Below are 57,671 nucleotides of genomic sequence, written 5' to 3' on the forward strand. Positions count from 1 at the left end.
GAAACACGGAATACCCGAATATTTTGCACATCAGGCGGCAAACAGCCGCAGGAAATACTGGTATGTATCGGGAATGGGAGCGGTCAACAGAGCATTAACAAAAGAAAGATTGATAAACAGTGGCTTCTATGATTTAGCCACTGCCTATCAGTCTGTGCACGTCAACTATTGAAACCGCCGTGTACCGAACGGTACGCACGGTGGTGTGAGAGGACGGGAGTTAATCACTCCCTCCTACTCGATTTATTTGTCCGCACATAATTCTGTTGCTGGACTTCTTGTTGTATCAATGGTATAATAAAAGCATAATTATTTGAATAGTTCGTGCAATTTTCAACTGGAAAGGGAGGGTTTCTATGGAAGAAAGATTACGAAAAATTTATGCCAGAAGCAACAGTGCAATTGCTCTAAAGGTGATACAGGGACATTTTGCCACATCTCAGTCGCATATCACCCATTACTTTGATATGACAACAATGAAGACCCGCTGCGCGGAGGCGGAAAATGTAGCATCCGCTTTGGCCCAGAAATATGAACTGAGCACACCAGTAGATACCATCGTGTGTCTGGACGGGCTGGAGGTAATCGGCGCTTTTCTTGCAGAGGAGCTGACAAAAGCCGGAATTCATTCTATGAATGCCCATCAGACAATATATGTGATAACACCGGAATTCAGTTACAATGGGCAGATGATGTTTCGGGATAATCTTCAGCCGATGGTAAAGGGTAAAAATGTAGTTATTCTGATAGGCTCTATCACCACGGGAAAGACACTCCAGAAAAGTATAGAGAGTATTCTATATTATGGAGGAATTATCCAGGGGGTATCTGCCGTCTTCAGTGCGGTAGCTAAGGTGGCCGGAGTCGAGGTGAATACTATTTTCACCAAAAAAGATCTTCCGGATTATGAGAGCTATAAACCCGCGGAATGCCCTTTATGCAGGAACAGAGTAAAACTAGATGCCATGGTGAACAGCTTCGGATATTCTAAGCTGTGACCAATTGGGGACAGGGCAGATCTATTTTGGGACGTGTACCTTTTAAAAAGTACACGTCCCCTTTTTCTATTTCAATAAAAATTAGGCTGGGATTTTGGGCTATTTGACGAAAATGGAGATAGAATTAATTAAATATTGTAAAACATGCTGCATAGTGATATAATTTCAAATATGCAGAACGTCGTTCACTCATAAAGAACGAATGGGCGGCGTTGGGGAGGAGGTAAAGTATGATTGAGGTAGGGATGAAAGATATTCAAGATGCTTATGAACAAATTGAGCCTTTTGTGTTCAAAACTCCAATGATATATTCGGAGCCTACATCCCGGAGGGTAGGGAGTGAAGTATGGTTTAAGATGGAAAACCTGCAGATGGGAGGAGCCCACAAGATACGCGGTGCTCTGAACAGTATGCTGAAGCTGAGCCCGGAAGAGCTTAAGAGAGGTGTGGTGACGGCATCTGCGGGGAATCATTCACTGGCAGTCGCCTATGCGGCAAAGCTCATGGAGACATCGGCTATTGTATGCGTTCCGGAATATGCGCCTCTGACAAAACGGCAAAAGGCTGAGAAATATGGAGCACAGCTTTTGGTATGCGGGCCGCACTTTGAGGACGCAGAGAGAAAAGCTTTTGAGGTTGCGCGGGAGACAGGCAGAAAATTTATTCATGCCTATGAGACGCCGGAAACTATTGCCGGACAGGGGACCGTCATGCTGGAATGCTTCCGTGAATGGAAGGATTTTGATGCGGTTTTAGTGCCTACGGGAGGGGGAGGACTGCTGTGCGGAACAGCAATTGCCTGCAAAGCCGAGCATCCCGAGACTAAAGTATACGGACTTCAGACGGAAGCGTCCGCACCTTGGCTGCGGTCTTTTCATGAAAAGACGCTGCATAATGACTGCGCATATGCTCCCACCTGTGCGGATGGTCTGGAAGGAGCTATTGGCTGGCCGAATGTGGAGCTTGCACTGACCTGTGTGGATGATATATTTGCAGTCACTGAGAAAAGCCTGCGGGAGGGGATTAAGTGGATGTCTGTCATGCATAACCTAATGATTGAGGGGGCGGCAGCCACTTGCCTGGGAGCCTTGTTTGAGCGGCATGAGGCGCTGCAGGGAAAAAGGGTGCTTTGCCTGATCAGTGGGGGAAATATTGATCCGGAGCGCTTTTGTGAGATTTGCAGGGAGTCTTATCCCTGGCAGAAAGAAGGAAAATCAAAGGGGGAGGTGGCATAATTGATACAGGTATCAATGAAAGATATTGTTGAGGCATATGCGCTGATACAACCCTATATTATGAAAACGCCCCTGATATACTCAAAGCCCACATCTGATCGAACCGGAAGCGAAGTGTGGTTTAAGATGGATAATCTCCAGTCCATTGGAGCCTATAAGATACGAGGGGCTATGAACAATATGATGTCTCTGAGGGGGGAGGAGGTAAAGAAAGGGGTAGTGGCGGCTTCGGCCGGAAATCACTCTCAGGCAGTAGCTTACGGGGCCAGGCTCAGAGGAACCTCTGCGGTTGTGTGTGTTCCGGAATCCACGCCCATGAATAAACGTGAGGGGGCTCTAAAGTACGGAGCTGAATTGGTGGTATATGGTCCAAATTATGAGGAGGCTGAGAAAAAGGCCTATGAAATCGCAAGGGAGACCGGCAGGAAGTTTATACATGCCTATGAGAGTCCTGAGACAATTGCAGGGCAAGGGACAGTTGCCATAGAATGTCTGCTGGAAAAGGGAGACTTTGATGCGATTTTAGTGCCTACCGGAGGAGGCGGACTCTTGTGCGGCGTGGCTATTGCAGCCAAGGCTATGAACCCAGAGATAAAGGTGTATGGCTTACAGACCAATACCTCTGCGCCATGGCTTAAATCCTTCCATGAAAAGCGCCTGGACAATTCATGTCCATTTCTGCCTACCTGTGCAGACGGACTGGAGGGAGCGATTACTTGGCCCAATGTGGAGCTTGCACTGACCTGTGTGGATGATATTTTTGTGGTGGATGAGAGAACCACCAGAGAGGGAATTCAATGGATGGCTTCTAAGCACCATTTTATGATTGAGGGAGCATCGGCTACCTGCCTGGGCGCCCTGTTCGAGGAACATGAGGAATTAAAGGGCAAAAAAGTACTCTGCCTGATTACAGGCGGGAATATTGATTTGGACAAATTTTGTAATATTTGTGAAGAAACATACGAATAAAGGCAAAGGAGCTTAGTAAGAAATGAAACCATATTTGACAGTGGAATGGAATGATACGGAGACGAATGCCAAAGGATGGATGGTGGTTCATAATTTTGTGAAAGGCTATACCGGAGGAGGGATACGTATGCATCCTTGCGTAACACTTCGGGAGGTAGAACGCCTGGCCAAGACCATGGCATATAAATACAAGGCATGTGAATCCCAGTACTGTGGCGGCTGTAAGGGGGGGATTGCCTATGACAGCAAGGCACCGGATGCCAGAGCTGTGCTGCGCCGGTATCTGATAGCCATGATGCCATATATAAAGGCCGGAGTATCTCTGGGAGGGGATCTGGGTACCAAATACGGGGATATGCTGGAAGTGTTCCGGGAATTTGGATTTGAGATGCCGCTGACTAAAAGTATGGCTGCAGATCCCCGGATTGAGAAGAACATGCAGGCGTATAATAAGATGCTGGATCTTACCGTTGACGGCAGGCCGATCAATGATGTCATCGCGGGATATGGGGTGGCCTGCGCCGCAGATGAGGCATGGAGCTATCTTCCGGATACGGAAGAAAGTGCAGCAGTTGTAATCCAGGGCATGGGCCGTGTAGGATCTGCCATTGCTAAAAAGATACAGCAGTTTGGCCATAAGGTGGTAGGAATGGCAGACTCAAAAGTATGTGTGTACTGCAAAGACGGTCTGGATACAGAGCTACTATATGAACTTAAGAGAGGTCATAGGGAACTGGATCTGACAAAATTACCGGAAACCTATCAGATTATGCCCACAGAACAGTGGGTGGAGCAGGAGTGCGATATCCTGATCCCCGCGGCTTTGGACAATGTGATACATAAAGGTAACGCAGAGCGAGTGCGCGCAAAACTGCTGGTGGAGGGGGCTAATATTCCTGTTTCACCGGAGGCAGATAAAATATTAAAGAACAAGGGAATTTATCTTATTTGTGATTTTACAGCAAACCTGTCAGAGGCATGGTTTTATGATGCCGTATTCTTTGGTGTGGTTGAACCGGAATTAAATACTGTTTTGAGAGAAGGGGAGGCCCTGTGCAGAAGAAATGCAGGTAAACTGATGAAAGCAGCTGTAGAAGAAGGAATCTATGCCAGAGAGTCTGCTATGAAGCTCTTTGAACCGGATATCCAGGATATGCCGGAGATATAGAAGACATAAGATAAGATACCCACTTGCCGAAATAGTAATTATGCTCTATAATTTGCTTAAAGACGTTCTTAGATAGAGAACGATGAAAGGAGAAATGGGTAATCTATGATTGATTCTTCTGAAGTTAAAGTGAAAAGTCTGCAGAAGGCTCTGGAAATTTTAAATTGTTTTGCTGAAAAGCAGCCCCTGGGTGTTACAGAAATCAGTGAAAAGTTGGGATTATATAAAAGCAACGTGCATAATATATTAACAACCTATAAGGCTATGGAATACCTGGAGCAGGATGAGGAGACGGGAAAATACTATCTTGGAAGCAGTATCTTTCCCCTCTGCCGTGCTCTGGGAGACAGTTTCAGCATAACGAAAATTGCCATTCCCTATATGCAGGAGATTGTAAAAAAAGTGGATGAGATTGTATATCTGGCTATACCCCATGAGGATGAGGTGATCTATCTGGAGGCCATTTATCCGTCAGAGTCCATTCATCCGGTGCGCTCCCTTTTGGGAGAGCGCGCTAAAATGTACTGCACCAGTGTGGGAAAATCTATGATGGCATATCTCCCTGAGGACGAGGTAGAGAGATACCTGAGTAAAGAGCTAATAGCACTTACGGACTATACGATTACGGATAAAGCTCTGTTAAAGGAGGAATTGGCAGAGATCCGCAGAAATGGATATGCCTTCGACAACATGGAATTCGAATTCGGGATAAAGTGTGTGGGAGTGCCCATATTTAACCGCCACGGAGTAGTGGAGGCCGGTATCAGCGTCAGCGGTCCCTCCCTCCGCATTGAGGAAAAGCGAAAAAGCGGACTTACAGATGTCGTTAAGAAATACGCCGCGGAGATAGAAAAAAGGCTTTAAAATTTGTGCAATATTCATAAAAAATAAAAAAGCATCAATTCGATATTGAAAACATTAACCAAGTGTGTTAGTATCTAGTTACACAATACAGAATGAAGTTCTTAATTACGGAACGCAAAAACAGTTTAACTCGGACTGCCAACCGAGTTTTCCTTCTAACCAAAATCAAGAACGCTGTTCCGTAATCAAGAACAAAATAAAAGGAGGATTTACTTATGGCAAACAAACCGTATATCGTAGTGGAGTGGAATGACACAGAGAGTGATGCAAAAGGGTGGTTATGTATGTATAACTTCGTTAACCATTATTGTGGTGGTGGAACACGTATGCATCCTACAGTAACCAAAGAAGAGGTTATCCGTCTTGCAACAGCTATGGGGTATAAGTATAAAGCCTGTGAATCAGAGACAACAGGCGGATGTAAAGCTGGTATTGCTTATGACTATAAAGCACCGGATGCTCTGGATGTATTAGAAAGATTCATGGTTGCAATGGCACCTTACCTGAATGCAGGCGTATCAATCGGCGGTGACCTGGGTGTTGACTACGGAGATGTGCTTAGAATCCTGGATGACATCGGCGTTGGCTTACCACAGACAAAAGCCATGAAAGCAGATCCCAAGATTGAGCAGGGAATTAAGAATCACGACGAAGTATGCGACATGACATATGACGGATTTAAGATGTATGATATGATTACCGGATACGGTGTAGCGTTTGCCACAGATGAAGCATGGAAGATCAAGGAAGGCAGAGAGGGAGCTACAGTTATCATCCAGGGATTCGGATGTGTTGGAGCCAGCCTTGCTACCTGTCTGGACAAGATGGGATATAAGGTAGTTGGTATTGCCGATGTTAATCAGCTTCTGTACTGCCCGGACGGATTAAATATTCCTAAGTTGGTAGAGACAAGACTTCCCAAAGGCGAACTGAATCCGGAAGCTTTTGAAGACAATTATCAGAAACTGCCTAATTCTCAATGGTTAGAGATGGATGTAGATATTATCATCCCCGCAGCTCTGGAAGATGTTATCAATAAAGATAATGCAGACAAGGTAAAGGCCTCTCTGGTGGTAGAAGCTGCCAACATTCCTACAACTCCGGAAGCAGATGAAATCCTTCGTGAGAAAGGCATTGACGTAGCGGTTGACTTCGTATCCAACTTAGGCGGAATCCGAATCTATGAAGTAGTTATCTTCGGCATCTGTGATAAGGTTCCACAGGAAATCGTTGATGATACAGAAAGACTGATCCGCAAGAATACAAGATTAGTATTTGAAAAGGCAAAAGAGACCGGAAGATTTACAAGAGACATTGCAAAAGAAATCTTTACACCAGACAAATCCGATACTCCAGACAACTAAAATTTAAAAAATGTGAATAAAGGGGTGTCACGGCAAGCAGCGGGCACCCCGTAACTGTATCATGAACATAAGACAACTCATGAAGGAGGTCTTCTATGAATTCTAAATTAAGAAAATATTTGACGGTTGCTGCTCTCGGCCTCGCTGGTGGTGCTATTTACTTTTTACCGTATATCAAGTACGTGTATTATGACGCACAGGTTGCAGCTATGGGAATTTCAAATACCCAGACCGGAATTCTGCTTACAATGTACACGATCGGAAATATGATTTTATACATACCGGGCGGCATCTTAGCCGATAAAATTTCGCCTAAGAAGGCTTTGGTAGTCTCGCTTCTGGCAACAGCAGGTCTATGCTATATCTACGCATTTACCTTTGATTATAAGATTGCACTGGTCATCTGGCTGGGATTATCCTTCTCCACAGCTTTCATATTCTGGTCATCTCTGATGAAGGCGGTCCGTATTATCGGAACGGAAGAGGAACAGGGATTTATGTACGGGCTTTATTATGCCTGTAACGGACTTGCAGGCGCTCTGACACAGTCTCTGTCATTATTTGCTTATAATACAGCAAAAGATGAGATCGTTACCGGATTCTTCCGGGCTGTAGTGACAGGCGGTACGGTTGCCGTTGTAGCCGCAGTTCTCCTGATGTTCCTGATGGACAGCAAGGCAGGCGCTCATACGGCGAGTGAGGGCGAAGACAGTAAGTTTAAGATGGGCGATGTTGGAAAACTTCTGAAGAACCCAATTGTATGGATTGCATCCATTACTATATTCTGCGCGTACGGTATTTTTGCAAACACATCCTTCTTTACTCCTTATCTTACAGAAGTAAAGGGAATGTCCGCATCAAGTTCAGGAGCTATAACCATTATCCGAAGCTATGTGCTTCTGCTTCTGTCACCCGTAGGCGGTCTTATCGCAGATAAAGTATTCAAATCCACTGCCAAGTGGTTAACCTGTGCCCTGGTAATTTTAGCGGCGCTCTTCGCAGGCGTACTCTTACTGCCCAGCGGAATGAGCCCCACGGCGGTCAGCCTTTATACTCTGATTCCAGGTGCCTTTGCAATGATGATGTACGGAGTTATCTTCTCCATTATGAGCGAGGCGGGAATCCCCCGTATGATGACTGGAACGGCAATTGGTATTGCTTCTATCATCGGTTATATGCCTGACTCTATCTATTCCACAATGTTTGGAAGCTGGCTGGATAAATACGGAGCAGACGGATATACAAGAATCTTTGGTTTCCTGGCTGCAAGTGCTATCGTAGGAGCAATTCTGGCAATGTATATCTACATCAGGAACAAAAAAAATCAGAAATCAGCAAGTGCTGAGTGAGTTTAAATCAGAATAAAGAGAGGAATGCCATATGGAAAAAGTTTATACGAACACAGTGCGCTGCAAAGGATGTGGCTACTGCATCAACGCCTGTCCAAAGGATGCCATCAGCGTATCCGAGCACGTGAATGAAAAGGGTTATAACACCATAGAAGTTGATGAAGAAAAATGTGTATGCTGCGGTTCTTGCTACCGGGTATGCCCTGACTATGTATTTGAAATACGATAATGGAGGTATATTATGGCTAAGGTATTAATGAAAGGAAATGAAGCCCTTGCTGAAGCCGCACTGGCAGCAGGCTGTAGATTTTATAGTGGATATCCCATTACTCCTCAGACAGAGATTCTGGAATATCTCTCCTGGAGAATGGAGGACGTGGGAGGAGAATTTATTCAGGCTGAATCTGAGCTGGCCGGTATCAATATGGTACTGGGGGCAGCGGCAGCCGGAGCCAGAGCACTCACAACGTCTTCGGGCCCGGGATTTTCCCTGAAACAGGAGGGTATCTCCTATCTGGTAGCGGCAGATCTGCCGGCAGTTATCGTAGATGTAATGAGAATCGGAACAGGTCTTGGGGATATCGCTCAGGGCCAGGGAGATTACTGGCAGTTAACAAGAGGGGGCGGACATGGTGACTATCGTACTATCGTATTGGCACCGGCTTCCGTACAGGAAAATGCAGACTTGATCTACAAGGCATTTGATCTGTCTGAAAAATACCGCCATCCGGTTATCGTCGCCTCTGATGCGGCCATCGGACAGATGATTGAAGCAGTAGAGATTCCAGAATTTGTGGATCATGATATTGACAAATTTGACTGGTCTATCAAAGGGTGCAAAAAAGGCGATGAGCAGCGCAAGATTCAGAATATCTATTACACCAATCCGGATTATGAAGATTATCTGAGAGACAAATATTCTGCGATGGAAGCAGAAGAGCAGCTCTATGAAAATATCATGGTGGATGACGCAGAGGTAGTTCTGGTTGCCTTTGGAATCAGCTCCCGTGTATGCCGGGAGGCTGTACAGGTGGCAAGAGAAAAAGGACTGAAGGTTGGTTTAATCCGGCTCATCACCTTATACCCCTATCCTGTAAAAGCGTTCGAAGAGGCCAAGAATGCGAAAGCATTCCTTACGGTAGAGATGAACATTCTGGGACAGATGGTAGATGACGTGAAGCTGGCAACCGGCGGAAAATTCCCGGTAGACCACTTTGGATCTATTTTCGAGATACCGGAAACAGAAGGCATCATTGCTAAAATCGAGCAGATGCTGAAAGATGTAGAAAAGGAGGAGGCATAATTATGAAGTTAAAAGCTCCTGATACCGTTACATTTACCCAGAGCGGCTTCTGTCCGGGATGCGGCCATGGTCTGGCTGTGCGCATCATTGCAGAAGTTATGGAAGAGATGGGATTAAGCGAAAAATTGCTGGCAATTGTAGACGTTGCCTGCGGCTCTTTAAATATTGATTCCTGGAGATTTGACACCATTATGGCGGCACACGGACGTCCCATTGCAACAGCAGTAGGCGTTAAAAAAGTCCGTCCTGAGAATCCTGTTATGGCATATATCGGAGACGGTGCCGCATACTCCATCGGCATGGCAGAAACTATGCATACAGCAATCCGCAACGACAATGTGGTAGCGATTGTTATCAATAATAGTTTATACGGAATGACAGGAGGACAGTGTGCTCCTACCTCCCTTCCGGGCCAGAAGACTACTTCTACCCCGAGAGGCAAGGATCCGAAGAAGTGCGGCATGCCCTTTAACATTGTAGATGCATTCAGCGGTCTGGATATTGCATACCTTTCCAGAGGAGCGCTTTCAGATCCTGCAAATATTAACAAATCCAAAAAAATGGTTCGGAAAGCCTTTGAAAAACATATGGCCGGAGAGGGATTCTGCCTGGTAGAATTATTGTCTCCATGTCCAACCAACTTAAATATGACACCGGTTAAGAGTGTGGAAAGAATTTCTAACGAGATGGTGAAATACTTCCCGCTGGGTGAGTTCAAGGATAAAAAGGAGGAATAGGCAATGGCAACAGAGATTATTTGTGCAGGCTTCGGCGGCCAGGGTGTATTAACTGCCGGAATGTTATTAATTAATGCTGGCATGGAACAGGGGAAAAACGTATTGTTCTATCCTTCTTACGGTTCAGAGATGCGCGGGGGAACTGCCAACTGCGCGGTGAAGATCAGTGAAACACCGGAAGAACAGATTGCAAGTCCTGTATGTAAGCATCCGGATATCGTTCTCACAATGAATGGTCCGGCTATCGACAAGTTTGAAGGGAGACTGAAACCAGGGGGACTTTTACTGGTAAATTCTTCTATCGTGCCGGACGACCGTACCTACCGGGATGATATCAAAGTAGTGAAGGTTGCTGCAACCGATATCGCAAAAGAGCTGGAAAATCCCAGAGGAGCCAATATCGTAATGTTAGGAGCACTGGCCTCCAACAGTGACGTATTTACCGCAGAGTATCTGAGAGAAGCGATTGATTCTTTCTTTGCGAAAAAAGGAAAGAACAATCCCAAGAACGCACAGTGCTTTGAAAAGGGAGCAGAAGTAAAATAAGAAATCGCCGGGGGTAAAAAAATGGATTTAACGAAACTTTTAAAACCAAAGTCAGTGGCTGTCATCGGAGCAAGCGAAAAAGAAGGCTTTGGCGGAGACGTTTGCCGTAATATATTAACTTATGTAAAAGACAGAAGCCGGGTGTACTTTGTACACCCGAAGCGTGACCAGGTATTTGGCGTACCGTGCCACAAGAGTATATTAGACATTGAGGACACAGTGGATCTGATGATTATCTGTACCTCTCAGAAAACAGTTGTTCCGCTTCTCAGGGACGGGGCTAAAAAAGGTGTGGGCGGTGCTGTAGTATTTGCCAGCGGATACGGCGAGGTGGGAACAGACGAAGGCCGCGCCAATGAGAAAGAACTCATCGAAACTGGGGAAGAACTTGGCATTGCAATTATGGGTCCGAACTGTGCAGGGTTTGTCAATTACATTGATGATGTGCAGGCATTTGCTTTTATCTCTGAGAAGAGAGACAGAAAAGGAAGCGTAGGCGTTGTGTCACAGAGCGGTCAGCTCTGCCTGTCCCTCATGGAGTGTCCGTCCATGCGTTTTTCCTACTGCATCTCCGCAGGAAACGGAAAAGCGGTGCAGATGGAAGACTATATGGACTATCTGGTAGATGATGAGAATACAAAGGTAGTCAGCATTTATATCGAGGGTGTAAAAAACACTGAGAAATTCGCAGCCGTGCTGAAGAAAGCTGCGCAGAAGAAAAAACCTGTGATTATTTTGAAGACAGGAAGAAGCACGAAGGGCGGAGCCATTGCAGCTTCCCACACAGGAAGCCTTGCAGGTTCAGATAAGTCCTTTGATGCGGTGCTCAAAAAATTCGGCGCTATCCGTGTAGATGATTTGGAAGAATTAATGGCAATGTCATCCATGATGGCTACCATGCCTTCTATTCCTGAAAAGGCAACCTTTACTTCCATGAGCCTGTCAGGGGGAGAAACCGGTATCTGCGCAGACGTGGGAAGTCAGTATAACCTGGAATTCCCGGATTTTGAGCCAGAGACGCTGGCAAGTTTAAAGGAGCAGCTTCCCAGCTATGCCACACCCAATAATCCTTTGGATATGACGGCAACCTTGTCATATGATGAAGATTTATTCGCGGAGGCCCTCAGAACAGTTATGAGGGATCCGAATATCGGAATGGTTCTGGTTGGCTATACCCTGCTGCTGGAAATCGCAGATCCCGCGATACACTATATGTACAAAGGAATTGAAAAAGTGGTGAAAGAAGGCAGCTGTAAGCCTATCGCACTTCTGCCCTTTGCAGAAAACACAAGAAATCCAGAATACAGCACTAAGCTGTTTGAAATAGGAGTACCAATTCTGCCGCCGACGGTATATGCCTTTAAGCTGCTCCGCTATCTCTCTGACTTTATTGAATATCATGCAGAGACGAAAACTCTGGAACTGGCTCCTGGAAAGCCTGCTTCCAAAAACTCCTATGCATTGTCTGAGTTTAACAGTAAAAAAGAACTGGAACAGTACGGAGTAGCTGTACCGAAGGCAATCATTGCCGCTTCTCTGGAGGAGGCCATTGCCTTTACAAAAGGTAAAGATACGCCTTTTGCCATGAAGATTGAGTCTGCCGATATCCTGCACAAGAGCGATGTGGGCGGTGTTAAACTGAATATCAGCGGGGAAGAGGCAGTGACAAAGGCCTACAATGAAATTATGGAAAGCGTTACAGCTAAACGGCCCGATGCCAAAATTAATGGTATCTTGATCTCCCCAATGCTGAAGGCAGGCGTGGAGATGATTATCGGAGTAAATAACGATCCTCAGTTTGGTCCTATGATTATGGTTGGAATGGGCGGTGTCTTTGTAGAACTGTTCAAAGATGTTGCTCTGTATCCTGCGCCACTGAACCATGAGGAAGCTCTGGAGATGCTTAAGTCACTGAAATCCTTTAAACTTCTCACTGGATACAGGGGAAGCCAGCCTTGTGACATTGATGCCCTCTGCGACACAATTGTTGGCATTTCCAAATATGCAAGTGAAAATAAAGATGAACTCAAAGAGCTGGATATCAATCCAATCTTTGTTTATCCGGAAGGTGAGGGTGTAGGGGTAGCTGACGCACTGATTGTTAAATACGAGAAATAAGTTAGAAAAACGGGGCATGTGGGGATGCCCCGTTTTGAGTAGAAAGTAGGATGGGCTTGCCCGAAGCGGAGAGTGAAAATGATAGACGAAGTTTTTTTACCGAAAAAAAATGAGTATATGGAAATCGGCATGCTGACCTGGGACCGGATAGAGGAAGCTATGAGACTTCGGGAGTTTGTTTGGGAACATCTGGAGAATAAGGCATTATTTGCACAGGCGGAACGGAAGGATTTTATAAAAGCCATAGAGGATGGGTTTGGTCTTGTAGCCCTGATTCGCGGAAGGGTTATCGGATGCCTTTTGTGTACCCTCAGGGACGTAGAATATGGGGTGGATCGGAGGTACACAGGCAAGATGCTGGAGGAATGTGCGGATTATGTGGATACGTATATCCATCCGGAGTACAGAGGAAATGGGATTCAGAACATTCTGGAAGAAATTATGTGCGGGATATGCAGACAGAACGGCAAAAGGACTATTTTAGGAACTGTTTCGCCGGACAATAAGCACAGTTACGAGAACTTTTTAAAGGCGGGCTACCGCCAGGTGGATCGGATGATAAAGTACGAGGGCCTAGACCGTATCTTTATGGAAAAACATTTAGAACAGGAGGAAAGATAATGGAAGATGGAAGAGAACGAATTCAGCAGCAGATAGAGATCTATTTTGAGAAATGCAAAGCTCTGGCAGACTACCTGACCACGCATCCGGAGATTAGCGGGGAGGAAGTGAACTCCTGTGCCTACATTGTAGAATTCCTCAAATCACAGGGATATGAGGTAACAACACCTTATGCCGGTATGCCCAATTCCTTTCTGGCAGTACATAAGGATCGGCTGAACTATGAGGGAAAGAAAGCTGTGCTTATGTGTGAATACGACGCGCTTCCGGAGGTTGGGCATGCATGCGGCCATTCTCTGAGCTGTGCCTCCAGCGTTCTGGCGGGACTGGCTGTGAATGAGGCGTACAAAGATCTGCCTATCCGTGTGGACCTTATGGGAACACCGGGGGAAGAATTTGTGGGCGGCAAGATTATAATCACGGATAACGGCGGATTTGACGGCTATGAATTTGCAGCCATGGCCCATATGAATAATGAGAATCAGGCATTTTTCAAAGTTTTGGCGTCCAATGACCGCTATATTACTTTCCATGGAAAGGCCAGTCATGCCTCTGCATCACCGGTAGAAGGCAGAAACGCTCTGAATGCGGCAAGGATCTATATGGATGCCATGGATATGTGGAGACAGCACATCACTCCGGATTGTCAGCTCCATGGAATCGTAGAGTATGGGGGAGATGCACCGAACGTAGTGCCCGAAAAGGTTACTCTGGACTATTATTTCCGTTCTGCGACTCTGGACGGCCTGCACGATCTGAATGCCAAGGCTGAACGGTGCGTGGAGGGGGCCTGTATGTGTACGGAAACTACCTTTGAGATCCAGCAGCGCTATCCGGACTATGGTGAGATGTTCTGCAATGAATTCAAAGCACATTTTCTCCAGGAGTTATTTGCCCTGACAGGCAGAGACAGCATCATACCGGATAAGCCGGCAGGTTCCTCTGACGCGGGCAACGTTGACGTAAAGATTCCTGTATTCCATCCAATGGTGGATATTACCAACGGCCATAAGGAAATTGTACTTCATGACAAGAAGTTTGCAGAGCTTCTTCAGACGCCCCAGGCGTATCAGGGAATGAAGGATTCTGCTCTGATTCTGAGTATGCTGATGTACCGAATGGCAACAGAACAGGAGTTGTTTGATCAGATTAAGAAAGACCACCGGGAATACAGACATCTCTAAAAAAGAGCCTGTTCAGCTGACTGATTAGCCGGCTGAACAGGCTTGTTCTTTTAATCCTGAAGCTTGTACCATACTTCCACAGTTTTATTCACTACCTCATCAATCCGGCTGCTGTCTCTGCTTTCTATTACCCGGTACACCTCCATATGGGTATTATACACATACTCTCCGTTCTGGTGTTTATGGGTATTAGTGATAGAGGCCTGCATAAAGTCCATGACAAATGCATAGATCCTGGCGGCAATCTGATTGTGACAGGCCAGACCCAAAAGCCGGTGAAACTCCAGATCGTTCTGTGTGATTCTGGATTGGGGAGCCTTGCTCTCAATGAGCACTCTCAGATCTTCCAGATTATCTGCAATTTCCTTTCTTTCCAGGGCATTATCGTCGTAATGATCCAGAATCAGTTCCAGTATATCTGTTTCAAATACCTTTCGGAATTCATAAAGATTAGAAATGTCAGGATTTGATACAAAAAAGCTGAACAGCAGCGAATCCATCAATCCATTTCCAGGTGTTTCACATACATAAGTGCCATTGCCCACTCTGATATCTACCAGTCCAAATGCTGACAGAATCTTCATGGCTTCTCTGACAGAACCGCGGCTTACTCCTAACCCCTCAGAAATCTCCAGCTCATTAGGGAGCTTATCTCCTGGTTTCAGACGCCGTTCCATCAATAGCTGCTTGATGCTGTTAACCACAACATCTACGGCAGACTCCCTTTTACTAGCCTCAAACAAATTACTCATAGCTTCATCCCACTCCGATTTTAATCAATAATACTAATTTTACCAAAAAAACCATTATACGTCAAACAAATAGGCACAAAATAAGGACAGGTTGTTATTTTCCTGTCCTTGTTTTGTGCTTATTCTCTCCAGGGGTTCATTGCCGAGGACGGCTGCAGGATAGACCAGGTATCTACAGAGTTCGTAATCGCCTCATCAATCCTTGCGGCATCTCTTAGTTCTATCAATTCAACAATATCACGGTGTATTTTATATACGATTTCCCCGTTTTGCCCTTTATGGGTTGCCGCGATGGAAGGTTCCATAAAATCAATAATAAAATTATAAACCCGTTCTGCCAGCAGATTCCTGGAGGCCTGTCCCAAAAGTCTATGAAATTCTAAATCGTTCTCGGAAAGTTTTTTGTCAGAAGACCCTTTCGCTATCATCCCCTCCAGTTCATCCAGATTGTCGCGGAGTGCTTTTCTCTCTTTGCCATTCTCATCGTAGTGTTCCAGAATCATGGAAAGAATATCATTTTCGAAAATATGACGGAACTCATATAAATTTTCGATATCCGGATTCGATACAAAAAAACTAAATAGAAGAGAATCCATAATCGTATTTCCCGGTGTTTCGCAGACATAGGTTCCGTTCCCCACCCGTATATCCACGAGACCAAAGGCGGAAAGGATCTTCATAGCCTCTCTGACAGAACCCCGGCTGACACTTAAGTCTTCCGATATCTCCAGTTCACTGGGAAGCTTATCCCCCGGCTTTAAGGTCCTCTCCATGAGAAGCTGCTTAATGCTGTTTACTACAAGGTCTACCGCGGATTCACGCTTGCTTGCTTCGAATAAATTGCTCATTTTTTCACCTCCCGTCCTCCATCCCAATACATATAGATAGTTAGTCCCACAACCATTAGATATTCGTAAGCAGCGCTTAAATATTTTAATAGTTGATAATATTTTAACATGAATATTCATCATACGTCAAATATTAGATATAAGATATTATGCATAATATTACTTGCATATCTTTATGCAAATTTGACAAAGTGCATATAAATCTTGAAAAATTATGGCAAAACCGTTGACAAATCAGGCGATAAATGATATACATAAAACATCAGATGTTTAACGGATAACAAATGAATTGAGAAAAAGGAGATTGGATATGAAAAACAAGATTTTAGCAGCACTTTTAACAGTGGCATTAGTAGGAACTATGACTGCCTGCGGAAACAAGAGCGAGGGAGGAAGCACAGATTCTTCTAATACGCAGTCTTCCAGCAGTACTGCAAGTACAGATACTGAGGGCGGCGAAGATACTATGCTGGGAGCCGACAGTGCAACCGTGCGATTAAAAGTGGGTACAACCACAGCTCCTGAAGGTCACTACGTAAAAGGTCTGCAGGAAATGCAGAAATTACTGGAAGAATACAGCGACGGCGAGATGACACTGGATATCTATCCCAACTCTCAGCTGGGCAATGAAAGAGATATGATGGAAAACGTAGGGATGGGAGTACAGGAAATGTGCCTGATTTCTACCGGTCCGATACCAAACTTTGTATCTGACTTCGCAGTTCTTGACCTTCCTTACTTATTCGAAAATGAAGAACAGGCTTATAAGGTACTGGACGGAGAAGTTGGAACCTCTCTTCTGGGTCAGTTGGACAGCCAGGGAATCAAAGGAGTTGGTTTCTGGGAAAACGGATTCCGTGAAGTAACAAACGACAAAAAGGAAATCGTGACGCCGGATGATTTAAAAGGTATGAAGATTCGTACCATGGAAAACAACGTACATATGGCTACTTACCAGGCATTGGGCGCTACTGCAACGCCTATGGCATGGAGTGAAATCTTCACAGCCCTTCAGCAGGGAACCGTAGACGGACAGGAAAACCCAATTGCGATTATTGAGTCTGCCAAGGTGTATGAAGTACAGAAATATGTATCCATGATTGACTTATTCTATTCTCCATGCGTACTGATGATTTCACAGAGCACGTATGATGGCTTCACAGACGCACAGAAAGAAGCCTTTGACAAAGCAGCAGAAGAAGCAAAGGATTATCAGAGAGAGTACAGCAGCAGCTATAATAAAGAAGCAATTCAGACAATGAAGGACGCCGGCGTAACAGTTACAGAGGTTGACAAAGCTGTATGGCAGGAAGCTGCAAATGCTGTATACGATCAGTTAGACAGCTTAAATCTGAACAAAGAACTGGTTGAAAAGATTCAGTCATCTAAGTAGAAGAGGTGGACACTTTGAAAAAACTATTTAACGGACTAAGGAGAGCGGAAGAAGTTCTTTTGGTAATATTAATGATTATCATGTGTGTGATTATCTTCGTTGCCACTGTTGCCCGTTTTACAGGATTATTCGTAATCCCCTGGGCGGAAGAGCTTGCCAGATACTGCATGATATGGATTATCTTCCTGGGCATCGGTGTTGCCGCTTGTAATGGAGAACATTTTTGTGTGGAGGCTTTGGAACTGTTTTGTTCCAAAGCGGTCCTGAAAGTGATATATGTACTGGATGCTGTATTGGTTTTAGGGTTTAGCTTATTTGCTTCCTATTATGGAATCACAATCCTGCAGAAGCAGATTGCCAGCGGACAGATAACACCCAGCCTGCGGTGGCCCATGTGGATTATGTATCTGTCTATCCCTCTGGGATTGATATTGATGGCCCTCTGCTATGCATGGCATACCTATGAAAGAGTTACAGCAAAAGAGACAGTAGAAGAAATCCAGCAGAAGGAGGATAAGGAACAATGATTATAGGAATGTTATTTGGAGTCTTATTCGTCATGCTGTTCCTGGGAGTCCCCATTGCCATCTGCCTTGGAATTGCAGTATGTGTGGCTATTGTAGCCAGCGGCAATATGAATCTGCTTCCCGCAGTTGCCCAGAGAATGTTTACTCAGGCTGATAACTTCACCCTGATGGCAGTTCCTTTCTTTATCCTGGCCGGCAACATTATGGAAAAAGGCGGAATCTCCAAACGACTGATTGACTTTATAGAAATATTAATGAGAAGAATTCCAGGACGACTGTCCTGTATTACCGTAGTGGCATCCGCATTCTTCGGAGCTATCTCCGGTTCCAACCCGGCAACGGTTGCTGCTATCGGCGGCATCACCGTTCCCAGAATGAAACAAAAAGGGTATCCGGACGATATCGCTGCAGCTGTTGCAGCTTCCGGCGGCACCCTGGGGGTTGTAATCCCCCCAAGTATCCCTATGGTTACTTATGCAGTTACGGCTTCCGTATCTGTAGGAACCATGTTTATGGCAGGTGTTATCCCCGGATTATTGCTGGCAGTAGTTCTGATTGCTACCAACATTGTAATCTGTAAAAAATATGATGCAGCAGAGACTGGTAAAGTTACACTGAGAGCTTTCGCCCACTCCTTTAAGGAAGCTATCCTTGCAATTTTTATGCCGGTAATAATCCTGGGTGGTATTTACGGCGGGTTATTCACCCCCACAGAATCTGCCGCAGTTGCCTGTGTGTATGCATTTATCATCAGTGTGTTTGTTTACAAAGAACTGAAAATGAAGGACATCTACGAAATATTTCGCAAATCCACAGTAAGCTCTGCAGTGGTATTGTTTGTGGTCAGTATGTCAGCTCCATTTGCCTGGTTTATGACAAATCAGAACATTCCTACATTTATCGCGTCCAGCGTGCTGGGGCTGTTCACCAATAAAGTGGCACTGCTGCTGATGATTAACGTAATTCTGTTATTCCTGGGATGTTTCCTGGAAACGCAGTCAATTATCCTTCTGGTAACCCCAATCCTGTTGCCAATCGCGACATCCCTGGGATTATCACCTATCGCATTAGGTATCATCATTATTATCAATACATCCATCGGCATGATAACGCCGCCTATGGCAGTAAACCTGTTTGTTGCTTCTGGAATTGCCAACACCAGTATTGGTAAGATTAGCAAACGGATTATTCCATACCTCTGTGTCGAGATTGCAACTTTGCTGGTTATGACTTTTATTCCGGCAATTATCACCTGGCTTCCGGGTGTGATGGGGGTTTGATAGTAACTTACAACTTATAAAAACATATTTTAAGGAGGTTTTAGCATGAATACCGCAGAACTGAAACAAATGGCAAATCATCTGAGAATGACAGCTGTGGACATGGTTTATAAAGGAAAGGACGGACATCCGGGACCAGCGCTGTCTATTGCAGACATCGTGGCAACTCTGTTCTTTGATGAGATGAGAATCGATCCCGCTAACCCGGACTGGGAAGACAGAGACCGTTTTATCTTATCCAAAGGACACGCCTGCCCTATCTACTATGCGGCCCTGTCTGAAAAAGGATACTTTGGAGACAAGATCGAAGATTTTAAGCTGAGAGCCCTGGGCAGCAAGTTCCAGGGACACCCGGTTATGAATAAAACCAAAGGGGTGGATATGACGTCCGGTTCCTTAGGAAATGGTATTTCCATTGCCGGGGGAATGGCCCTGGCCGGCAAATACAGAAAGAAAGACTACAATGTATTCGTCATCGCCGGAGACGGGGAGCTTCAGGAGGGCGTGTGCTGGGAGGGCATTAACTCCGCGGCAGGCCATAAGCTGGATAACCTCATTGTATTCGTAGACAAAAACGGCTGGCAGAGCGGGGGCTCCGTGGAGGAGACCATCGGTGCCAACAACATCAAAGAGCGTTTTGAGGCCTTCCAGTGGGATGCCCAGGAAATCGACGGCCATGATATTGACGCCATTAAGGCAGCCATCGCTAAAGCAAAGGCAGCCAAGGGAAAACCAAGCGTTATCGTGTGCGACTGTGTGAAAGGAAAAGGACTTTCTTTCATGGAAAATGACAATGCATGGCACAAAGGAGTGCCCACAGACGAACAGTACCAGCAGGCAGTGAAAGAATTAGGAGGTGCGAAATAATGGCAGAATTCAAGGGAACGAGAGAAGCCTTTGCTGCGGCACTCATCGATTTAGCAGCAAAAGATGACAAAATTATGTTTGTTTCACCTGACTCATTAAAAGCAATGCGTGCAACCAAATTCGCAGAGTTATATCCGGATCAGTACGTGGAGGTGGGAATCTCCGAGCAAAATGCAGTGGATACCGCCGCAGGGCTGGCAGCTGCAGGACTGACCCCCTTTGTGGGCACCTATGCAGGGTTTATGACCATGCGTGCCTGCGAGCAGATGCGTACCTTTGTAGCTTACCCGAACCTGAATGTAAAGTTTGTGGGAATCAACTCCGGCCTTTTGGGCGGGGAGAGGGAAGGGGTTACCCATCAGTTCTATGAAGACCTGGGCATCCTTTCCAACATACCAAACTACACCATTTTAACCCCGGCAGACGGTCCCCAGACCTACAAAGCTGTACAGATGGCGGCAGAGATTGACGGTCCGGTGTATGTAAGAGCAGGAAGCGGGAGAGAAGCAGATGTCTATGAGAAAGAAGCCTCTTTCTCACCGGACGGCATCACCATCTTAAGAGAGTACGGGGATGACACTCTGCTCTTATCCAGCGGATTTGTCCTGGACCGTGTACTGGCAGCCGCAGACCTGTTAAAAGAGCAGGGCGTGAACGTGACTGTAGGAGATATCAACATTTTATACGGAAAGAATCCAGAGAAGATCATCGAGGCTATTAAGAAGGCTAAGAAGATTGTGACTGTGGAGGACCACAATGTAAACGGAGGCATGGGAGCATACATAAGCAAGCTGGCAGTTGAGAACGCCCCGAAATTCGTAAAGCGCATGGGACTTACCACCTTCGGAGAGTCCGGTCCTGCCAAAGAACTGGCAGATTACTACGGATTTTCACCGGAGAATATCGCAAAGACTGTAAAAGAAAATTTATAATTCACAATCAGTAATACAATGACCTATAAGCGGCATACCGGTTCTCAAAACCGGTGTGCCAGAACAAAAGGAAAAGAGGAAGAGATCATGAGCAAAATCGTAGTAAGTGTAATCGGTGCCGGGGGAAAAATGGGAACCAGAACCAGCAACAACCTGGCAAAAAAGCCGGAGGATTTCGAACTGCTTCTGGTAGAAGCAACCGAGGCAGGAATCCAGAGTATTAAAGACAGGGGCTTTGAGCCTACTCCGGTAGAAGAGGCGCTGTCTAAAGCAGATGTAGTGGTGTTCGCAGTGCCGGATACTCTAATCGGAAAACTTTCCGCTATCTATGTACCCCAGTTAAAACCGGGAACCGGATTCATCATCTTGGACCCTGCAGCAGCAGTGGCAAGAGAGCTGACCTTAAGAGAGGACTGCACCTTTGGAGTAGCTCATCCCTGCCATCCCTCCTATTTCCTGGATCAGGATACCTTTGAAGCACGCCAGGACCGTTTCGGCGGCATGGGCGGAAAACAGGATATCGTAATGTCTAAGATTCAGGGAGACGATGACCGTTTTGCACAGTGCGTGGAAGTGGCAAAACAGATGTATGCGCCGGTAGAGCATGCATATGTGATGTCCTCTGAGCAGATTGCATTCTTAGAGCCTACCCTGGTAGAGCTTCTGGGAGCTACCTGCTTATATGCCATGGCAGAGACCGTGGAAGAAGCAGTAAAGAGAGGCATTCCGAAAGAAGCAGCAGTCTCCTTCCTGACCGGCCATATCTATAATCTGTCAGCTAACTTCCTGGGCTATATCCCCGGAAACCCACCGGTATCCGATGCGTGCAAAGTGGCCATCGGACTTGGAAACCGTCTGGTTATGAGAGAAAACTGGAAAGACATCTGGAAAGATGAGGTCCTGGACAAAGTAATCGCAACCATGCTGCATCCGGAAAATCCACAGATCTAATCCTGAAACCCGGTCCCGGCGCACACCTCCGGGAAGGTACGCCGGGGCATATGAAAAGTAAAACCATTTTGCCAAAAATAAAGAATTTTATCTTAATGTGGAAAGACTGCCATACTCAACTAATTCATGTATAGACAAAGCAAAGAAAAAGTTGACGAGGCGCTACGCGGGTGTTATATTTACATCATAACATACCATGTTACGACGTAAGGGTAAAGAGAGTAAGAGAAAGGATAAGATTAGTATGAAAATCGTTGTTTTAGACGGCTATACAGAGAATCCGGGAGATTTATCCTGGGGAGATATGGAAGCACTTGGGGAACTTACGGTTTATGACCGCACATCTCTGACAGATATGCAGGAAGTAATTGACAGGATTGGTGATGCAGAAGCGGTCATTACCAATAAGACTCCTCTTCCCAAAGAAGTATTCGACGCATGCCCGAATATAAAATATGTGGGTGTTCTGGCTACAGGATACAACGTAGTTGACGTTGACACTGCAAAAGCCAAAGGCATTCCGGTATGCAATATTCCTACCTATGGAACCGCAGCAGTAGGTCAGTTTGCCATTGCCCTGCTTCTGGAGATCTGCCATCACATCGGCCATCACGACAAGGCAGTCCATGAGGGACGCTGGGAGAGTAACCCGGACTGGTGCTTCTGGGACTATCCCCTTATTGAGCTGGCGGACAAAACTATGGGAATTATTGGTTTTGGAAGAATCGGCCAGGCAACCGGCCGTATTGCAAAAGCTCTGGGTATGAAAGTAATTGCCAACGACGAATATCCAAACGACAGCGGCAAGGAAATTGCAGAATATGTAAGCAGAGAAGAATTATTCGCCCAGGCTGACGTTATAGCCCTGCACTGCCCGCTGTTCCCATCTACACAGGGAATCATTAACAAAGAAAACATTGCCAAGATGAAAGACGGTGTTATCATTCTCAATAACTCCAGAGGTCCTCTTATCGTGGAGGAAGACTTAAGGGATGCGTTAAACAGCGGAAAAGTAGCGGCAGCGGGCCTGGATGTAGTATCCACAGAGCCCATTAAGGGAGATAACCCCCTTCTGCAGGCAAAGAACTGCATCATCACACCGCACATCTCCTGGGCTCCAAAGGAATCCAGACAGAGACTGATGGACATTGCTGTAGAAGACTTAAAAGCCTTCGTTGCCGGCAATCCAATCAATGTAGTGAATAAATAAAAGAAATACCCAATTAAGCCAAAAACAAAACATCAACCTAAAAAATAAGATTTATTCCCCCTAAAACCCCCAGGTACTGCCATACCCGGGGGTTTTTTCTGACATTTGCCGGAGCAGCAAAAAAGGACTGCCCTTACATAATAAGAGCAGTCCTCAACTTCGCTTTATATTATAATTTTTCTACATTAGCTGCCTGCATTCCGCGAGCGCCTTCTGTTAAATCATAAGATACAGCCTGGCCTTCTTCTAAGGATTTGAATCCGTCGCCATTGATTGCAGAGAAATGTACGAAAACGTCAGCTCCGTCTTCTCCAGTAATAAATCCATAACCTTTTTCCGCATTGAACCACTTAACAGTTCCTTTGTTCATGATGTTACCTCCATAAATATAAATAAATAATAGATAAAAATACTGGAAAATAAAAAATCCACCAGCTATTACAGATCATATTGTGTATAAATATAATCTCTAATAACTAGTGAATTACTTTACATCCAATAAATCCTTTGACACCATTAAGTATAGTCTGAAAACTGGAAAAAGTCAAGGAAAAAAATAAGAGTTTTGCAAAAAAAAGATCAAAAAGGAAAGGAGGGGACGGACGGTGAAAGTGACGCTGGGGCGGAGGGGAAGACAGGGGCCTGGGAGGACAGGAGGGTGCTGGGGAAGACACTCCAGTCGTTCACTGTCTCTAAGGCAAAAGCGGCATCCCCTGCGGAGCACCGTTCACACAGTCCAGGAATGCCTGAGATGCATTCCCGGCCAGTGATTCACTTTTTTTCGGCCTGGACTGCCGAAAAAATCTCCTCCGGGGATACCGCTTTTGCCTAAGAGACAGTAAAACTTCTTCCGAATCGTCTTCCCCAGCCCCCTCCTGTCCTCCCAGGCCCCTGTCTTCCCCTCCGCCCCAGCGTCACTTTCACCTGGTTATTAAAAAGTAATAGGCTGAATATCAAACCATGAGCTGTTTACTTCTGTGATTAAGCTGATAAAGTCAAACCCACACGTTTTTCGTGAATGTGAAGTGAGCCTTTACCAGGAATAGTTCCCCCGCGTTATTCCATCCGTCAGTAGTGCTTCGCTAGCAGTATTTCCGCTTTTCTTATTATTCGGTTTTAATATATGTATTGTAATACTACTTTTTTATTGTTGTGAGATAAGAATTAAAGTTGATTTCTTATATCAGATATGATATGATAAAAGTACATAATTAACTGTAATAATTAATAAAAAATATAAATATCTGAATTTTTTAAAGCGAATCTGGTATGATTCCAGAACGTAATCACTGTGTTGGGTATGATTTCCCTTAGTCAGAGGCTGTTCAGATATAGTTTAGTATATTTGTGGATGTAAAAACTGAATAGAAGAAAAAGCATCTGTAGATGGTATACTCTTGTCAAGTAGACAAGAAAATATCTAAAACAGATGTTTTTTATTTTAACAAATTAAAGAAAGGAAGGAGAGCAAAAGTATTTGTAACCAACTTATATTTATTTGAAAACGGGAGGTAATGAGATGAAGAAAACATTAAGGAAAAAAGTTGTCTGTCTTACCATGGTACTACTAGCTTTGCAAAATAGCATCCCTATTTCTGCTAAGGAAACAGAAAATAACACCGTAATCATAGACTATAGGAAGTCTGACACTGAAATTGAAAATAATAGTTTTGAAAAAGAACTGCCTCAGGAAATTCTGGAACAAGCAGATATCGTAACCACTACTGATTTAAAAGAACTAGAAGTTGCAGACAATATACTGTGCCAAGAGATAGCCTATTATGTACATGATGAATCATCACAAAGTAATGATCAATCCATTTTATACTATAATAACGGATTGCCTATGGCTACAGACATGGACTCCATAGACAGTGAGGCTAATATCTTTGCCGTATTCGTAGATGGTTCTAAAGAAATTTATTTTCAGTCCTTTTCATCTCAAGCTGATCAATATTTAGAGTCAATGATATGTGAGTCTTTACAGGAAGAAGAAAGCAATGAATTATCTCAAGATATACAGGTAAAAATAGTTAAAACATTGTTAAGCCATGAAATCGACGAGAGTACTTCTTTGATATTTGGTGAAGCTACTACTGATATTACAATTGTGAAATTAGGATTTTGCGATGAGACCCAGGAATATATGTATGATGTTATTGAAAACACAAGCGTTAATATGCAACCTACCATGGAGGCTTATATAGGTGCTGATGTACTTTTTTTAGAGACGGGGATCGATTTTAGTGGATTAAATGATATCTCAGATACTATAGGAGCTCAATCATTAGTTGCGTGGGGACCAGAATCTAATGAAGGTTTCTCCATTCCCGAGGTCTCTTTATCAGGATATTTTCCTGAAAACTCCTGGACTTTTTCGTCGGAAAGTGTTCATGTAGATGATTATTCAAGTACTTCTGATGCCATATTTAATACTAGAATCACTCCGCGACATAGCGATGTTGGTTCTGAATCGATTTGGGAAACCACATCAGGCGCACGTTTTGGGAGTAAATTCGAAGCCTATACGGCAAAATTTGATAATATAATTAGTTTGGGTTTGGGTGGTGGAATGATACAGGTTTATTTCCCATTGACAAGAGATATATCTGTAGAGAATAATACCATTGGCAGCGTCCCTTCTATTGATTCAATAGCAGAAATCCCGGAAGATAAAATTATTGATGCCATCCGGGCATCAGATGAAAAAGCATCAATAGAGAATTTATACACCGATGACCCGTATGAAATAGATGTAGAAAAACTTGCTAAAACGCTAATAGCTGATAAATATTATTCTTTTGGCAGTCTTGAACAGGCTAAATATTATGTCAGGCGTGTTAAGCTATTAAACCAATTTAGTGTGTATGATGCCAATGACAATGCTTCTTTTAATGCTTACAACTTTTTTTTAGATGAGGGAAATGGAAATAGAAAAAACGGTTACATTATTATACCAGCTGGTTTTAGATCGCCCATAGTTAAAGATTATCAAGTAGATAAGGTATTACCAGATAATGCTGAGCGAATTTATATCTTTGACTCAGTACTTATAATGAATGGGGACGACCAATATGCTGATCTAAACGGTAATGGAATAAGTGCAAATGAGTTTCTTGAACTAAAATCTAATACATATTCTCAATATCTAAAGATTACAGACCAAGAATTAAACGAGAATGATCTAATGAGAAAACAAACTGTAAGTCAAATTATATACTTGTTTTCCCCCGAGGCCGAAAAGTATTTAGGTGGCGATAAAAGTTATAAAGGGGAAACCTACGATGGCCAGGATGGGGCCGGTTATGGTGGAATCATTGATTGTGAGGCATATCTAGAAGATAGGTACGGTTGTTCAATCATTACCAGATCTGGGTTCAAAATATCGAGTTGTAAACCTTACACTCTTAATATACTTAGTGAGACAGATGATAATAATTGCACATTAGGAGCAATAACCCGATTATTGTGCTTCCATGTACGCTCAAACCAGCCTTTTTTAGAGCAAGATGAAATGCAGATGTATCCTAAAGTTAAAGAGGTTGCTGTCAATTATGGCTATACTACAGAACATGGAACTAATCCGCTTAAAATTAATAACATTATACAAGATACTGCAGCTAAATATGGCAGGGATATCAGATCTCACGGTAAATATATATGGAGTTATAAAAATGAGATAATGGATGAGCTGGAAAATTCACATATGGTTGTTATGAACATAGCTAGGGGATATTATGAGAATCACTCTGTAGCCATAGTAGGGTATTATGTTTACACAGTAATGCAGGGTACAGATATTTTATATTATCCTATGATAGCTGTATTTGATGGATGGGAGGAAAGTGTCCGTTACATTGATTATATAGATTTTGCATATAATTTTCTATATTCTGGGTTTGGATCTTTTAATACAGTCTACGGTTCCGATATTCATTAAATTAAAGTTATAGGGGGAGGGATTATAGATGTCTGTTCTGATACTTATTATTCTACTGGGAATTATTGTGTTTTTATTCTATAAGAAAAAATATAAGATTTTGGGAGTCATTGTTCTGTTTTGTGTATCCGTAGCAGGTATCGTGTTCGTTCGGAGTGAAGTTATTTGTATTCCGAATTCCAGCTATATTGAATTAAATAGTGGTGATGGGCAATTTAAAGTAAAGATCCCCTTTGAAATGCAGTTAAACTGGGGGCATGGAGCTACGCAAATTTTTTATGTTAAAAAGGAGATCGAAGAAATATATGATTTAGTAAAAGTAAATTATCCCACAGAATATCTCTCCGATTCTGACATAAGAATACGGACAAAGGATATTTATGTGACAATAAGTCTAATGGAAAAACATACCTTTAAAAATCTATATGCCGCCTCTTTGGAAATAATAACTCCGATGCATGGAGATGATTTTCCAGGATCTTTAATATCATTTCCAGCATACTATATACAGCGAAATGAGGGTGACAATGAGTATTATAATGATACAGATAATTCAATACTTGAGATGAACTGTACATATAGAGACATAAAGGACTACTATCAATATTTCTCCTATGTTACCTGGGAAGAGGATGTCTGTACAATTAAGTCTAATGACTCTGTCGTTAAGATGAGAATCAGCGATAATCAAGTAGAAATATTAAGTGTAGCACCTCTATAAAAAGCTATGATAAAACAGTTGAGTGGGGGCGCTAGCGAAGTTGTCAACTTAAGGCCGAAAGAGGTTGAATTTCAGGGCTGATGTAACTTTATTAAAGTAAATGCCATTTCTACTATGAATGTTATGTTATGCAAGTCCGGGTCTGGGGATGGTTGTTGTGGAAAACTTGTACTAAACGTGTTTTGTCAGAAGGCCAGGGATGGCAGTGCCAACTCCCGGCCTTTTGGCATCCTTATTTCTATCTGTCACAAAAAGATGACATAAGGTTCCCCTCGTTTGGAGGAATCCGATATCATCCTGTGTCAGCTTATCAAAAGATGTTCTTTTGGGCGGATATACCGTATGAATTCATGGTTGCTCTTAGCAGAGCTTTTCTGACCTGGTTCTGAGCATAGTAGTAAAAAAATCGTTTCTTCAGATTTCCCTGTCGGTCATATTCGATTTCCTTAGGGTTTGAGAACTTGCTTCCGCTATCCGTGAGGATTAGCGGCATAATGAACATGAAAAAATTCAGGGTTTGAACAGATAGGGGTGAGGGATTGCATCCTTAAGATGGTTTGCAATCCTGCCTGGACTTATTCCTGCCTCAGTAACCGTGCTATTCTATACAATAAAGTATACCCCAAAGGGCATCCCGTGATGCATGCCCTGCGGGCGGGCGTACGTTCCGTACGTCAAAGTATAATTTGACGAAAGAAAATGGGTATGATACTATTAAAATCAAGATATGATCTGTAAATATCGATGTATTTAAAAGGAGAAAAGATATGAGTATCTTAATCAAGAATGGACGTGTTCTGGATCCGGACACCCAGACGGATAAAGTATGTGATGTTTTTATACAGGATGACAAGATAAAAGAAGTCGGCGAAAAGCTGAAAGTAAAGGCAGCCAGGGTGATTGACGCGAAAGGCTGTTTTGTTATGCCCGGATTGATAGATATACATGTGCATTTGAGAGATCCCGGGCTGGAATATAAGGAAGACATTCTTACCGGGGCGCGGGCAGCGGCGAGAGGGGGATTTACCACAATCTTGGCCATGCCCAATACGAAGCCTGTGATTGACCGGCCGGACCGGGTGCGTTATGTTCACAAAAAGGCGGAACAGCTGGCGCCTATCCATGTTCTTCAAGTGGGTGCTATCACCATGGGACAAAAGGGCGAGGAGCTGGCAGATATCAGGGGCATGGTGGAGGAGGGAATTCCTGCCATCAGTGAAGACGGAAAGTCAGTAATGAATGCGCAGTTATATAAGGAAGCAATGGAAATAGCAGCAGCCTGCGGCATACCGGTTCTGGCTCACTGTGAAGACATTAATATGGTGAACGGCGGCTGCATGAATGCGGATGAAAAAGCCAGGGAACTGGGACTACCGGGGATTACCAATTCTGTGGAGAACGTAATCATAGCGAGAGATATTCTGCTGGCGAGAGATACCGGGGCAAAACTCCATCTCTGCCACTGTTCCACGGGGGAAAGTGTGAAGATGGTAGAGATGGCCAAAGAGGACGGAATCCACGTAACTGCGGAGGTATGCCCTCACCATTTTACCCTTTCTACCGATGACATCAAAGAGAATGATGCCAACTATAAAATGAATCCTCCTCTTCGGACAAAAGAGGATGTAGAGGCTTTAAAAGAGGGGCTGAAGAATAATATTATGGATGTGATCAGTACCGATCATGCACCTCACAGCAAGGAAGAAAAGAGCCAGTCTATGAAAAAAGCTCCTTTTGGGATAGTAGGGCTTGAAACATCGGTAGCACTTACCATCAGTGAACTGGTGGAGCCGGGGATTTTGACGCCTATGCAGATGGCGGAAAAGATGAGCTATAATCCGGCGCAGGTGATCGGCAGTGAGCGGGGCTCTCTTGCAGTGGGCAAACCTGCGGATGTTGTGATTATAGACCCAAAGGCGGAATATATCATTGATGCCAGAAAGTTTGATTCTAAAGGTAAGAATACGCCGTTTCACGGACGTAAGGTTACCGGAAAAGTGAAAATGACAATCTGTGACGGACAAATCGTTTATCAGGATTAAAAATGAATCGGAAGCATGATAATATGGAGGAATACAGATGATTAACAAGCTGGTAGTAAAAATACAGAAGACAAACGCGCCGATTGTAGTGGGATTGGATCCTATGCTGAACTACATTCCGGCTCATATTCAGAAGAAGGCATTCCAGGAATACGGAGAGACTTTGGAGGGTGCAGCAGAGGCGGTCTGGCAGTTTAACAAAGAGATTGTTGATAAGACCTATGATATAATTCCTGCAGTAAAGCCTCAGATTGCTATGTACGAGCAATTTGGAATTCCAGGAATGACTGCTTTTAAAAAGACAGTAGATTACTGTAGAGAAAAGGATCTGGTAGTGATTGGAGATATAAAACGCGGTGATATCGGATCAACCTCCGCTGCATATGCAGTGGGCCATCTGGGAAAAGTAAAAGTGGGTGACAAGACCTATGCGGGCTTTGACGAGGATTTTGCAACGCTGAATCCTTATATGGGAGCAGACAGCATCCAACCATTTATAGAGGTATGCAGAGAGGAAAACAAGGGAATCTTCGTGCTTGTAAAGACTTCCAATCCCTCCAGCGGAGATTTCCAGGATCAGCTGGTGAGCGGAAGACCACTGTATGAACTGGTGGGCGAAAAGGTGGCAGAGTGGGGAGAAACCCATATGGGAGATACCTACAGTTATGTAGGTGCAGTCGTAGGCGCCACCTATCCGGAGATGGGAAAGATTCTGAGGAAGATTATGCCGAAGGCATATATCTTGGTGCCGGGCTATGGAGCACAGGGCGGGCAGGGAAAGGATCTGGTTCATTTCTTCAATAAAGATGGACTGGGAGCGATTGTAAATTCCTCCAGGGGCATTATCGCATCCTACAAACAAGAAAAATATGCGAAATTCGGACCTGAAAATTTTGGTGATTCCGCACGCCAGGCAGCACTAGACATGATAGAGGATATCAGCAGTGCCCTGGAAAGATAAGAGAACAGGAGAAACGCATATGTCAAAGAAAACAAATGAGATGAGTCAGATACTCAGCCAGGAGAAACTCGCCAGTGATGTATACAGCATGTGGCTGAGGACCGAAGAGATTGCGAAAGAAGCAAGCCCCGGACAGTTTGTCTCCGTATACAGCCGTGATGGGAGCCGGGTGCTGCCCAGACCCATCAGTATATGTGAAGTCAGTGAAGATAAAAGAAGTCTGCGGCTGGTATACCGGGTAGTGGGAAAAGGAACGGAAGAGTTTTCAATGCTGAAGGCGGGAGACAGGCTCTCCATTCTTGGCCCTCTGGGCAATGGATTTCCTCTGGAGCGTGCTGCCGGAAAAAGAGTCTTCCTTATGGGGGGCGGGATAGGAATTCCCCCTATGGTAGAAACGGCAAAGGCACTGGACGGGGACAAGCATATCATTGCAGGTTACCGGGATGAACTTTTTCTCCAGGAGGAACTGAAGAGATACGGCAGGGTCTATACGGCTACCGAGGACGGAAGCGCCGGCACGCCGGGAAATGTTCTGGATGCCATGATGGCCAATGGATTGACAAAGGAAGAGGGCCGGGAGCCGGAGATTATCTTTGCCTGTGGACCGGCACCAATGCTCAGGGCCATCAAAGCCTATGCGCAGGAGATGGAGATTGAGTGCTGGATCTCCATGGAAGAAAGAATGGCCTGTGGTGTGGGAGCCTGCCTGGCCTGTGTCTGCCAGTCAAAAGAGATAGACGAACACTCAAAAGTGCATAATAAGAGAGTCTGCAAAGACGGCCCTGTCTTCTTAAGCACGGAGGTAGAATTATGATAAATACAAAAGTAAGCCTGGCCGGCGTAGAGCTTAAGAATCCGGTGATGACAGCCTCGGGCACCTTTGGATCCGGTGTGGAGTACAGCGAACTAATTGATTTGAACCGTTTAGGGGCGGTAGTGACAAAGGGAGTGGCCAGCACGCCCTGGACCGGGAATCCCACCCCCAGAATCGCTGAGACTTACGGAGGCATGATTAATGCGATTGGTCTTCAGAACCCGGGGATGAAGGTGTTTTGTGAACGAGATCTTCCTTTTCTGGAAAAGTTTGATACCAAAGTAATTGTAAATGTCTGCGGAAAGACAAAAGAAGAGTACTGCCGGGTGGTTGACCGCCTTTCCGACGAAAACATAGATATGCTGGAGATCAATATTTCCTGTCCAAATGTGAAGGAAGGAGGCATTGCCTTCGGACAGGATCCCTTTGCCGTGGAAGAGATTACCGCGGCTGTGAAAAAGTATGCCAGACAGCCCGTAATTATGAAGCTGAGTCCTAATGTTGCGGACATTACGGAGATGGCAAGAGCTGCTGAGTGCGGAGGTGCAGATGTACTGTCGCTGATCAATACACTCACAGGAATGAAGATTGATATTAATAAAAGAACCTTTGCAGTTGCCAACCGTACGGGGGGACTTTCCGGACCGTGTGTAAAGCCGGTGGCGGTGCGCATGGTATATCAGGTGGCCAACACGGTAAAACTTCCCATTATCGGTATGGGTGGGATCGCCACGGCTGAGGATGCCCTGGAATTTATTCTGGCAGGGGCTACCGCTGTGTCAGTGGGCACTGCAAACTTTTTTAATCCCCGGGCTACACTGGATGTGATTGAAGGGATAGAGTCTTATATGCAGAAAAATAAAATTCAGGATATCCAAGAACTGATAGGTGTGGTAAAATAATACAGGAATAGCACACGGACGAGAGCCCCAGCTATTCTGCTGCAGATAAAAAGCAGGGCATAAAGATCGATTCGGGAGGACTCACATGGAAGCATATAAGCAGGAATTTATTGGATTTATGGTAGATTGTCAGGTGTTGAAATTTGGGGATTTCGTTACAAAAAGCGGAAGAAAGACACCATTTTTTGTCAACACTGGTTTTTATAGAACAGGGGCGCAGCTTCGCAGACTGGGGCAGTATTATGCAAAAGCCATTCATGACGCCTACGGACTGGACTTTGACGTATTATTCGGACCGGCTTATAAGGGGATCCCTCTGACTGTGGCAGCAACTATGGCAATCAGCGAACTGTACGACAGAGATATCCGGTACTGTTCCAACCGGAAAGAAGTGAAAGACCATGGAGATAAAGGTATATTGCTGGGAAGCCCCATTCAGGATAAGGATCGGGTGGTGATCATCGAGGATGTAACCACAGCCGGAACCTCCATACAGGAAACTCTGCCCATTATCAGGGCGCAGGGGGATGTAACACCTGTAGGCTTGGTGGTTTCCGTGGACCGCATGGAACGGGGACAAGGTACCAAAAGTGCATTAAAAGAAATTGAAGAAAAATACGGACTGCAGACCACAGCCATTGTTACCATGGCAGAAGTGGTAGAACACTTATACAATAGAGAATACCAAGGAAGAGTAGTAATTGACGACGCAATGAAAGAAGCCATCGACAGATACTATGAACAGTATGGTGCCGAGTAAAGAAAGGAAAGTGTTCGCAATGAGTGAAAAGATATACAAAATGGTGTCAAGGGCAGGTGTATGGAATCTTGTCCTGGGTATTATAGTATTAGTAACAGGGATTGCTGCGGGAACGATGTTAATCATAAACGGCGGCAAATTGATAAAACAAAAATACGAGATCATGATTTAACATCTATAGAGAAAAGTCACACGCGGACCGTGTGACTTTTTAAACTGTCTGGAATGAGGAATGAAAAATTGAAGAAAGAAACAAAACGGCGAATAAAAAGGATAGGTACGATCCTGTTTGTGCTGTATATTCTTGTTCTCATCTACTTCCTGTTTTTTTCTGAGGGATTTGGCAGAGGACAAGGGGCAGAGAGAGTATACCGATATAATCTCACCCCGTTAAAAGAGATCAGAAGGTTTTGGGTTTACCGGGAACAATTAGGGTTTGTAGCTGTTTTTACCAATTTGGTGGGCAATGTAGTCGGATTCGTCCCATTTGGCCTGATTCTTCCTGTGATAAACCGCAATACCAGAAACTTGTTCTTTATCGGATTTGCCGGATTTGCCTTGAGCCTTTGTGTGGAATGCATCCAGCTGGTTGGAAAGGTAGGAAGCTTTGATGTGGATGACATGATCCTGAATACGGCCGGAGCAGTACTGGGATATTTGATATTTGCAGTTTTCCACGGGATTTATAAGATAAAGTTTGAACACAAGCGCAGGAAAAGGAGATGAGAAGGTGGGAAAAAGATATAAATACACATTTGCCAGGAAGAAACAGTCAGAGGGGGGGATTACCTCTTCGGTTATGGCATTGATCTCTGTCCTTCTGTTTCTCACAGGGGCAGTTCTTTCCTTCGCCTTTCAGGGAAAGGGCGGCCTGTATCTGGGAGCTATGGGACTGGTGGCCATAGGCGTATCAGTCTATGGATTTATCATTGGATTAAAAAGCTTCTCCATAGAGAACCGGGCATATACCTACAGCAAGGTAGGGGCGATAGCCAACGGTGTTCTGATGGTGGGCTGGCTGGGATTATTTTTGATAGGAGTGTAGATGGATGGACGACAGGCTGATAAAACAGATGGATTTTATTCTGGAAGTAGACAAAATTAAGAACATTACCAGGCAGACATATTTGTCTGACGGGAAAAGAAAAGAAAATGATGCGGAGCATTCCTGGCATCTGGCTCTTATGGCAGTGCTTCTCAGGGAACACGCCAACGAAGAGCTGGATCTGGTGAAGGTGATGACTATGGTGCTGATCCACGATATCGTAGAGATCGATGCGGGGGATACGTATGCATATGACGATGCCGGCAATACTACAAAAAGAGAACGGGAAGTGCGGGCGGCGAACCGGATTTTCGGCCTCCTTCCGGAGGATCAGGGAGATATGTGTAAGGAACTTTGGGAAGAATTTGAGCTTGCAAAGACCCCTGAGGCAAAGTTTGCCCATACCCTGGATAATTTTCAGCCGCTGATGCTTAACAATGCTGCGGACGGAAAGTCGTGGAGAGAACATGAGGTAAAGAAATCTCAGGTTATGAAGCGAAATGAACACACAGGGGAGGGGTCCAGAGTCATCCGTTCTTATATGCAGCAGCTGATCGATAAAAATGTGGAGTGTGGGAATTTAAAAAATGAGTAAAGAAGAGATGATTGACGAGCGTTACCAGCTGGTAACCGGACGCATCGGAGAAATTCATAGGGAGGAATCTGTGCCGGAACCTTTCAGGGAGTATTTCCGGAAGACCGCAGGATTTATTGGTCTTACAGCCCAGGTTCTGGAAAAAATGCTGAGCGGCTGGGCAGAGACTGCGGCAAAAGAGGAATTGAAGGAATGGAATGACAGGCTGTACGAAGACATATTGCCGGCCAACTATGGGACCTCCTATGGGAATCCGGCATATGCGGTCTCTGTTCTCGGAGAAGAGTATGGGCAGCTGCTCAGCTTTTTATATACAGAGATCAGAGGTCTGATTGTGTATGCTTATGAGAAAAGAAAATGGGATTTTACGGTAGCCGCAGAGCTTTTCGCAGAAATCTACACTATGTTTCAGGAGGAGATTCCGAAAGCAGAAACTCTAAGGGAGACCCTGTACTGGTATATAAGCGACTACAGTGATGAGATGGCGGCTTATCGGGTGCGCGAATCACTGGATCCTTCTCTTTCGTTCGCCAGAGATATCATTATGGAAGAGGACCTCAGCGATGAGAGGTATCTTTATCTGTTCGGCGAGTATATTTCAGATAATATCTGTCGGGTGTCTGCCTTTTTAAATACGCTGTCCCAGGAGGAAATTGATGCAATGGCGTCAACTTATACAGAGGGATACAGGATTGGCTTTGAGACAACCGGGAAGGATATCAAAAAGAAGAAGACTGTAAATATACGCTATCAGCTGGGATTTGAAAGGATGATAAGGGCGGCCGTTCTTCAGTTTGAAAAAATGGGACTGCAGCCGGTGATCTACCGGGCGGCAAGCCACGCAGTCAATAAGAGACAGCACCTGCGCATCGGCTATTATGGTGCAGTTCCCAATAAGCAGTATGATTACGATCACAGGGGGGACGCCGCTCTGTATCTGGATCAGGAATTTGTGCAGAGAAAGCTCAGAGTGATGCAGGTGGCATATGAAAAAATGAAGGAACTGGCCGCTGTGCACGGGGGGCCTGCGGTGGTGGAGGTGTTCGGGGAGGAGCCGTTTGTACCTATGTCCTGTCCTCAGGCCATGCAGCTCTCTAAAGCCCAGCAAAAGCTTCAGGTAACCTATGACAGTGAAGCAGGCCAAATTACAAACCGCTATATCAAAGGAGAAGAGAGAAGCTTTACAATTATTGCCTACCCCGTACCTGAGATAGGAGAGGACTTTCCGGATATTTTCCGTGAGACGGTAAAGATTAATACCCTGGATTATAAGCTCTATCAGCAGATTCAGCAGAGGATTATTGATGCTCTGGACACCGGAGACAGGGTTCATATTAAGGGACAAGGCGGCAATCAGACAGACTTGACCATTGCCCTGCATCCTTTGGCAGACCCAAAGAGACAGACAAACTTTGAAAACTGCGTGGCGGATGTGAATATTCCGGTGGGGGAGGTCTTTACCTCGCCTCTGTTAAAGGGAACCCGGGGAATCCTTCACGTAAGCCAGGTATACCTGAATGAGCTCTGCTACAGGGATTTGAAGATTACATTCCAAGACGGCAGGATTTCAGACTATTCCTGTAAAAACTTTGACTCAGAGGAAGAAAATAAAAAGTATATCTTTGAGAATCTGCTCTTTCATCATGATACACTCCCTATGGGGGAATTTGCCATTGGCACGAATACAACTGCCTATGTTATGGCCAGGAAGTATGGAATTGAAGGAAAACTTCCTATTCTGATTGCTGAGAAGATGGGCCCGCATTTTGCTGTGGGAGACACCTGCTACAGCTGGGCGGAGGATACCCCGGTATACAATCCGGATGGGAAGGAAATCATTGCCAGGGACAATGAGGTATCCATTCTCCGCAGGGAGGACATTTCCAAAGCATATCTGGGATGTCATACAGATATTACGATACCCTATGATGAATTAGAGTCTGTTGCCGTCATAATGCCGGACGGGCGAGAGACAGCAGTGATCCGGGATGGTAGATTTGTCCTTCCGGGCACAGAGGAGCTGAACCGGCCGTTTGAGGGCGGAATTCACATTGACAAGAATTACAAGTCTTAGTAAAATTGATAAAGGTAATATGGCTGCTCTTGTTTTTATCTGGCAGCATATGATAAAGATTAATCAAAAGAAAAAAGGAGAATGACAATGGCTAAAGTTGGAATTGTTATGGGTAGTGACTCTGATATGCCTGTTATGAGCAAGGCGGCAGATATGCTGGAAAAGCTGGGGATTGATTATGAGATGAAGATAATCTCTGCTCACAGAGAACCGGACGTATTCTTTGAATATGCAAAAACAGCAGAAGAAAAAGGATTCAAGGTAATTATAGCAGGTGCAGGCATGGCGGCTCATCTGCCGGGTATGTGCGCAGCAATTTTCCCGATGCCGGTCATTGGAATTCCTATGCATACAACCTCTCTGGGTGGAAGGGATTCCCTCTACTCTATTGTTCAGATGCCTTCAGGCATACCTGTAGCAACGGTTGCAATCAACGGCGGTGCCAACGCCGGAATACTGGCAGCCAAGATTCTGGCCACCTCAGATCCTGAGCTTTTGGCAAGACTGAAAGCATACACGGAAGAGTTAAAAGAGCAGGTGGTTGCCAAAGATGAAAAGCTGCAGGCTGTAGGCTATAAAAATTATACAAAGTAAGAAGCATCCAGTAAGATACGGAGGAGAAAAATGGATTATAAAAAAGCAGGTGTTGATATTGAAGCAGGTTACAAATCAGTAGAGTTAATGAAGGAGCATATCAGGAAAACCATGAGACCGGAGGTCCTGACGAATATTGGAGGGTTTTCCGGAGCCTTTTCTATGGATGCTTTTAAAAACATGGAGAAGCCTACCCTTGTATCAGGAACAGACGGGGTGGGTACAAAGCTGAAGCTGGCATTTATTATGGACAAGCATGACACCGTAGGAATCGACTGTGTGGCTATGTGTGTCAATGACATAGCCTGCGCCGGGGGTGAACCTTTGTTTTTCCTGGATTATATCGCTTGCGGGAAGAATGTACCGGAAAAAATTGCTGAGATCGTTAAAGGGGTAGCAGACGGATGCGCGCAGTCCAATGCCGCCCTTATCGGCGGGGAAACAGCTGAGATGCCGGGATTTTATCCGGAAGACGAATACGATTTGGCTGGATTTGCCGTGGGCATTGTAGATGAAAAGGATCTGATTACAGGGAAAGATCTGAAGCCGGGAGACATATTGATCGGCATGGCTTCCTCCGGAGTGCACAGCAACGGCTTTTCCCTGGTTAGAAAAGTATTCGATATGACAAAGGAATCCCTTGCTGTTTACTATGACGCATTGGGCAGTACATTAGGAGAGGCGCTTCTTGCTCCTACCAAGATTTATGTAAAAGCTCTGAAGAGTGTAAAGGATGCCGGTGTGCGGATACGTGCCTGCAGCCATATCACTGGCGGCGGCTTTTATGAGAATGTGCCCAGAATGCTCAAAGAGGGTGTCTGTGCAGTTATTGAAAAGGATAGTTATCCAATCCCCCCTATCTTCCCTATGATGGCAGAACAAGGCAAGATTGACGAGAAAATGATGTACAATACTTATAACATGGGACTTGGGATGGTTTTGGCTGTTGACGCTGCCGATGTGGATAAAACGATGGAAGCCATCAAAGCCGCAGGGGAAGCTCCTTACGTGGTAGGACGCGTGGAAGAAGGAGAAAAGGGAGTGAAATTATGCTAAAGGCGGCAGTACTTGTGTCCGGAGGAGGGACGAATCTTCAGGCAATTATCGATGGAATTGCCAAAGGAACGATTACGAACACCAAGATAGAGGTTGTCATCAGCAACAACCCGGGCGTGTATGCCCTGGAACGGGCCAGGAAGGCCGGCATCCCTGGGAAATGTATCTCCCCTAAGGCATTTGCGGGCAGAGAAGAATATTATGATGCGCTCCTGGAAGAACTGGCGTCTTATCAGGTGGATCTGATTGTTCTGGCCGGATGTCTGGTAGTGATTCCTAAAAAAATGGTTGATGCATATCCCAACAAAATAATAAATGTGCATCCCGCTCTGATTCCTGCGTTTTGCGGTACCGGTTATTACGGGCTGAAGGTTCACGAAGGTGTTCTGGCCCGTGGAGCAAAGGTGACCGGAGCAACGGTACATTTTGTGGATGACGGTACCGATACGGGACCTATTATTCTGCAGAAGGCTGTGGAGGTTTTACAGGAGGATACCCCCAAAACCCTCCAGCAGAGGGTGATGGAGGAGGCAGAATGGGTTATTATGCCGAAAGCCATTGATTTGATTGCAAATGATAAAGTAGAGATTGTGGATCACAAGGTCAGAATTAAGGAGTAGACAAGATGAAAGTACTTATTGTTGGAAGCGGAGGAAGAGAACACGCCATTGCGTGGAGCGTGGCCAAAAGTCCTAAGGTGGATAAGATTTACTGTGCACCGGGAAATGCGGGCATCGCGGAATATGCGGAATGTGTAGAAATAGGCGCCATGGAGTTTGACAGATTAACTGCATTTGCAAAGGAGAATGCGGTGGATCTAACCATAGTGGGCATGGATGATCCACTGGTTGGGGGGATCGTAGACGCTTTCGAGGCAGAGGGGCTCCGGGTATTTGGCCCTAGAAAAAATGCTGCTATTCTGGAAGGATCGAAAGCATTCTCCAAGGATCTAATGAAAAAATATAACATACCTACAGCTGCCTATGAAAACTTTACAGACGCCCAGGCGGCATTGAACTATCTGGAGACGGCAGAATATCCCATAGTACTGAAGGCCGACGGACTGGCGCTGGGAAAAGGTGTTCTGATCTGCAATACCCTGGAAGAAGCTCAGGAAGGGGTAAAAACCATTATGCTGGACAAGCAGTTCGGTACAGCAGGAAATATCATGGTCATCGAAGAGTTTATGACCGGAAGGGAAGTTTCTGTTCTCTCCTTCGTGGACGGTAAAACGATTAAGACCATGACTTCTGCCCAGGACCACAAACGTGCCAAGGATAATGATGAGGGACTGAATACAGGGGGCATGGGAACCTTTTCCCCGAGCCCTTTCTATACCGAAGAGGTGGATGCTTTCTGCAGAGAGAATATTTACCAGGCTACAGTGGATGCAATGGCGGCGGAAGGAAGACCCTTTAAGGGAATCATCTTCTTTGGCCTTATGCTTACAGAAAAAGGCCCCAGGGTTCTGGAATACAATGCGCGGTTTGGAGACCCTGAGGCCCAGGTAGTGCTTCCGAGAATGAAAAATGACATTATTGAGGTAGTAGAAGCATGTGTGGACGGAACTTTAGATCAGATTGATCTGCAGTTTGAAGACAATGCGGCAGTGTGTGTAGTGCTGGCATCGGACGGATATCCTGTGGCATATGAAAAAGGATTCCCCATCCACGGTCTGGAAGCATTTAAAGACAGGGATGGATACTACGTTTTCCATGCAGGGACCAAGTTTAAAGACGGTGAGATCGTAACCAATGGAGGACGCGTTTTGGGAGTGACGGCTAAGGGGAAGGACTTGAGAGAAGCCAGGAAAAACGCGTATAAGGCCATTGACTGGATCGAGTTCGAGAATAAGTATCATAGAAATGACATAGGAAAAGCAATTGATGAAGCGTAGATAACAGAGGGCTATCTCTAGTCACAGATTAGAGGCGGCCCTTTTTCATCTTCTTTGGGTTTATCTTGTTATCTTTGCAGGAAAGTATTAAAATAAATAAAATAGATGCTTTAAATAAATGAACAAGGTGTCAAATATGAAAAAAGCGATTACAAAAAGGCTGGCCACGATAATACTTGCATTTATGATTCTTACCCTCTGTCTGAATTACGTGCTCCAGGTCCATAATGCCCGCAATGACATGTATCTGGATGCCAAGAATAAGTTTTGGCAGATTAACCAGATTCTAAAACAGAATGAAAAAGAGACGGAACAGGTGAAGGAAGATCTGAAGGCAAACTGCCTGATCCGCGCCAAAGCAGCAGCATATATTCTCCAGTACAGGCCGGAGATTACAGAGGATCAGGAGGAGATGGAAAAGATTGCCAGACTTCTCCAGGTAGATGAGTTCCATCTTTTTGACAAAGAAGGAACGCTGTATGCCGGATCAGAGCCAAAGTATTTTGGCCTTAATTTTACGTCCGGTGAGCAAATGCAGTTCTTTCTGCCTATGCTAAAAGACAGGGAACTGGAGTTATGTCAGGACATCACGCCCAACACTGCCGAACAAAAATTAATGCAGTATGCTGCAGTTTGGAGAGAGGACGGGGAGGGGATTGTTCAGATCGGGCTTGAACCTGACCGGGTTCTGGAATCCATGAAAAAGAATGAGCTGTCGTACATATTTTCTCTTGTGACAGCTGACTCCGGGACAACCATCTACGCCATAGATCCGGGTACCTACCAGATCTTAGGATGCACCGACGGGGAACTGGCAGGAAAGAGCATAACAGACGTTGGCGTAGATCCGGGAACAAAGATGAATCAGGGATTTTCTGCAAGGGTAAACGGGGAGGACAGCTATTGCGTATTTACAGATGGGGATTCGGTGATCCTGGGGATTACGGAATCCAACCGCGGCTTATACAAAGACGTGAACAGCAATTGTCTTCTCACGGCTGTATACCTGGTTCTGATTTCCATTATCATGATAGTGTCCATTTCGAAATATATGGATTACTATGTGGTCAGGGGAATCTCCTCGGTAAATCAGAGACTGGAGAAGATTACAAAGGGGAATCTTGACACTAAGGTAGAAGTGGAAACTACCCCTGAATTCAAGGAGCTGAGCGGCAGAATTAACCTGATGGTAGACAGTCTTCTGGATACCACAAATAAATTGACTAAGATACTGGAAGCGGCCAGGGTTCCCATTGGTGTCTACGAATACAATAAGGATATGAAACGGGTAATGGCTACCGGAAGAGTGGCGGATATTTTAATGCTGACAGAGGAGGAGGCCAGGGAACTTCTTCTGGATCATGTACTGTTTGAAAAGAAGCTGGAAGATATTCGTCTGCATCCGGTTACAGGGGGTAAGGATGTGTACCGGCTGCCCGGAGAGAGGGAACATTTTATCAGAATGAACACATTCTCTAATGCCAATAGTATCTTAGGCATTATTATTGATGTGACGGAAGACATGGTTGAGAAGCAGCATATTGAAAAAGAGAGGGATATTGATCTTCTCACTGGTCTTTACAGCAGACGGGCTTTCTACAGAAAAATGGAAGAACTTTTCAAGGCCCCTGAGGAACTTGGGCATGCAGTCATTCTCATGGCGGATGCAGATAATCTGAAGAAAGTAAATGATGACTATGGACATGAAAACGGTGACCGTTATCTTCAGGGGATTGCCGTGATTCTTCGGTCCTGCAAAGCAGAAAAGCAGGTACTGGCACGGATTAGCGGAGATGAGTTTGTGGTATTCCTGTATCAGTGCCGGGACAGGGAAGTTCTGTCTGCACATATCAGGGAACTTCTTCTGACAATGAAGGGCTCTACGGTTGAACTTAGCAACTCCAAGGAGATTCCGGTCCGGTTCTCTGTAGGCTGTGCATATTATCCGGAGGACGGCAGAGACTACCGCGAACTTTTGAGTCTCTCGGATCACAATATGTATCAGTCAAAAAGGAACAGAGAGCGTTAGTGTTCCAGGATTTGAAAAAGAGGGTTATATTATGAAACACAAGGATCGCATGAATGTGGCGGAGCTTACCCGGGAGCTGGTGAAAATAGACAGCACCAATCCCGGAGAACAGGAAGGTAAAATCGGGGAATATATCACATGGCTTCTCAGAGATACTGGGGCAGAAGTAACTGCGATGGAGGTTTTTCCGGGCAGGTATAATCTCAGGATGCGTCTGCCGGGGCAGGAGAATACCCCGCAACTGGTATATATCTGTCATATGGATACCGTAGTTATCGGTGACGGATGGACGGCAGATCCCTTAGGCGGAGAACTGCAAAATGATCGGATCTATGGGAGGGGAGCCTGCGATATGAAGGGCGGCATGGCCTGTGCGATCTCTGCATTTAAGTACATAGCCGATAAACAGGCAGCGCTCAGGCATCCCTTTGCCCTTATTTTTACTGTGGATGAAGAGGAGAATATGAAAGGGGCGGAAGCCGCTGTGGAAGCCGGGTGGGTTGATCGTGAGAGCTGGGTACTGGACACGGAGCCTACCAATGGAGAGATACAGGCTGCCCACAAGGGAAGACTGTGGCTGGAGATTGTGGCGGAGGGAATCACGGCCCATGCCAGTACCCCCTGGAAGGGAGCGGATGCTGTGGCGGCCATGGCAGAAGTTACAGCATCTCTCAGGAAGCAGGTCAGTGCCTGCCCCGTACACGGGTATCTGGGACCCAGCACAGTAACGTTCGGCCAGATTCAGGGAGGGTACCGTCCTTATGTAGTGCCGGATCGATGCCGCATGTGGGTGGATATGCGGCTGGCACCTCCCATTGACCGGAAAGCGGCGGTATCTATGGCAGAAAAAGCTATGGAAAGGGCCGAAAAAGAGGTACCGGGGGTAAGAGTGTCGTATAAGGTCACCGGGGATCGTCCGTATATTGAGATGGAGGAACAATCGGTACTTCTCAAGACTTTGCGGGAAGTGTGCAGCGAAAAGACAGGAGCTTCTGCCAAGGTGACTGCCTTCCCCGGATATACAGATACTGCAGTGATTGCAGGGATGACAGGATGCCCCAATTGTATGTCTTATGGTCCGGGCAGCCTGGAGATGGCTCACAAGCCGGATGAATATGTTCCTTGTGCGGATCTGTTAAGGTGTGAGGGCGTATTGAAAGCACTGGCTGAAAAAATATTATTATAGCTGATAGTATACGGTTTACAGAACTGTGAGGCACAGAGATCATTTTAGAGAGAATGATTTCTGTGCCTTTTGCAATGAAATTGTGAAAGCGAGTTATTTTTATTTGACACTCGGTCTAAAAAGGATTAAGATAGAGAAAAGAAAATTGGGAGGTTTTAGGATGAAAAGGAAGGTATTAGCAACAATTCTAACGGTAGCTGTGGGGGCTTGGGTGCTGTCAGGATGCGGGGATAATAAGCAGGAGGAGCCCCGGACGAAGGAAACACAGAAGGAGGCGGCGCCAGCAGAAGAGGAAGAGAAAGCAGAAGAGGCAAAGTCTGAACCCACGGATATCTATGTTTTTATAGCAGCCAGTCTGAAAAACACGATGGAAGAGATCAAGACTGCGTATGAAAAGGAGCATGAAAATATAAATATTATCTATAATGCTGACAGTTCCGGCACCTTGCAAAAGCAAATTGAAGAGGGAGCGCAGTGTGATATCTTTTTCTCGGCGGCAACTAAGCAAATGGATGCGCTGCATGAGGAAGGCCTGATTGAAGAGGGAAGCGCGAAGAACTTTTTGGAAAATAAGCTCGTCCTTATCAAGCCTGCGGGAGGAGAGACAAAAGTGACGGGATTTGATACGGTCACGGAAGCATCCAGTCTGGCACTGGCTGGGGAGGATGTACCGGTAGGCCAGTATGCCCGTGAACTGTTTACTAATCTGGGTAATCTGGATCAGGTGATGGCTATGGAGATCAATGAGGGTGCGAATGTGACGGCAGTTCTTACAGCAGTAGCCGAGGGCAGCAATGAAGTAGGTGTAGTATATAAAACCGATGCCGCGTCTATGCCGGACGATGTGGAAATTATTTGTGAGGCAGGGGCGGATCAGGTGGACCCGGCGGTTTATCCCATTGGCCTGGTAAAGGATGAGCAGGCAGATGAGGATGAGAAGGCTGCTGCAAAAGAGTTCCTGGATTATCTGACCACGGACGGAACTGTTATGTCCAGTTTCCAGAGTGCTGGATTTACACCATATTCTGAATAGTATACGTTACCATACGGGAAGTACGCAGAAAATAAAGGGGGTGAATCTATGCTTTCAATACTGGAGACAATAGATTGGAGCCCTCTTTTTATATCCCTGAAAACGGGTGCAGTGGCGACAATCTTAGCTTTTTTTCTGGGCATTGGAGCCGCCAGGGGAATAATGAAATTAAATAATACAGCGAAGGCCGTACTGGACGGTATTCTCACACTGCCCCTGGTGCTTCCGCCTACGGTTGCAGGTTTTTTTCTGCTGTTAATCTTCAGCCTGAGGAGGCCTTTTGGCAAATTCCTTCTGACTGAATTTGATATCAAGATGGTACAGACCTGGCCGGGCTGCGTCATTGCGGCTTTCGTGATTGCATTTCCATTGATGTACCGCAATGCCAGAGCCGCCTTTGAACAGGTAGATGTGAACATTATATATGCAGGGAGAACCCTGGGAATGACGGAGCGGAGGATTTTCTGGAAAGTAGTCGTACCTGTAGCCGGTCCGGGACTTGCTTCCGGAACTGTGCTTGCATTTGCAAGGGCTATTGGGGAGTACGGGGCGACCTCCATGCTGGCCGGCAATATCCTTGGCAAGACTCGGACAGTATCCGTAGCCATTGCCTCGGAGGTGGCGTCAGGTAACTGGGATACCGCGGCTTTCTGGGTGTGCGTGATTGTGATTATTTCATTTCTGATCGTGGCATTCATTAACGGGATCTCGGGGAAAAAGATAAAAAATGTAAACAGGTGGATATAATATGGCGCTAGAGGTTAGGATTAAGAGACAGTTTCCGGGCTTCTGCCTGGACGTGGAATTCGCGTGCGACCACAGCTGCATGGGAATACTTGGAGCATCAGGATGCGGAAAAAGTATGACATTGAAGTGCATTGCGGGAATTGTGTCACCGGATGAGGGAAGGATTGCTCTGGACGGAAAAGTCTTTTTTGACTCCGAAAAGAAAATAAATCTCAGTCCTCAGGAGAGGAATATCGGTTATCTGTTCCAGAATTATGCTTTATTTCCAACAATGTCAGTGGAAGAGAATCTGGAATGTGTGCTGAAGGGAAAAAAAGAGGAGAAAAAGAGGAGGGTGAGAGAGCAGATTCAGACATTCCATCTGGAGGGCCTGGAAAAACAGCTTCCCGCCCAGCTGTCAGGGGGGCAGCAGCAGAGGGCAGCTCTGGCCAGGATGCTGATTACTAATCCCAGAATGATTATGCTGGATGAGCCATTTTCCGCACTGGACGGCTACTTAAAAGATGTTCTTCAGCACGAGGTGCAGGAGATTCTAAAGCGGTTTCCCGGGGAGGTCCTTGTGGTTTCTCACAGCAGGGATGAATTATATAAATTTTCCAGGGAGCTGACGATTATTCATCAGGGCAAATCGCTGCTCACCGGAGATACAAAAGAGATTTTTTTGAATCCGGGGTATGTGGAGGCTGCCAGGCTTACGGGATGCAAGAATATATCCAGAGCAGAAAGAAGAGGGGACTACGAGATTTATGCCAGTGACTGGAAGATGCATCTGGTTACCGAAAAGCCGGTAACAGAAGACATAAGATATGTGGGCATCAGAGGGCATTATATAGAACCCTTACAGCAGAGAACCAAAGAGAACTGTATGGAGATAGAAGTCTGCGACTGTGTGGATGCTCCCTTTGAATATCATTATATTGTGAGAAATACAGAGGGTGGAGAGTGTATTTGGTGGCTGATGGCCAAAAAGGACGGAATACGGCCTTCCCCGTATATTTCCCTTCCCAAAGAGGAGCTGATGCTGTTAAAATAGATAGAATAATAAAGTAAAGTTCAGAGAGACAGGGAGGATACCATGAAGAGAATACGAACGGAAGATGCCGTAGGTCATGTGCTTTGCCATGACATTACGCAGATTATAAAAGGAGTCACTAAGGATGCTGTGTTTCGGAAAGGGCATGTAGTTACCAGGGAGGATATCCCGGTCCTGCTTTCTGTGGGGAAAGAAAACCTCTTTGTATGGGAAAAAACAGAGGGCATGCTTCATGAAGATGAGGCGGCTGAGATTCTCAGAGGCATCTGCCAGGGCCCTTATATGAAAGCAACGGCACCCAAAGAGGGAAAGATCGAACTCATTGCAGAGACAGAAGGACTATTGAAGATAGACAGCAGAAAATTAAACAGGATCAATGGCCTGGGGGAAATTGCAATTGCTGCCAGACATGGCAATACTGTGGTACATAAAGGAGATAAACTGGCGGGGATGCGTGTGATCCCGCTGGTGATTCAGAAGGAAAAGATGGATGCCGCAAAGGAAGCAGGCGGAGAGGAACCTTTGTTCCGGATTCTGCCTTTTAAGAAGAAAAAGGCTGCCATATTGGCTACCGGCAGCGAAATCTTTCACGGGCGGATTACGGATACTTTTACCCCTGTAGTCTGTCAGAAGCTGGAGGAATATCACACAGAGATTGTGGAACAGAAGATTTTGGACGATAATCCGGAGGAGACTACGAAAGAAATCCTGAGACAGATAGACAGAGGGGCTGACTTTATTCTCTGCACGGGGGGAATGAGTGTGGATCCGGACGATCAGACACCGCTGGCGATTAAGAATACAGGGGCCAGAATCGTCACCTATGGGGCACCGGTGCTCCCGGGTGCTATGTTTCTTCTTGCCTATTATGAGGACAGAATTCCAATTGTAGGTCTGCCCGGCTGTGTGATGTATGCGAAAAGAACGGTTTTTGATTTGGCGCTGCCCAGAATCATGGCTGATGACAGGATGACTGCCGGAGAATTTGCTTCTATGGGGGAAGGAGGACTTTGTCTGTCCTGCGAAGTCTGCACCTTTCCTAACTGTGGATTCGGAAAGTAGAGGATGGATGGCATGGAAAAATTAACACATTTTGACGCCTCCGGAAATGCCGTTATGGTGGACGTGGGGGATAAGGAAATAACCAGCAGAACCGCTGTTGCTGAGGGGACTATATATGCAAGCCCGGAAGTAATACAGGCAATTTTGCAGGGGACTTCCAAAAAAGGGGATGTGCTGGGCGTAGCCAGAGTCGCAGGGATTATGGCTGTTAAGCAGACAGCCGGTCTGATTCCTATGTGCCATACGCTTCTCATCCAAAAGGCGCAGGTAGACTTTCAGGCAGAGGAAGAGAATTCCTCTGTAAAGGCAGTCTGTACCGTGAAGGCAGAGGGAAAGACCGGGGTGGAGATGGAAGCCCTGACCGGAGTTACCGTTGCTCTTCTGACGATCTATGATATGTGCAAAGCCATAGATAAACGTATGAAACTGACGGAGATCCACCTGGTAGAGAAAAAAGGCGGCAAATCCGGAGATTTTGAATACTGATGTGAATGCTTCAGCAGAGAATGGAGTAACAGTATGATTGACAGTTATGGAAGAAATATAGATTATATCCGTATCTCTGTGACAGATCGCTGCAATCTCAGATGCATCTACTGTATGCCTGAGGAGGGGGTGGCACTGGCAGATCACAGAGATGTCCTGAGTTATGAAGAGATTGAGAAAATCTGCCGTATTCTGGCCAGGATGGGATTTACAAAGGTAAAGCTTACCGGGGGGGAACCTCTGGTCAGAAAAGACCTGAAAGACCTGGTAAAACAGCTGAAGCAGATCAAAGGGTTGGAAAAGATAACCCTTACCAGCAACGGCGTACTTTTAAAAGAGGCCATAGGACCCTTGGTGCAGGCAGGGATATCAGGTGTGAACGTCAGTCTGGATACCCTTTCGCCTGGTGTGTTTCGGGAGATAACGAGAAAAGATGTATTCGGACAGGTGATGGTGGGACTTGAGGAAGCCCTGAAATATCCGGAGTTATCTCTTAAAGTGAATTGTGTCCCTATGGGGATCCCCGGCCAGGAGATTCTGAAAGTGGCTGATTTGGCCAGGGAGAACTGTATTCATGTGAGATTTATTGAGATGATGCCTATCGGCTATGGGAAACAGTACAGATGTCTGACACAGGATGAGATTATGAACCAACTGACAGAGGTATACGGAACCATGCACCCGGTATGCGAACCCCTGGGAAATGGGCCTGCCTGCTATTATAAGCCGGAGAAATTCAGAGGCAGCATAGGATTTATCAGTGCAGTCAGCCACAAGTTCTGCAGTGAGTGCAACCGCATACGCCTTACCTCCCAGGGATTTTTAAAAACCTGTCTTCAATATGATACGGGAAGGGATCTCAGGAGATTATTGAGGGAAGGGGCTGCGGAAGAAACGTTGCAGGAGGAGATAGCGAAAGCCATCCTGGAGAAGCCCAGGGAACACCATTTTGCTGATCCTGAGATACAGGAGGAGGATGGCCGCATGATGTGCCAGATAGGAGGATAGAGTATGAAACGAGTTGCGATTGTAGTAGCCAGTGACTCTGGGTATGAGGGGACACGGGAAGATACAAGCGGAAAAGTGATAAGGGAAATTGCCGAACAAAATGGATATCGTATTGTTCACACCGTGCTTCTGCCGGACGAACAGGAGCGCCTCAGCCAGGAGCTGGCCTATCTTTCGGACGAAGGAATCGCGGATCTGATACTGACGACAGGAGGAACAGGATTCTCCCCCAGGGACTGTATGCCTGAAGCTACAAAGGCGGTAATAGAGCGTGAAGTGCCCGGGATTCCGGAAGCAATGAGATTTTACAGTCTGCAGTTTACCAAACGGGCAATGCTGAGCAGGCAGGCTGCAGGGATACGCAGGAATACGCTGATTATAAATCTTCCCGGCAGTCCCAAGGCAGTGAGAGAATGCCTGGAATATATTATATCGGAGCTGGAACACGGGTTGGAGGTTCTTGCAGGAGAAGCCTCCAATTGTGCCCGAAGATGAGGAGGGGTATGATGGGAAGAGTAATGGCAACGAATATCAGTGAGAAAAAAGGGACGCAGAAACATAATGTACATACTGTAAACGTACTGGAAGATTATGGGATTGAGAACGATGCACATGCGGGGAAGTGGCACCGGCAGGTGAGCCTTTTGTCTTATGAGAAGATCGAGGAGTTTAAAGGAAAAGGAGCTCCGGTAGAGGACGGAGCATTTGGGGAGAATCTGATTGTAGAGGGATTCGACTTCAAAAATCTGCCGGTAGGCACAAGATTTCAATGCAATGATGTGGTTCTGGAGCTTACGCAGATTGGTAAGGAATGCCACAGCGGCTGTGAGATTTATAAGATTATGGGCGACTGTATTATGCCCAGAGAAGGGGTATTTACCAGGGTGATTCACGGCGGCAGGATTTCCCAGGGGGATGAGATGCATATTGTCAAGGAGGTGGGAAACGTTTGGGACAAATAGAGATTGTGCTGGGGGACATCACTGAGCTGAAGGTGGACGCTATTGTCAATGCTGCGAATACGAGCCTGCTGGGCGGCGGCGGGGTGGACGGAGCCATACACAGAAAAGCGGGTCCCGGCCTTCTGGAAGAGTGCAGGAAGCTTAACGGGTGTGCAGCGGGGGAGGCAAAGATCACCGGGGGATATAAGCTTCCGGCTGCACATGTAATCCATACACCGGGACCTATATATCGGGACGGGAAAAGCAATGAGGCTGTGATCTTAAAAAAATGCTATATTAATTCCATGCAGAGAGCGGTGGAGGCCGGCTGTCAGAGCATAGCGTTTCCTGCCATTTCCACAGGAATCTATGGGTATCCCATAAGGGAGGCGGCAGTGATTGCTTTTTCTGCGGTAACTGAATTTCTTAAGACGCATCCGGGCTGCGGTATGAAACAGGTGATTTTTGTCTGTTTTAGCTCCAGAGATTTGGGTATTTATGAAGAGATAAAAAGACAGATAGAACAATAAAATTCAAAGAATTATAGGAAAAAAATGAGTAAAGAATTTATTTGACAAAACAGTTTCAGTATTATACTATAAAGATATAGAAACTTGCGGATGGCGGAACTTTAGTGGTTCCGCCTTTTTCTTTTAGGGAGGAGAGGAACTTGTCCCGCTGCGGAAAAGGGAGGTTTCTTTCACGTTCAAAGGAGGAATATTATGGGCAGTTATGAATCTACACTGGCGCAGAGAGAGGAGCGCATTAAAAAGGTGCTGAATCTGGAGGAACCTGACCGTGTACCCTTTGCTCCAAAGATTGGGAATTACTATGCCAGAGGCTACGACATCTCTATCTATGATGCCATGAAAGATATCCGGAACATCTGGCCGGGGGTAAAAGGCTTTCTGGAAGATTTCTCACCGGATCTTGCCTGGGCGCCGGTTCTGTACCCGGCGGATCCCCCGGAATTGATGCAGAGTACATACTTAAAATGCCCCGGTCCCAACAGCGGACTCCCACTGAATGCATCTTTTCAGATACACGATAAATGCTATTTGATGGACGAGGAGTACAAAGAATTTTTACACGATCCTACTCATTTTTTCCTAACTAAGGTATACCCCAGAAAGTTTGATGGACTAAAGGGACTGTCTAAGCTGAGATTCAACAATCCCGTCGAATATTCTCTTTATATAGAATTATCAAATTTTGCAGATCCGGAGGTGCAGACAGCCCTGGAAACGTTAAAACGGGGGGGCGAGGCAGCAGCCAGGTGGCTGGGAGGACTTGGTTATATTAGCGGAGAGATTGCAAAACTTGGGTTCCCTCTGGGAGCGGCCGGGGCTCAGACTTGTCCGTTTGATATGTTTGGAGACAATATCAGAGGCTTCCTGAATACAATTAATGATGTCTATGATTATCCGGACGAATTGCTGGCTGCAGTGGAATATATGACGCCAATCTGTATTCAAAATGCAGTAAACACAGCAAAGGCGAATAACCTGGAATACATGTTTATCCCCCTTCACGGCGGCATCGACGAATTTATGAGCCCGGACAATTACAAAAAATTCTACTGGCCGGGATTAAAGGCACTGATGATGGCGCTCATAGACATAGGAGTCACCCCATATGTGTTCTGCGAGGGCAAATATAATCGCAGACTGGATATTATAAGCGACGTGCCAAAAGGAAAAGTTATCTATATGTTCGAAGAGGTAGATATAGCAGAGGCGAAGAGAATCGTAGGACAAACCGCCTGCATCTGCGGTAATCTGCCCAATGCGCTGCTGGCCTATGGAAAGAAAGAACGGGTGATAGAAGAAACAAAGAAACTGCTTGATATCTGTGCACCTGGAGGCGGCTTTATCATGGATTGCTCCATCGTTTTAGATGAAGCCAACAAAGAAAATATGGAGGCATGGGTGAATACAACCAGAGAATTGGGAAAATATTAATAAACGAGTCCTGAAACTATAATTAGGGACAGGGCGGATCGATTTTGGGACGTGTTCCTTTTAAAAGGAACACGTCCCAAAATCGATCCGCCCTGTCCCTTGACATTTACGCCAATATGTTTTATGATGTTTGCGCACGCAAATATATTATTTACAGAAACTGACAAGGAGCTGCGTATGAGAGAATTTGTGAAATGGTCTGCTATTTTAAATTTAAGCCTGAGCGGTTACCTGGATAAAAAAATGGCAAAATTTGAGATCAACAGCAGCCAGTTCTTTTACATTTTAAAAATATGTGAATCACCGGGCATGACACAGGATTGTGTGTTTCAGAATGTATACAGAAATCCCAGCAACATCACAAGGGCATTGGCCCAGCTGGAGGGGAAAGGATATATCGAGAGAAAACCCAGCAGGGAGGATAAGAGAACCTATTATCTTTTCCCCACGGAAAAGGCCGTGGACAGTTATGAGGAGATTTTGTCCATCCTTATGGAATGTGTGGAGGAGGTTCTGGCACCGCTTACGAACGGAGAGAAGGAAGTCCTGCCGGCTCTTCTGCGAAAAACGGCGGAAAAGGCATTTCAGATGAATCAGGATGAAAAAGAACGATTGGAGGAGATGTAGATGAAATCAGTGACGCAGGAAGCAGATAATCCTTTGGGCTATCAGAAGGAGTCTAAACTGCTTATTAATTTTGCTGTTCCTTGTATTATCTCTATGCTGGTGACGGCGCTGTATAATATTGTGGATCAGATCTTTATCGGCCAGGGTGTGGGAATGCTGGGAAACGCTGCCACCAACATTGCATTCCCTTTGTCTACTACATGTACAGCCATTGCCCTGCTCCTGGGTATTGGCGGGGCATCTAACTTTTCTCTGGAGCTGGGAGCTGAGGAAGAGAAGCGTGCTGCCCGGTCGGCAGGAAATGCCATGGTTCTAATGGCGATTTTTGGACTTACATTATTTGTACTGGTAACTATATTCCTGACACCGATGCTGAAATTTTTTGGGGCTACCAGCGATGTGCTCCCCTATGCCCAGACCTATACCAGGATAACTTCTATCGGATTCCCGTTTCTAATTGCCAATACCGCCATCAGCAAACTGATACTGGCTGATGGAAGTCCCAAATATTCTATGATGTCTATGCTTGTGGGAGCGGTTATCAATACGATTCTGGATCCAATCTTTATCTTTGGACTGGATATGGGAATGGCGGGAGCTGCACTGGCAACCATTATCGGACAGATTATTTCCTTCTGTATCAGTCTTCGCTATGTATTTCACTTCAGGCATGTGAAACTGACCAGAGAGAGCTTTCACCTGAGCCAATTCTGCTGCAGGCACATATTTGCTTTGGGTGCCAGCGCGTGCTTTAATCAGATTGCAATGACCATTGTGCAGATAGTTATGAATAATACACTATCTTACTATGGGGCCCAGTCAGTGTACGGGGGCGAGATTCCTTTAGCCTGTGCAGGCATTATTACTAAGGTAAATATGGTATTTATGGCTATTATCATTGGGATTTCCCAGGGGACACAGCCGATTGTAGGCTTTAATTACGGAGCCAGAAAATACGGCCGGGTGAAGAAAACGTACCTGCAGGCTGTTTGTACAGCTACAGTGCTGTCTTTCCTGGCATTTCTGTGCTTCCAGATATTTCCCAGACAAATTATCTCAATTTTTGGTGAAGGGAGCGAGATGTACTACACATTTTCAGAGCGGTACTTCAGAATCTTTATGTTCCTGGTGATTGTGAACGGGATTCAGCCGGTGACCTCTAATTTTTTTACCTCCATCGGCAAATCCAGACTGGGGATTTTTATGTCACTTACCAGGCAGATTATATTCCTGCTCCCCCTTATAATTATTTTCCCGCTCTTTATGGGAATTGACGGGGTCATGTATGCAGGTCCTATCGCGGATGCTGCGGCTGCAATTGTCTGCGGTGTGTTTTTGGTCAGGGAGCTAAAAGAACTGACCCAAAAGCAAAATCAAACTCTCGCAGGAGAAGCGCTGTAGGCGCTTCTTTTTTTATGGCAGTATTTTCATCATGTATTTATAATTATTTTCTTGCAAAATATTCTATTTGTGCTACACTATATATAACAACATGACGCAAATTTCTTTCGTCATCAGGAATCAGGGATAAAGGAAAGACAGGTGAGCATATGCTGATACAAATTGATTTTAACAGTGATGAAGCCATATATATTCAATTGAGGAATCAGATCATTTTGGGGATTGCCACTTCCAGAATACAGGAAGGAGAGGCTCTTCCCTCTGTTCGTCAGTTAGCGGAAAATATAGGAATTAATATGCATACAGTAAATAAAGCCTATGCTGTGCTGAAACAGGAAGGCTTTGTCTCAATTGACAGAAGGAGAGGCGCGGTTGTTTCCATAGAAGCTGATAAACGTCAGGCTCTTCAGGAGATGAAAGATGAATTAATGGTTGTCTTGGCAAAGGGGTGTTGCAAAAATATCTCTAGACAGGAAGTACATGAACTGATTGATCAGATTTTTCAAGAATATCAAGTATAGAGCAGGAGGCATAGATGAAAGAACGATATACTCAACAGGCGAAGAATGCCTTAAAACTTGCAGAAAAAACAGCTAAGGACTGCAATCATAACTATATAGGAACGGAACATCTTTTATTAGGACTTTTAAAGAGTCACAGCGGAACCGCGGGTATGGTTCTGGCCGAAGCCGGTGCCGACGACGGAAAAGTAATGGCATTAATTGAGAAGCTGATAGCCCCTCCCTCGGATATCCTGTTGGATACACCTCCGGGATATACGCCAAGACTTGAAAAGATATTGGAGGGCGGACAGAGGGAAGCAGCCAATTACCACAGTGACCAGGTAGGAACTGAACATCTCCTTCTGGCTATGTTAAAAGAATATGACTGTGTAGGGACCCGCCTTCTTCATACCATGGGAATTAATATCCAGAAATTATATTCTGATATCCTGGTCGCCATGGGGGAAGAAGGGACTCTGAAGAAGGAAGATCTGCAGGGCGGAAAGACGATCAAATCATCTGCCGGCAGTGCAACACCCACCCTGGATCAATACAGCAGGGATCTCACAGAAATGGCCCGTCAGGGAAAACTGGACCCGGTGATTGGCAGGGAGCAGGAGATCAGCCGAATTATTCAGATTCTGAGCAGAAGAACGAAAAATAATCCCTGTCTGATTGGGGAACCTGGTGTGGGGAAAACCGCTATAGCGGAGGGTCTGGCCCAAAGGATTGTCTGGGGGCTGGTACCGGAATCCATGCTGGGCAAAAGAGTGGTTGTCCTTGATCTCTCAGGCATGGTGGCCGGATCTAAGTACCGGGGAGAATTTGAGGAGCGTATTAAAAAAGTAGTCAGTGAAGTTATGGAGAATAAAGGTATCTTACTGTTTATTGATGAACTTCATACAATTATCGGAGCCGGGGGCGCTGAAGGAGCGCTGGATGCGTCAAATATTCTGAAGCCCTCTCTTTCCAGAGGAGAGATCCAGCTGATCGGCGCTACTACCATAGATGAATACAGAAAATATATTGAAAAGGATGCGGCTTTGGAGCGCAGATTCCAGCCGGTAACGGTAGATGAACCAACCAGTGAAGAAGCCGTTGCCATTCTAAAGGGACTCAAGCCTTATTACGAACAGCATCACGGAGTGGAGATTGAAGATCAGGCCGTAGAAGCCGCGGTAGCTATGAGTATCCGGTATATTAATGACCGTTTCCTCCCGGATAAGGCCATTGATTTAATTGATGAGGCAGCGTCTAAAGTACAGCTGGCAGGATATAAAGCACCGGAGGGAGTGGTGCAGGGAGAGAAAGCCCTTCAGGATATTCTCAAGCGAAAAGAGGCAGCCATCAAGGGGAACGATTTTGATACTGCCAGAGAACTCCAGGCAGAACAGAAAGAGGCAGAGAAGAGGCTCGAGGCAGCAAAGGCAAGATATGAACGCCGCTGCAGACAGAAGAAGCTTACAGTAAAGGAAGAGGATGTGGCGGATGTTGTATCCGGCTGGACCAAGATACCTGTAAAAAAACTGGCAGAGGCGGAATCAAAGCGTCTGGCTAAGCTTGAAACTATTCTCCATAAAAGAGTCATCGGACAGGAAGAGGCAGTACTGGCGGTTGCCAAAGCTGTAAAACGTGGAAGAGTGGGATTAAAAGATCCAAACCGTCCCATCGGCTCCTTCCTGTTTTTAGGACCGACCGGCGTTGGTAAAACAGAGCTCTCCAAGGCCCTGGCTGAGGCAGTGTTCGGTACAGAACAGGCTATGATCCGGGTAGATATGTCAGAGTATATGGAGAAACACAGTGTATCCAAAATGATTGGATCCCCTCCGGGATATGTGGGATACGACGAAGGAGGACAGCTGAGTGAGAAAGTAAGACGGAATCCATACAGTGTAATTTTATTCGATGAGGTGGAAAAGGCGCACCCTGATGTGTTTAATATTCTTCTGCAGGTTCTGGACGATGGGCATATCACAGATGCACAGGGAAGAAAGATAGATTTTAAACAGACTATTATCATTATGACCTCTAATGCCGGAGCCCAGTCAATCATTGAACCTAAGAAATTGGGATTTGCTTCGGTTCAGGATGAAAAACAGGATTACCAGAGGATGAAGGATGGGGTAATGGATGAAGTAAAGCGTCTGTTTAAGCCTGAATTCCTGAATCGTATTGATGAGACGATTGTGTTCCATGCTCTGAATAAGGAGCACATTAAGAAAATCGTAACCATCCTTCTTGCAAATCTGATCAAACGCTGTAAGTATCAGATGGACATTACACTCCGCGTGAGAGAAAGTGTGAAGGAATATATAGCAAAAGAGGGGTATGATCCCAAGTATGGAGCTCGTCCCCTGCGCAGGGCTATTCAGAGTAAAATTGAGGATGCCATGGCTGAGGAGATTCTGGAAGGCAGAATTAAAAACGGGGATACGGTTACAATTTCCATGTCAAAAGAAGATATTAAATTTTTAGTAACTCCTATAAATGACTAGCATAATTTGCAAAATTATTATATAATGAATCAAACAAAGACCGGTATGAATCCGGCTATAGGATACAAATGAATGACAGTAACGGGAGGGCATAAAAAATGTCAGGAATAAAGGAATTAATTCGTACAGAGGAAAATGGTACTATCAGTTTTGGAAACTATGAGTTACCTTCGAAGTCAAAATTATCAGATTATGAGCATGATGGAGATATGTACAAGGTTAAAACCTTTCGTGAAATTACAAAACTAGAGAGAAATGAAATGTTTGTCTATGAATCAGTACCAGGAACAGCAGTGTATGATTTAAATCTGACAGAAGATGGTATGTCTTTCTCGGTGGAAGGGGCTGTAGATGCACAGATTACGGTTGAACTGGAAGAAGACGCGGAATATAAAGTTACTATTGACGGCGTAGACGCGGGAACCATGAAAACTAATCTGGGTGGAAAGTTATCCTTTAGTGTTGAATTAGAGCAGGCAGAACGTGTAGCTGTCTCTATTGTAAAATTATAGAAAGAGTAGCAAAAGGCTGCCGGCAAAGCT

Annotated in this window: 58 protein-coding genes; 55 read left to right on the forward strand and 3 right to left on the reverse strand. The window is 45.4% G+C overall.

Annotation, left to right across the window (positions count from 1 at the left end; genetic code table 11):
• The first annotated feature begins 356 nt into the window (after positions 1-356).
• The 14 genes from BUA56_RS18205 (at position 357) to BUA56_RS18270 (ending at position 14,456) form a co-directional block, all read left to right on the forward strand.
• Positions 357-998, forward strand: coding sequence for a phosphoribosyltransferase (locus BUA56_RS18205; RefSeq protein ID WP_072854207.1), 642 nt, complete (start codon positions 357-359; stop codon positions 996-998).
• A 230-nt stretch (positions 999-1,228) separates the two neighbouring features.
• Entirely contained in the window at positions 1,229-2,233 is a 1,005-nt protein-coding gene (locus tag BUA56_RS18210) for a threonine ammonia-lyase (RefSeq protein WP_072854208.1), read from the forward strand.
• The gene (locus tag BUA56_RS18215; protein ID WP_084068097.1) at positions 2,234-3,202 is read left to right on the forward strand and encodes a threonine ammonia-lyase; all 969 of its coding nucleotides are present in this window, start codon (positions 2,234-2,236) and stop codon (positions 3,200-3,202) included. It begins immediately after the preceding gene.
• 22 nt (positions 3,203-3,224) lie between these two features.
• Entirely contained in the window at positions 3,225-4,370 is a 1,146-nt protein-coding gene (locus tag BUA56_RS18220) for a Glu/Leu/Phe/Val family dehydrogenase (protein ID WP_072854209.1), read from the forward strand.
• Positions 4,371-4,475: 105 nt separating this feature from the next.
• Complete coding sequence (locus BUA56_RS18225) at positions 4,476-5,234, forward strand: IclR family transcriptional regulator (RefSeq protein WP_072854210.1); 759 nt, start codon at positions 4,476-4,478, stop codon at positions 5,232-5,234.
• A 215-nt stretch (positions 5,235-5,449) separates the two neighbouring features.
• Positions 5,450-6,598 carry a Glu/Leu/Phe/Val family dehydrogenase gene (locus BUA56_RS18230; RefSeq protein WP_072854211.1) on the forward strand — a complete coding sequence of 383 codons (1,149 nt, stop codon included), beginning with the start codon at positions 5,450-5,452 and terminating at the stop codon, positions 6,596-6,598.
• Between the two features lie 95 nt (positions 6,599-6,693).
• A complete protein-coding gene (locus BUA56_RS18235; RefSeq protein ID WP_072854212.1) occupies positions 6,694-7,947 on the forward strand; it encodes an MFS transporter in 1,254 nt (417 codons plus the stop codon).
• Positions 7,948-7,978: 31 nt separating this feature from the next.
• A complete protein-coding gene (locus BUA56_RS18240) occupies positions 7,979-8,176 on the forward strand; it encodes a 4Fe-4S dicluster domain-containing protein (protein ID WP_072854213.1) in 198 nt (65 codons plus the stop codon).
• A 12-nt stretch (positions 8,177-8,188) separates the two neighbouring features.
• Entirely contained in the window at positions 8,189-9,250 is a 1,062-nt protein-coding gene (gene vorB, locus BUA56_RS18245; RefSeq protein ID WP_072854214.1) for a 3-methyl-2-oxobutanoate dehydrogenase subunit VorB, read from the forward strand.
• A 2-nt stretch (positions 9,251-9,252) separates the two neighbouring features.
• Positions 9,253-9,987 carry a thiamine pyrophosphate-dependent enzyme gene (locus tag BUA56_RS18250; protein WP_072854215.1) on the forward strand — a complete coding sequence of 245 codons (735 nt, stop codon included), beginning with the start codon at positions 9,253-9,255 and terminating at the stop codon, positions 9,985-9,987.
• Positions 9,988-9,990: 3 nt separating this feature from the next.
• Positions 9,991-10,533, forward strand: coding sequence for a 2-oxoacid:acceptor oxidoreductase family protein (locus BUA56_RS18255; protein ID WP_072854216.1), 543 nt, complete (start codon positions 9,991-9,993; stop codon positions 10,531-10,533).
• A gap of 21 nt (positions 10,534-10,554) precedes the next feature.
• Entirely contained in the window at positions 10,555-12,651 is a 2,097-nt protein-coding gene (locus tag BUA56_RS18260) for an acetate--CoA ligase family protein (RefSeq protein ID WP_072854217.1), read from the forward strand.
• Between the two features lie 78 nt (positions 12,652-12,729).
• On the forward strand, positions 12,730-13,272 hold the full coding sequence (locus tag BUA56_RS18265) for a GNAT family N-acetyltransferase (protein WP_072854218.1): 543 nt from the start codon (positions 12,730-12,732) through the stop codon (positions 13,270-13,272).
• On the forward strand, positions 13,272-14,456 hold the full coding sequence (locus tag BUA56_RS18270; protein WP_072854219.1) for a peptidase dimerization domain-containing protein: 1,185 nt from the start codon (positions 13,272-13,274) through the stop codon (positions 14,454-14,456). The genes BUA56_RS18265 and BUA56_RS18270 overlap by 1 nt, the downstream gene beginning before the upstream one ends.
• A gap of 50 nt (positions 14,457-14,506) precedes the next feature.
• Here the strand turns inward: BUA56_RS18270 and BUA56_RS18275 are convergent, their stop codons facing one another.
• Positions 14,507-15,208: a FadR/GntR family transcriptional regulator gene (locus BUA56_RS18275; protein WP_072854220.1), complete on the reverse strand. Its 702-nt coding sequence runs from the start codon at positions 15,206-15,208 to the stop codon at positions 14,507-14,509.
• Positions 15,209-15,327: 119 nt separating this feature from the next.
• Positions 15,328-16,056, reverse strand: a complete 729-nt coding sequence (locus BUA56_RS18280; protein ID WP_072854221.1) for a FadR/GntR family transcriptional regulator — start codon at positions 16,054-16,056, stop codon at positions 15,328-15,330.
• A gap of 310 nt (positions 16,057-16,366) precedes the next feature.
• On the opposite strand from BUA56_RS18280, the gene BUA56_RS18285 reads away from it, so the two are divergent.
• The 7 genes from BUA56_RS18285 to BUA56_RS18315 all read left to right on the forward strand — a co-directional run bounded on the left by BUA56_RS18285 (position 16,367) and on the right by BUA56_RS18315 (position 23,216).
• Positions 16,367-17,449, forward strand: coding sequence for a TRAP transporter substrate-binding protein (locus tag BUA56_RS18285; protein ID WP_072854222.1), 1,083 nt, complete (start codon positions 16,367-16,369; stop codon positions 17,447-17,449).
• Between the two features lie 14 nt (positions 17,450-17,463).
• The gene (locus BUA56_RS18290; protein WP_139249507.1) at positions 17,464-17,976 is read left to right on the forward strand and encodes a TRAP transporter small permease; all 513 of its coding nucleotides are present in this window, start codon (positions 17,464-17,466) and stop codon (positions 17,974-17,976) included.
• Positions 17,973-19,256 (forward strand): TRAP transporter large permease, encoded by a 1,284-nt coding sequence (locus BUA56_RS18295; protein WP_072854224.1) that lies wholly within the window; start codon positions 17,973-17,975, stop codon positions 19,254-19,256. The genes BUA56_RS18290 and BUA56_RS18295 overlap by 4 nt, the downstream gene beginning before the upstream one ends.
• Before the next feature lie 45 nt (positions 19,257-19,301).
• The gene (locus BUA56_RS18300) at positions 19,302-20,123 is read left to right on the forward strand and encodes a transketolase (RefSeq protein ID WP_072854225.1); all 822 of its coding nucleotides are present in this window, start codon (positions 19,302-19,304) and stop codon (positions 20,121-20,123) included.
• A complete protein-coding gene (locus BUA56_RS18305; RefSeq protein ID WP_072854226.1) occupies positions 20,123-21,055 on the forward strand; it encodes a transketolase family protein in 933 nt (310 codons plus the stop codon). The genes BUA56_RS18300 and BUA56_RS18305 overlap by 1 nt, the downstream gene beginning before the upstream one ends.
• Positions 21,056-21,142: 87 nt before the next feature.
• Positions 21,143-22,006 (forward strand): phosphogluconate dehydrogenase C-terminal domain-containing protein, encoded by an 864-nt coding sequence (locus BUA56_RS18310; RefSeq protein ID WP_072854264.1) that lies wholly within the window; start codon positions 21,143-21,145, stop codon positions 22,004-22,006.
• A gap of 244 nt (positions 22,007-22,250) precedes the next feature.
• Entirely contained in the window at positions 22,251-23,216 is a 966-nt protein-coding gene (locus tag BUA56_RS18315; protein WP_072854227.1) for a D-2-hydroxyacid dehydrogenase, read from the forward strand.
• A 169-nt stretch (positions 23,217-23,385) separates the two neighbouring features.
• On the opposite strand, the gene BUA56_RS18320 is transcribed toward BUA56_RS18315, so the two are convergent.
• Positions 23,386-23,586, reverse strand: a complete 201-nt coding sequence (locus BUA56_RS18320) for a cold-shock protein (protein ID WP_072854228.1) — start codon at positions 23,584-23,586, stop codon at positions 23,386-23,388.
• A gap of 195 nt (positions 23,587-23,781) precedes the next feature.
• On the opposite strand from BUA56_RS18320, the gene BUA56_RS18325 reads away from it, so the two are divergent.
• The 34 genes from BUA56_RS18325 to BUA56_RS18485 all read left to right on the forward strand — a co-directional run bounded on the left by BUA56_RS18325 (position 23,782) and on the right by BUA56_RS18485 (position 57,641).
• Positions 23,782-24,048 (forward strand): hypothetical protein, encoded by a 267-nt coding sequence (locus BUA56_RS18325; protein WP_072854229.1) that lies wholly within the window; start codon positions 23,782-23,784, stop codon positions 24,046-24,048.
• 687 nt (positions 24,049-24,735) lie between these two features.
• Positions 24,736-27,156, forward strand: coding sequence for a hypothetical protein (locus BUA56_RS18330; RefSeq protein WP_072854230.1), 2,421 nt, complete (start codon positions 24,736-24,738; stop codon positions 27,154-27,156).
• A gap of 28 nt (positions 27,157-27,184) precedes the next feature.
• Positions 27,185-27,877, forward strand: a complete 693-nt coding sequence (locus BUA56_RS18335; RefSeq protein ID WP_072854231.1) for a hypothetical protein — start codon at positions 27,185-27,187, stop codon at positions 27,875-27,877.
• A gap of 767 nt (positions 27,878-28,644) precedes the next feature.
• Entirely contained in the window at positions 28,645-29,919 is a 1,275-nt protein-coding gene (locus tag BUA56_RS18340) for a dihydroorotase (protein ID WP_072854232.1), read from the forward strand.
• A gap of 37 nt (positions 29,920-29,956) precedes the next feature.
• The gene (pyrF, locus tag BUA56_RS18345; RefSeq protein WP_072854233.1) at positions 29,957-30,880 is read left to right on the forward strand and encodes an orotidine-5'-phosphate decarboxylase; all 924 of its coding nucleotides are present in this window, start codon (positions 29,957-29,959) and stop codon (positions 30,878-30,880) included.
• A gap of 19 nt (positions 30,881-30,899) precedes the next feature.
• On the forward strand, positions 30,900-31,694 hold the full coding sequence (locus BUA56_RS18350) for a dihydroorotate dehydrogenase electron transfer subunit (RefSeq protein ID WP_072854234.1): 795 nt from the start codon (positions 30,900-30,902) through the stop codon (positions 31,692-31,694).
• Entirely contained in the window at positions 31,694-32,596 is a 903-nt protein-coding gene (locus BUA56_RS18355) for a dihydroorotate dehydrogenase (protein WP_347563305.1), read from the forward strand. The genes BUA56_RS18350 and BUA56_RS18355 overlap by 1 nt, the downstream gene beginning before the upstream one ends.
• 85 nt (positions 32,597-32,681) lie before the next feature.
• On the forward strand, positions 32,682-33,356 hold the full coding sequence (gene pyrE / locus BUA56_RS18360; RefSeq protein WP_072854236.1) for an orotate phosphoribosyltransferase: 675 nt from the start codon (positions 32,682-32,684) through the stop codon (positions 33,354-33,356).
• A 19-nt stretch (positions 33,357-33,375) separates the two neighbouring features.
• Complete coding sequence (locus BUA56_RS23230) at positions 33,376-33,528, forward strand: hypothetical protein (RefSeq protein ID WP_167594282.1); 153 nt, start codon at positions 33,376-33,378, stop codon at positions 33,526-33,528.
• Between the two features lie 68 nt (positions 33,529-33,596).
• Entirely contained in the window at positions 33,597-34,082 is a 486-nt protein-coding gene (locus tag BUA56_RS18365; RefSeq protein WP_072854237.1) for a VanZ family protein, read from the forward strand.
• A 4-nt stretch (positions 34,083-34,086) separates the two neighbouring features.
• Positions 34,087-34,401 (forward strand): hypothetical protein, encoded by a 315-nt coding sequence (locus BUA56_RS18370; RefSeq protein ID WP_072854238.1) that lies wholly within the window; start codon positions 34,087-34,089, stop codon positions 34,399-34,401.
• Between the two features lie 4 nt (positions 34,402-34,405).
• Complete coding sequence (locus BUA56_RS18375) at positions 34,406-34,996, forward strand: HD domain-containing protein (RefSeq protein WP_072854239.1); 591 nt, start codon at positions 34,406-34,408, stop codon at positions 34,994-34,996.
• On the forward strand, positions 34,989-37,070 hold the full coding sequence (locus BUA56_RS18380; protein WP_242946794.1) for an aminopeptidase: 2,082 nt from the start codon (positions 34,989-34,991) through the stop codon (positions 37,068-37,070). Before BUA56_RS18375 ends, BUA56_RS18380 begins: the two co-directional genes overlap by 8 nt.
• A gap of 87 nt (positions 37,071-37,157) precedes the next feature.
• The gene (gene purE / locus BUA56_RS18385; RefSeq protein WP_072854240.1) at positions 37,158-37,664 is read left to right on the forward strand and encodes a 5-(carboxyamino)imidazole ribonucleotide mutase; all 507 of its coding nucleotides are present in this window, start codon (positions 37,158-37,160) and stop codon (positions 37,662-37,664) included.
• Positions 37,665-37,694: 30 nt separating this feature from the next.
• On the forward strand, positions 37,695-38,720 hold the full coding sequence (purM, locus tag BUA56_RS18390; protein WP_072854241.1) for a phosphoribosylformylglycinamidine cyclo-ligase: 1,026 nt from the start codon (positions 37,695-37,697) through the stop codon (positions 38,718-38,720).
• A complete protein-coding gene (purN, locus tag BUA56_RS18395) occupies positions 38,714-39,340 on the forward strand; it encodes a phosphoribosylglycinamide formyltransferase (RefSeq protein WP_072854242.1) in 627 nt (208 codons plus the stop codon). Before purM ends, purN begins: the two co-directional genes overlap by 7 nt.
• 5 nt (positions 39,341-39,345) lie before the next feature.
• On the forward strand, positions 39,346-40,617 hold the full coding sequence (gene purD / locus BUA56_RS18400; protein WP_072854243.1) for a phosphoribosylamine--glycine ligase: 1,272 nt from the start codon (positions 39,346-39,348) through the stop codon (positions 40,615-40,617).
• Positions 40,618-40,753: 136 nt separating this feature from the next.
• Positions 40,754-42,646 carry a sensor domain-containing diguanylate cyclase gene (locus BUA56_RS18405; protein WP_072854244.1) on the forward strand — a complete coding sequence of 631 codons (1,893 nt, stop codon included), beginning with the start codon at positions 40,754-40,756 and terminating at the stop codon, positions 42,644-42,646.
• Between the two features lie 31 nt (positions 42,647-42,677).
• Positions 42,678-43,832, forward strand: coding sequence for a M20 family metallopeptidase (locus BUA56_RS18410; RefSeq protein ID WP_084068099.1), 1,155 nt, complete (start codon positions 42,678-42,680; stop codon positions 43,830-43,832).
• Between the two features lie 160 nt (positions 43,833-43,992).
• Entirely contained in the window at positions 43,993-44,865 is an 873-nt protein-coding gene (modA, locus tag BUA56_RS18415) for a molybdate ABC transporter substrate-binding protein (RefSeq protein WP_072854246.1), read from the forward strand.
• A 48-nt stretch (positions 44,866-44,913) separates the two neighbouring features.
• Entirely contained in the window at positions 44,914-45,612 is a 699-nt protein-coding gene (modB, locus tag BUA56_RS18420) for a molybdate ABC transporter permease subunit (protein ID WP_072854247.1), read from the forward strand.
• Between the two features lies 1 nt (position 45,613).
• Positions 45,614-46,645, forward strand: coding sequence for a sulfate/molybdate ABC transporter ATP-binding protein (locus BUA56_RS18425; RefSeq protein ID WP_072854248.1), 1,032 nt, complete (start codon positions 45,614-45,616; stop codon positions 46,643-46,645).
• A gap of 42 nt (positions 46,646-46,687) precedes the next feature.
• Positions 46,688-47,707: a molybdopterin-binding protein gene (locus BUA56_RS18430; RefSeq protein ID WP_072854249.1), complete on the forward strand. Its 1,020-nt coding sequence runs from the start codon at positions 46,688-46,690 to the stop codon at positions 47,705-47,707.
• 12 nt (positions 47,708-47,719) lie between these two features.
• Positions 47,720-48,193 (forward strand): cyclic pyranopterin monophosphate synthase MoaC, encoded by a 474-nt coding sequence (gene moaC, locus BUA56_RS18435; protein ID WP_103710999.1) that lies wholly within the window; start codon positions 47,720-47,722, stop codon positions 48,191-48,193.
• A gap of 33 nt (positions 48,194-48,226) precedes the next feature.
• Positions 48,227-49,201 carry a GTP 3',8-cyclase MoaA gene (moaA, locus tag BUA56_RS18440; protein WP_072854251.1) on the forward strand — a complete coding sequence of 325 codons (975 nt, stop codon included), beginning with the start codon at positions 48,227-48,229 and terminating at the stop codon, positions 49,199-49,201.
• Between the two features lie 3 nt (positions 49,202-49,204).
• Positions 49,205-49,696, forward strand: a complete 492-nt coding sequence (locus BUA56_RS18445; protein ID WP_072854252.1) for a MogA/MoaB family molybdenum cofactor biosynthesis protein — start codon at positions 49,205-49,207, stop codon at positions 49,694-49,696.
• Positions 49,697-49,707: 11 nt separating this feature from the next.
• On the forward strand, positions 49,708-50,163 hold the full coding sequence (locus BUA56_RS18450; protein ID WP_072854253.1) for an MOSC domain-containing protein: 456 nt from the start codon (positions 49,708-49,710) through the stop codon (positions 50,161-50,163).
• Positions 50,151-50,672, forward strand: coding sequence for an O-acetyl-ADP-ribose deacetylase (locus BUA56_RS18455; protein WP_072854254.1), 522 nt, complete (start codon positions 50,151-50,153; stop codon positions 50,670-50,672). Before BUA56_RS18450 ends, BUA56_RS18455 begins: the two co-directional genes overlap by 13 nt.
• Positions 50,673-50,864: 192 nt before the next feature.
• A complete protein-coding gene (locus BUA56_RS18460) occupies positions 50,865-52,103 on the forward strand; it encodes a uroporphyrinogen decarboxylase family protein (protein ID WP_072854255.1) in 1,239 nt (412 codons plus the stop codon).
• Positions 52,104-52,280: 177 nt separating this feature from the next.
• The gene (locus BUA56_RS18465; RefSeq protein ID WP_072854256.1) at positions 52,281-52,730 is read left to right on the forward strand and encodes a MarR family winged helix-turn-helix transcriptional regulator; all 450 of its coding nucleotides are present in this window, start codon (positions 52,281-52,283) and stop codon (positions 52,728-52,730) included.
• Positions 52,731-54,131 carry an MATE family efflux transporter gene (locus tag BUA56_RS18470; RefSeq protein WP_072854257.1) on the forward strand — a complete coding sequence of 467 codons (1,401 nt, stop codon included), beginning with the start codon at positions 52,731-52,733 and terminating at the stop codon, positions 54,129-54,131.
• A 149-nt stretch (positions 54,132-54,280) separates the two neighbouring features.
• Positions 54,281-54,652, forward strand: a complete 372-nt coding sequence (locus BUA56_RS18475; RefSeq protein ID WP_072854258.1) for a GntR family transcriptional regulator — start codon at positions 54,281-54,283, stop codon at positions 54,650-54,652.
• 14 nt (positions 54,653-54,666) lie between these two features.
• Positions 54,667-57,129: an ATP-dependent Clp protease ATP-binding subunit gene (locus BUA56_RS18480; protein ID WP_072854259.1), complete on the forward strand. Its 2,463-nt coding sequence runs from the start codon at positions 54,667-54,669 to the stop codon at positions 57,127-57,129.
• A gap of 98 nt (positions 57,130-57,227) precedes the next feature.
• Positions 57,228-57,641: an endosialidase gene (locus tag BUA56_RS18485; protein WP_072854260.1), complete on the forward strand. Its 414-nt coding sequence runs from the start codon at positions 57,228-57,230 to the stop codon at positions 57,639-57,641.
• Positions 57,642-57,671 lie beyond the last annotated feature (30 nt).

Source organism: Lactonifactor longoviformis DSM 17459, from assembly GCF_900129135.1.
Lineage (GTDB): Bacteria > Bacillota > Clostridia > Lachnospirales > Lachnospiraceae > Lactonifactor > Lactonifactor longoviformis.

What these genes read in the sequence shown, in the direction of transcription:
- BUA56_RS18205 (WP_072854207.1), top strand. Translation starts at nt 357, where the DNA reads ATGGAAGAAAGATTACGAAAAATTTATGCCAGAAGCAACAGTGCAATT.
- BUA56_RS18210 (WP_072854208.1), top strand. Translation starts at nt 1,229, where the DNA reads ATGATTGAGGTAGGGATGAAAGATATTCAAGATGCTTATGAACAAATT.
- BUA56_RS18220 (WP_072854209.1), top strand. Translation starts at nt 3,225, where the DNA reads ATGAAACCATATTTGACAGTGGAATGGAATGATACGGAGACGAATGCC.
- BUA56_RS18225 (WP_072854210.1), top strand. Translation starts at nt 4,476, where the DNA reads ATGATTGATTCTTCTGAAGTTAAAGTGAAAAGTCTGCAGAAGGCTCTG.
- BUA56_RS18230 (WP_072854211.1), top strand. Translation starts at nt 5,450, where the DNA reads ATGGCAAACAAACCGTATATCGTAGTGGAGTGGAATGACACAGAGAGT.
- BUA56_RS18235 (WP_072854212.1), top strand. Translation starts at nt 6,694, where the DNA reads ATGAATTCTAAATTAAGAAAATATTTGACGGTTGCTGCTCTCGGCCTC.
- BUA56_RS18240 (WP_072854213.1), top strand. Translation starts at nt 7,979, where the DNA reads ATGGAAAAAGTTTATACGAACACAGTGCGCTGCAAAGGATGTGGCTAC.
- vorB (WP_072854214.1), top strand. Translation starts at nt 8,189, where the DNA reads ATGGCTAAGGTATTAATGAAAGGAAATGAAGCCCTTGCTGAAGCCGCA.
- BUA56_RS18250 (WP_072854215.1), top strand. Translation starts at nt 9,253, where the DNA reads ATGAAGTTAAAAGCTCCTGATACCGTTACATTTACCCAGAGCGGCTTC.
- BUA56_RS18255 (WP_072854216.1), top strand. Translation starts at nt 9,991, where the DNA reads ATGGCAACAGAGATTATTTGTGCAGGCTTCGGCGGCCAGGGTGTATTA.
- BUA56_RS18260 (WP_072854217.1), top strand. Translation starts at nt 10,555, where the DNA reads ATGGATTTAACGAAACTTTTAAAACCAAAGTCAGTGGCTGTCATCGGA.
- BUA56_RS18265 (WP_072854218.1), top strand. Translation starts at nt 12,730, where the DNA reads ATGATAGACGAAGTTTTTTTACCGAAAAAAAATGAGTATATGGAAATC.
- BUA56_RS18270 (WP_072854219.1), top strand. Translation starts at nt 13,272, where the DNA reads ATGGAAGATGGAAGAGAACGAATTCAGCAGCAGATAGAGATCTATTTT.
- BUA56_RS18275 (WP_072854220.1), bottom strand. Translation starts at nt 15,208, where the DNA reads ATGAGTAATTTGTTTGAGGCTAGTAAAAGGGAGTCTGCCGTAGATGTT.
- BUA56_RS18280 (WP_072854221.1), bottom strand. Translation starts at nt 16,056, where the DNA reads ATGAGCAATTTATTCGAAGCAAGCAAGCGTGAATCCGCGGTAGACCTT.
- BUA56_RS18285 (WP_072854222.1), top strand. Translation starts at nt 16,367, where the DNA reads ATGAAAAACAAGATTTTAGCAGCACTTTTAACAGTGGCATTAGTAGGA.
- BUA56_RS18295 (WP_072854224.1), top strand. Translation starts at nt 17,973, where the DNA reads ATGATTATAGGAATGTTATTTGGAGTCTTATTCGTCATGCTGTTCCTG.
- BUA56_RS18300 (WP_072854225.1), top strand. Translation starts at nt 19,302, where the DNA reads ATGAATACCGCAGAACTGAAACAAATGGCAAATCATCTGAGAATGACA.
- BUA56_RS18305 (WP_072854226.1), top strand. Translation starts at nt 20,123, where the DNA reads ATGGCAGAATTCAAGGGAACGAGAGAAGCCTTTGCTGCGGCACTCATC.
- BUA56_RS18310 (WP_072854264.1), top strand. Translation starts at nt 21,143, where the DNA reads ATGAGCAAAATCGTAGTAAGTGTAATCGGTGCCGGGGGAAAAATGGGA.
- BUA56_RS18315 (WP_072854227.1), top strand. Translation starts at nt 22,251, where the DNA reads ATGAAAATCGTTGTTTTAGACGGCTATACAGAGAATCCGGGAGATTTA.
- BUA56_RS18320 (WP_072854228.1), bottom strand. Translation starts at nt 23,586, where the DNA reads ATGAACAAAGGAACTGTTAAGTGGTTCAATGCGGAAAAAGGTTATGGA.
- BUA56_RS18330 (WP_072854230.1), top strand. Translation starts at nt 24,736, where the DNA reads ATGAAGAAAACATTAAGGAAAAAAGTTGTCTGTCTTACCATGGTACTA.
- BUA56_RS18335 (WP_072854231.1), top strand. Translation starts at nt 27,185, where the DNA reads ATGTCTGTTCTGATACTTATTATTCTACTGGGAATTATTGTGTTTTTA.
- BUA56_RS18340 (WP_072854232.1), top strand. Translation starts at nt 28,645, where the DNA reads ATGAGTATCTTAATCAAGAATGGACGTGTTCTGGATCCGGACACCCAG.
- pyrF (WP_072854233.1), top strand. Translation starts at nt 29,957, where the DNA reads ATGATTAACAAGCTGGTAGTAAAAATACAGAAGACAAACGCGCCGATT.
- BUA56_RS18350 (WP_072854234.1), top strand. Translation starts at nt 30,900, where the DNA reads ATGTCAAAGAAAACAAATGAGATGAGTCAGATACTCAGCCAGGAGAAA.
- pyrE (WP_072854236.1), top strand. Translation starts at nt 32,682, where the DNA reads ATGGAAGCATATAAGCAGGAATTTATTGGATTTATGGTAGATTGTCAG.
- BUA56_RS23230 (WP_167594282.1), top strand. Translation starts at nt 33,376, where the DNA reads ATGAGTGAAAAGATATACAAAATGGTGTCAAGGGCAGGTGTATGGAAT.
- BUA56_RS18375 (WP_072854239.1), top strand. Translation starts at nt 34,406, where the DNA reads ATGGACGACAGGCTGATAAAACAGATGGATTTTATTCTGGAAGTAGAC.
- BUA56_RS18380 (WP_242946794.1), top strand. Translation starts at nt 34,989, where the DNA reads ATGAGTAAAGAAGAGATGATTGACGAGCGTTACCAGCTGGTAACCGGA.
- purE (WP_072854240.1), top strand. Translation starts at nt 37,158, where the DNA reads ATGGCTAAAGTTGGAATTGTTATGGGTAGTGACTCTGATATGCCTGTT.
- purM (WP_072854241.1), top strand. Translation starts at nt 37,695, where the DNA reads ATGGATTATAAAAAAGCAGGTGTTGATATTGAAGCAGGTTACAAATCA.
- purN (WP_072854242.1), top strand. Translation starts at nt 38,714, where the DNA reads ATGCTAAAGGCGGCAGTACTTGTGTCCGGAGGAGGGACGAATCTTCAG.
- purD (WP_072854243.1), top strand. Translation starts at nt 39,346, where the DNA reads ATGAAAGTACTTATTGTTGGAAGCGGAGGAAGAGAACACGCCATTGCG.
- BUA56_RS18405 (WP_072854244.1), top strand. Translation starts at nt 40,754, where the DNA reads ATGAAAAAAGCGATTACAAAAAGGCTGGCCACGATAATACTTGCATTT.
- BUA56_RS18410 (WP_084068099.1), top strand. Translation starts at nt 42,678, where the DNA reads ATGAAACACAAGGATCGCATGAATGTGGCGGAGCTTACCCGGGAGCTG.
- modA (WP_072854246.1), top strand. Translation starts at nt 43,993, where the DNA reads ATGAAAAGGAAGGTATTAGCAACAATTCTAACGGTAGCTGTGGGGGCT.
- modB (WP_072854247.1), top strand. Translation starts at nt 44,914, where the DNA reads ATGCTTTCAATACTGGAGACAATAGATTGGAGCCCTCTTTTTATATCC.
- BUA56_RS18425 (WP_072854248.1), top strand. Translation starts at nt 45,614, where the DNA reads ATGGCGCTAGAGGTTAGGATTAAGAGACAGTTTCCGGGCTTCTGCCTG.
- BUA56_RS18430 (WP_072854249.1), top strand. Translation starts at nt 46,688, where the DNA reads ATGAAGAGAATACGAACGGAAGATGCCGTAGGTCATGTGCTTTGCCAT.
- moaC (WP_103710999.1), top strand. Translation starts at nt 47,720, where the DNA reads ATGGAAAAATTAACACATTTTGACGCCTCCGGAAATGCCGTTATGGTG.
- moaA (WP_072854251.1), top strand. Translation starts at nt 48,227, where the DNA reads ATGATTGACAGTTATGGAAGAAATATAGATTATATCCGTATCTCTGTG.
- BUA56_RS18445 (WP_072854252.1), top strand. Translation starts at nt 49,205, where the DNA reads ATGAAACGAGTTGCGATTGTAGTAGCCAGTGACTCTGGGTATGAGGGG.
- BUA56_RS18450 (WP_072854253.1), top strand. Translation starts at nt 49,708, where the DNA reads ATGGGAAGAGTAATGGCAACGAATATCAGTGAGAAAAAAGGGACGCAG.
- BUA56_RS18460 (WP_072854255.1), top strand. Translation starts at nt 50,865, where the DNA reads ATGGGCAGTTATGAATCTACACTGGCGCAGAGAGAGGAGCGCATTAAA.
- BUA56_RS18465 (WP_072854256.1), top strand. Translation starts at nt 52,281, where the DNA reads ATGAGAGAATTTGTGAAATGGTCTGCTATTTTAAATTTAAGCCTGAGC.
- BUA56_RS18470 (WP_072854257.1), top strand. Translation starts at nt 52,731, where the DNA reads ATGAAATCAGTGACGCAGGAAGCAGATAATCCTTTGGGCTATCAGAAG.
- BUA56_RS18475 (WP_072854258.1), top strand. Translation starts at nt 54,281, where the DNA reads ATGCTGATACAAATTGATTTTAACAGTGATGAAGCCATATATATTCAA.
- BUA56_RS18480 (WP_072854259.1), top strand. Translation starts at nt 54,667, where the DNA reads ATGAAAGAACGATATACTCAACAGGCGAAGAATGCCTTAAAACTTGCA.
- BUA56_RS18485 (WP_072854260.1), top strand. Translation starts at nt 57,228, where the DNA reads ATGTCAGGAATAAAGGAATTAATTCGTACAGAGGAAAATGGTACTATC.